We start from the raw sequence: 57,671 nt of genomic DNA on the forward strand, positions 1-57,671 counted from the left end.
TTGTCCATTGGTTGTGGTTTTAGGTCATAGTCATTGTGGTGCGATTCATTCAACAATTGAAGCTTTGAAGAATCCGACAACGCCACCGTCTGCCAATCTAATGTCTATCGTCAACCGCGTGCGTCCATCAGTTGAAATCTTGATGCAAACTGAGTTGAAAGACGACCTAGATAAATTATCGATGCATGCAGTGAAATCAAATGTATTTGCATCAGTCAACCAGCTACGTCATGGGTCAGCAGTTTTAGAAAACTTGATCGCTCAGGGCAAATTGAAAGTGGTCGGTGCTCAATATTCACTTGAAACAGGTGAAGTAGATTTTTATGATTTTTAATTAAAGTGTGTAATGCTTTAAGCGTTTTAATCAAAATCTCTTAAGCTAAGACATAAAAAATCCCACATAATTGTGGGATTTTTTATACCAATAAATTCTTAGAATTTATAACCGATTTTTAAACCGTAAGCGATTGCGTTGTTGTCAGTGAACTCTGCAACATATCGAGAGTCTTCACCAGCTTGAGCACCAGTTTGTGCTTTTGCATCACCTAACCAGAAGTATTTAACACCACCAGCGATAAAGGTTTGTGGTGTAGGGCTATATTGAACGCCTAAGCCTAAGTTCCAATAACCTTCTGTTGGACCTAAAGTAGAAACAGGATTACCTGCACCAGAGTCCCAACCTACAGAAACGTTACCAGCCCATTGCTCATTGAGTTTACGACCTACACCGACTGTTGCTGAAATTTGATCTTCTGAATATTCAACAAGGTTAAAACCCTTTGGACGTGCATTGCTTGGATTCGTTGCACCTAATAATGGGCCAACAGCTTCTGAAACCTTACCAAATTTGTCTGGACGAATTGAAAAATCTTTCCAGTTCACCCAACGTAAGTTAGCAAATGCAACTGTATTTGCCATAATACCTGTTTGGAAATCTAGGTTTACAGATTGTGGTGTCGTAATTTTTACACCGCCAGGTGTCTGATTAGCTGCTAATGCTTTCAATAAGTATGGTGCTACAGCCGCACCAGAAGTACCTAGCGAAGCTATCAAGCCTTGCAATTGTGCTGCAGGCATACCGCTTAAGCGATCTGCAAGTGCAATAGATTCAGTCGCATCTGCATCATGATCGATTTCAGAGCGATAAGTAACAGATGCTTTTAAAGCAATATCTGGGATTTGAAAAGCAGCGCCTGCTAACCAACCAGTACCACTAGTTTCTTTGATTTTCGCATCATAACCGTTATATAGACTATATGCTTTTCCACGTAAGCTAACATTGCCTTTAACAGTTTGGTACACACCACCAGCATAAATGTTGAATTGTTCAGTAGGTTGGAAACCAAAAATCATGGAAATATTTTGAGTATCTACTTCAACTTTAGTATTTCCAGTTACACCACCTAGTTGTGAGGTTGTAATTGGTAAACTACCTAATACTGGATCAGTTGGTGCTGATACAAATTCATTTGTACCGCTATATGCAGCATCTGCACCAAATGGTTGATCGTAAATTAAACCGAATGAAAAGTTGTCAGTCAGTTGGAGTTTTAACGCTGCTGATGGGAAATAGTAGTCATCGCCCATATCACCAATGTTACGATGTGGCTGAGGAGCTTCACCTGCTTCTTTGCCTTCAACAGTAGGGTCTAAAACAGAGATGCCTGCTTCAAAATAGTTACCTGGTTGTAAAAATGCTGAAATGGATTGACCTGAACGATCTAGTGCTGCGGCAAAAACACCAGTTGTTGGTAAAGTTGCTACAATTATCGCAATTGACAGACTTTTTAATTTCATTTTAATTTTTCCCTAAATACGATAAAATGAATCTTTTTAATGGCTTAAGCTTTGGTGGTGAAATAATTTTGAACCTTATAGTGAATAACTCAAAGTTACTTCTTTTTACAAAATAACATATAAAAAATAAGAGTAAATACTCTATCCATAGAATTAACGAAAAAAAATTGAACTTAGAAGTTATTTTTTAACCTTGAGATTTTTAGAAGTATCGTAAAATGAGATTGTTATGAAAATTATTTAAATAAATAAAGTGAAAGAGACAGATATTTTAAAAAGATATTTTTTTAAATGATGAAAATATGGACAGTAGGTTTAAGTGAAAGTTAGTTTGAGATAAATAATAAAGCAATTCATCATTCAATGGTGCGCTCTGCGGGACTCGAACCCACGTCGGTCGCTTAGGAGGCAACTGCTCTATCCAGTTAAGCTAAGGGCGCAAAGGAAATATAATTTACAATAATACTAGTGAAAGTAAAAGTTATTACCGAAGTAATAACTTTTAAAAACAAAGATTTTATGCTTTTCTGTACAAAACTTTGAACAGAATAAACATCAATACAATCCATATTGGGATCATAATGACTGCGCCACTTAATCCTTGTGTCCACATGATATAAAGCACAACAGCGATAAATGCGAGTACAAGGTAGTTACTCAATGGTGACCACAATGCAGGGAATGAAGATATCTTACCTTCAGCTTTCATTGCTTTGATGAATTGAAGATGAGTTAAACTGATCATTGCCCAGTTTAAAACCAATGCGCCAACAACGATATAGATTAAATTGCTTAATGCATCTTCTGGTGCAAAATAATTCAACAATACACAACCAAAAATCAATAATGCTGAGAATAAAACAGCAGGAATAGGAACACCTTGCTTATTGGTTTTTGTAAATATTTTCGGTGCATTTTTTTGTTGTGCTAAACCATAAAGCATACGGCTATTGGCATACATCCCGCTGTTATATACCGAAAGGGCAGCAGTTAAAATGATGAAGTTAAGCAAATGCGCAGCCCAACCAATCCCTAATTGACTAAAGATCATCACGAATGGGCTTTTATCAAGACCACCGAGTTGTAACTCATTCCAAGGAACCAGTGATAATAAAATTGTCAATGAACCGATATAGAAAAGAAGGATACGGAAAACAACTTGGTTAATTGCCTTTGGAATTGATTTTTGTGGATCATCTGCTTCTGCAGCCGCCATACCAATCAATTCAATACCACCAAAAGCGAACATGAGGAAAGCTAACATATAGAACAAACCATCAAAACCATGTGGGAAGAAACCACCATGTGTCCAAAGGTTACTAAATGAAGCGGTCGAGTCTGCACCCGCTGTTGCCAATAAATAGAGACCAAAAATGATCATGGAAACAACAGCAGTCACTTTGATAATTGAGAGCCAAAACTCAGATTCACCGTAAAATTTTACATTCCCCAAGTTGATCAGCGTGATGATCACAAAGAAAAACAGTACCGAAACCCAGCTTGGGATATCTGGCCACCAGTAATTGATATATTTACCTACGGCTGTTAACTCAGTCATTGCAACTAAGACATACAGGATCCAATAATTCCAACCCGCCAAAAAGCCTGGGAATTTTCCCCAGTATTTGTTGGCAAAATGACTAAATGAACCTGCTACAGGCTCTTGAACAATCATTTCACCAAGTTGGCGCATAATTAAAAATGCGATTAAACCACCAATAGCATAACCCAAAATAATCGATGGACCTGCCGATTCGATTACATGTGCGGAACCTAAAAATAACCCTGTACCAATTGCTCCACCCATGGCAATCAATTGGATATGACGATTCTTAAGTCCACGTTGTAATTGTGTAGACTCGTTGCTCAATGTATTCGACTCTAATTAATATGAATGCAATGATTGTAATTGATTGGTTACTTTTAGCCTAGTACATGATTGATTTATGTAAGGAAACTAATAAGTCAAAAAACTATATTTGTAATATTTCATTGAGTTATCAAGCAAATAAATTTTATTGAACTAGAGTGTATCTGTTTAAGAGAGGGTGAAATCTAGGCTATGTTGAATATTTATTTAATACTTAAGTCAATCAATCCGTGTTTTTTAGTAAAAACAGGTTAATATAAAACTGAATGGTAATTCATTATTTGATACAACAAAGAGAATTGAAAGGAATACGATAAATGAGCTTTGCACCACAAATCAAAATCCCTGCAACCTATATGCGTGGTGGAACCAGCAAGGGTGTTTTCTTTAAATTAGATGATTTGCCTGAACGTGCACAAGTTGCGGGGCAGGCACGTGATCAGTTGTTGCTTCGAGTAATTGGTAGTCCTGACCCTTATGGAAAGCAAATTGATGGTATGGGTGCAGCGACATCAAGCACCAGTAAAACAGTGATTTTGGCAAAAAGCTCACAAGCTGAACATGATGTTGATTATTTATTTGGACAAGTGTCGATTGATAAAGCATTTGTGGATTGGAGTGGAAACTGTGGCAACTTGACTGCGGCAGTAGGTTCATTTGCAATTAGTAATGGTTTAGTTGCAGCGGAACGTATTCCTGAAAATGGCATTTGTACAGTACGCATTTGGCAAGCCAATATTCAAAAAACCATTATTGCACATGTACCTGTGACCAATGGTCAAGTTCAAGAAACAGGTGATTTTGAACTGGATGGTGTGACTTTCCCCGCAGCTGAAGTTCAAATTGAATTTTTAGATCCTGCTGATGATGGTGAAGATGGCGGTGCAATGTTCCCAACAGGAAACCTTGTAGATACCTTAGAAGTTCCTGAAATTGGAACTTTTCAAGCTACTTTGATTAATGCAGGTATTCCGACTATCTTCTTAAATGCAGAAGATATTGGTTACCAAGGAACGGAACTTCAAGAAGCGATTAATGGTGATGCAGCCGCTTTAGCACGTTTTGAGAAAATTCGAGCTTATGGGGCTGTGAAAATGGGTTTAATTAAAGACATTAGTGAAGCTGCGAATCGTCAACACACACCGAAAGTTGCATTTGTATCGAAACCAAAAGCATATACATCATCAAGCGGTAAGCAAGTGACTGAAACCGATGCGGATTTATTGGTACGTGCATTGTCTATGGGTAAACTACACCATGCGATGATGGGAACAGCAGCTGTTGCAATCGGTACCGCGGCAGCGATTCCAAATACACTCGTGAATTTAGCTGCGGGTGGTGGAGAAAGGGAAGCAGTACGTTTTGGTCATCCATCGGGAACCTTACGTGTCGGAGCGCAAGCTTTAAGTGAAAATGGTCAATGGGTAGTTAAAAAAGCCATTATGAGCCGTAGTGCACGTGTACTGATGGAAGGCTGGGTACGCGTACCTGCAGATAGTTTCTAAGCGTTATTTATACACAAATAGCATTTGAAATTTAGAAAACAGACTTTTTTGCCCCATAAGTTGAATATAGCTTATGGGTGTGATTTTGTCGGCAAAATATTTTTATTTTGATTGATGTGTGACACAATATTAGTCAATCAGTAGATCATTTATCATGATTTGAAAGTATCAGATGGTGATACTTTTGAAGATGAAATTTAAATAATGTGAAACCTCTGGTTAAAATGAGTCATTCAAACTGAATGGGTGAAGTTATTTTTGTTGGCTTTGAGGTGTTATATGGAACATGAGTCGATAAATTTAAAAGATAATCTTGAACAAATAAAAGTTTTTGAATATTTAGAGAGTATAGATAAATTACATTTAGTCTCGTTTATTTCTCAGATTCCTTTACCCATTGCTATTTTTGACGATACTTCGCGTTGCTTAGGTGCAAATCAAAAATTTGCAGATATTTATGAAAGTGATGCATTGTATTTGATAGATAAATTATTAAGTACATTTTCTACAGTTGTTTATGCACGTTTTCAAGAAGCTTTAGATTATTTTCATCAAAATCAAAATTATTTAGAACAAGAGTTTTATGTAAAAGGTCGTTTCTATCTTGCTTATTTTAAAGCTATTCGAAATGCTGATAATGCAATTGAGATGATTGTCGTTGTGTGTTCCGATGTAACACGCTTAAAACGACGTGAAAATGTGCTATTACAAAACAATAAAAAATTACATGATCACTTATATTTAGACTTATTAACAGGTCTGCAAAATGCGCTCGCATTTGATCATTATCTAAATAAATTGTGGCAGAATCCTGCAAAAACGGATGTTTCATTTTTAAAAATTGATTTAGATAATTTTAAATTATTCAATCAAATCAATAGTTATACAGTAGGAGATGAAGCCTTAGTACAATTAGGTGCTGTGTTAAATGAAGTTATTCGTCAAACTGAGGCTCAACTATTCCGATTGAATTCTGCTAGCTTTATTGTTGTGATTGAGCATTTAACAGATTGGGCTGTGATGACATTGGGGGAACGCCTAAAATTTGCGATTACAGATGCAAAAATTTTGTTTGATAAAAATAACCAGTATCTGACGGCATCCGTTGGGATTTTTCATTTTTCTCAAGCAAGCGATGATCACGAAGTCGATGTGCTTGAAAAAATAGAAATAGCCATTCAACAAGCAAAGAAAAATGGTGCAAATTCTTTATTTTTATTGAAAAGTTAACTGTATTTTTTGCTATTGGTATAGTTGCCATTGTTGGAATTAAAGGATGAGAATTATAGCGACTCATAGTAGAATGAGCGCACTCATTCCATCTACCAATTTCACTCAAACTTATTTATTTTAAGTTTTAGCAATGTGTACAAGTCGAGGCTGATGTGACTTCAATTCCAAATGTAAATGCAGAAATTTTAAAACGAGCGCAACAGCAAATTCAGCAAGATCTACAAACTGCTTTAGATGCATTTTCACTGCCTGAACCTTTAAAATCTGCTGTGCATCATACTGTGATGTTAGGCGGAAAGCGTGTACGTCCAGCACTGTGTTATGCGACATCTCATTTGAAAGAGAATAATCCAAACTTTGCAGCAGTACGCCGTGCCGCAGTTGCAATCGAGTTTATTCATTGTTATTCACTTGCGCATGATGATTTGCCTTGTATGGATAACGATTTATTACGTCGTGGGCAACCTACTTGTCATGTGGCTTTCGGTGAAGATACTGCGCTTTTGGCAGGTGACATTCTCCAGTCGATGGCTTTTGAGGTTTTAGGCAGTCGTCTGTTTGATAATGGAACATCAGTGGATCAAGCGATTGTGCTTAAACAAATGCAGATTTTAGCCACTTCAAGTTCGAAAATGGTCTGTGGTCAAGTCTTAGATTTACAAGCTGAAGGAAAGCATGTAGACCAATCACATTTGGAAAATATTCACCGTAATAAAACAGGTGCTTTAATTCAAGCCTCTATCATGATGTCGGCTGTGACGATTTTCTCAGGAACAGATCAAGCGATTCCACAATTGCGTCAATATGGGCAAGCGATTGGTTTAGCTTTCCAAGTCCAAGATGATATTCTTGATGTGATTTCAGATACTGAATCATTGGGTAAAACAGCGGGTAAAGATGAGCAAGTGGATAAATCAACTTATCCAGCATTGATGGGTTTAGAGAATGCTAAAGCTTATGCACAGCAATTGCATGACCAAGCATTTCAGGCTTTAGAATATTTTGGTGATAATGCGAAAGAGCTGAATCAAATTTCTCAGTTTTTGTTGTCACGTAAGAGCTAAATTCTATTTCTTATTCAGTCTTAAATATTGTAATAACAAAGGGGCATTTCGCCCCTTTGTTATTTTCTTTATTTATTAAATCGGATTAGACCGATTCTTTATAAATTTGATCTGCTTTATCAAATCGTTCAAGCATATCCGCTGTTGGTGCTTTACTGATTAAGCTGAATAGAATAATGGCAATGAATGAGCAAATAAATCCTGGGATAATTTCATAGACACCTGTTGCAGCAAAAACAGGAATATTTTTCCAAAGAATCACCACCAAAGCACCGATAATCATACCTGCAAGAGCCCCTGAAAGGGTCATACGCTTCCAGAACAGTGACAGAATAATCAATGGTCCAAATGCCGCACCAAAACCTGCCCATGCATAAGCGACAAGCCCGAGCACCTTAGATTCTGGATTACTCGCAAGGACGATTGCAAGGATTGCGACCAGCAAAACCATCAAACGACCGACCCAAACCAATTCTTTCTGAGAAGCTGTTTTACGAATAAAAGCTTTATAAAAATCTTCGGTTAAGGTACTTGAACAGACCAATAATTGACAACTTAACGTACTCATCACGGCCGCAAGAATCGCAGCTAAGACGATACCTGCAATCCAAGGGTTAAACAGAATTTTAGTCAGTTCCATAAAGACGGTTTCAGGGTTTGCATTCACCGTAGCTGCTAACTCAGGATGGACTTGGAAATAAGCGATACCAAAGAAACCTGCTGCAACCGCACCACCTAAGCACAGTGTCATCCATGTCATACCGATGCGACGTGCATTGGGAATAGATTTCACAGAATCTGCCGCCATGAAACGGACAAGGATGTGAGGTTGACCAAAATAGCCTAAGCCCCATGCAAGCAAGGATAGAATTGCAACGGTGCTTAAGTCATTGAATAAACTATAGGCTTGTGGGCGTGCAGCATCCAAAGCGGCATTGACAACACTCATATCACCTAAGCTTAAAATGGTGACGATAGGTGTTAATAAAAGTGCAAAAATCATCAACCCCGCTTGAATGGTATCTGTCCAACTCACCGCTAAGAAGCCACCAATAAACACATAGCTGATGGTTGCAATCGCACTGATCCAAAGTGCAGTACTATATGACAGCCCAAACATACTTTCGAATAAACGTGCACCTGCGACCATCCCAGAAGCACAGTAAATCGCGAAGAATATGAGAATCACGACAGCGGAAACAATTCTTAGAATCTTTTTATGATCATTGAAACGATTGGAAAAATAATCGGGTAAGGTAAGCGCATTGTTTTGGATTTCGGTATGAATACGTAAACGACCTGCAACCAATAACCAGTTGAGCCATGCACCAATGATCAAACCAATCGCAATCCACATTTCAGATAAACCTGACAGATAAATTGCACCTGGTAAGCCCATGAGTAGCCAACCACTCATGTCAGAAGCGCCTGCTGAAAGGGCAGTCACAAAACTCCCTAAACGACGTCCACCTAAAATATAGTCATCAAAACTGGTTGTTGCACGATAGGCAATTAAGCCAATGATGACCATGGCAACTATATAAAATAGAAAGGTGATTAAGGTGGGGTTGAGGGAACTCATACGATATCCATATTCGTGGAAAGATGTAGATCTAAGGAAAATTTTTAAATAACGTGAAATTTAACCATAAATTACAAAAAATTACTGATTAAATCTTAAACGTTAAAACTTAAGTGATCATTTTCAAGGTAAAAAAATAGGCAACATCAAGTTGCCTATTTTTATTGCAATCGAGAAATTAGTTATTTCTACCCATCACACCACGAATGGTATTCATAATGTCAGCAGGAAGTACAACTGTTTTCGAGTTATTCGATTTCGCCATGTCTTGCATGGCTTTGACATATTGCTCACCCAGTAAGTAGGCAACAGGAACTTCTTTATCACCAACAGCAGAAGTGATCATTTCAATGGCTTTTTGAGATGATTCAGCTAAAACAACTTGAGCCTCAGCATCACGACGTGAAGCTTCTAGACGACCATCCGCTTCAAGAATCGCAGCTTGTTTTTCACCATCAGCTTTGGTCACTGTCGCACGACGTTGACGTTCAGCTGCTGCTTGCGCTTCCATCGCTGATTGCATGGTATGCGATGGCTGAATATCCTGAATTTCAACAGTTTTTAAAGTAATGCCCCAGTCTGAAATATCATCTGAAATTGCCGCTTTAAGCTTGGCTTTGATGTGATCACGTGATGAAAGTGCATCATCCAAATCCATTTCACCGACAATCGAACGGAGTGAGGTTTGTACAAGATTTTGAATTGCCCATGTATAATTTTCAATACCATAGACTGCTTTTTCAGGGGTAGTCAGATTGATATAGGCAACGGCATTCATCACCATTACCGCGTTATCTCTAGAAATTACTTCTTGTGAAGGAATATCTAAAACAATATCTTTGGTGGTAACTTTGTACGCAACTTCGTCTACATAAGGGATAACAAAGTTTAGACCCGGATTAAGTGTGGTGTGATATTTACCTAAACGTTGTACGATCCATTTATAACCTTGCGGAACGATACGAACGCCTTTGAAAATCGTCACAGCGACGAAGGCAAATATGAATAAAGCAACTATAGAACCAAAACCCATTTAATTTTCCTCTTTATTTTTCATTATGAAGATGAAGAATGTGGTTGTACCACTAAATCATTACCCAAAATATCTGTGACACGGACACGATCACCAACTTGCACAGGTGAAAGAGAGCGACAGTTCCATTCATCAGAACCTAAAACAGGCATCGGAAAACGAACGAGAATTTGTTCATGGTGTAGACCTGTTTGAATGACCATACCAATTTGACCAATGGTGGCTTCTCTTGATAGTCCTGCTTTGGTTTTGTCTATAGATAAGGGTTTGACAAATTTAAACCAAACTACAGTACAGATGATGGATAATACGATCCAACATACGATTTGAAAGGTGAAACTCATACTTGGGAAGAGCCAATACAAAATACTGACTACAATTGCGGCGATACCAAACCACAACGCAGCAAATGCGGGCAAAATGAGTTCGGATAAGATCAGCAATATGCCAAGTACAAACCAATGCCACGGTTCAAAAATAAAGTTCATACATCTACTCTAGTGATTATCATTGATATAGATGACGTATCATCTATATCAATGTAGCAGATGAATTCAATGCTGCATATAAAAACGTGATTATTCTAGTTTATTCACTGTTTTTATTTGTTGGATTGAAATGCGCTTATATTCTCGCTCTTGGTGCAGGTTTTAATGCTGCAGGAGATTTTTTAAAGTTAGTGATTGCTGCTTGAATCGCCGTAATTTTCGCTTGAGCAGATTTCTCACCCTCTAAAATGGCTTGATTGCTCGATTTCAAATCTAAAGTCCCTAAGTGTCCAACTTTGGGTTGAATCACAATATTCGCCTGAGCCAATTCATTATTGATACTTTGTTGTCCCATGATATTAATCGTTTGGTCAAGTAAGCCCCACATATTCATCGGTTGGCTACCTGATGGACGTGCTGAAATATCGACTGCAATCACGATATCCGCACCCATATCACGTGCAGTTTGTACAGGAATCGGACTGACTAAACCTCCATCGACATATTTTGTTCCACCAATGGTTGCTGGGACGAATACATTGGGAATACTGCATGAAGCTCGCACAGCTTGACCTGCATTGCCTTTGATAAATTCAGCCTTTTTACCATTGTCCAAACGTGTTGCAACAGCAGCGAAGCGAATCGGGAATTGTTCAATCGGCTTATTGGCAATATTACGATTGACATAATCTTGTAGTTTTTGCCCCAGTACAATGCCTTGGCTATTCAAGGTTAAGTCACGTAGATCAGACTCTTTGAGTTGTTGCGCGATTTGTTGCATTTGATAAGGGGTTTTACCACTGGCATAGATACTCCCAACGAAGCTTCCCGCACTTGTTCCAGTGACGATTTTAGGTTTTATGCCATGAGATTCTAGAACTTTAAGTACGCCGATATGCGCAAAACCTTTTGCACCACCGCCACCGAGTGCAATTGCAATCACAGGTTCTCGTGCCTTGATCGCTGTGGTTTGAGGAGGAGTTTTTGTTGTTTTATCACAGCCAACGAGGGCAAGACCCATTAAGCCTATAAAGCCAAGTTGTTTAAAACGCATATCGTATTACTTTAGTCTAAAAAATATGCTGTCATCTGAACAGATTGTTGCTTTATTTTCTAGCTATTTTTCAATAGTTTTTGTAAAGGAATCGAGAGTAGTTTCGGATGCTTTGGTGAAAATTTTCCATTAAAACGATTTAAAATTTCTACTAAATCTTGGTCATAGTCACCAGTCGGCTGTAACGTCCCTAAGCAATGAATCAATTTCTTTTCATAATCAAAAGAAAAGATTGCAATCGGGATATTGGCACCCATAGCAATGTGGTAAAAACCACTTTTGATTTTTTCTGCACGATTGCGCGTGCCTTCAGGTGCAATTGCAATCCAGATTTTTTCTTGCTGATGAATCACATCCACAATCTGTTGAGTCAGCCCATGCGGTGAGTCACGCTCTACGGGAATCACACCAATCCATTCAAACAGACCTTTGAGTGGTGTTTTAAATAAACTGTCTTTACCGAAAATCGTGACTTTGACACCAATGCCAAGCATTGCAAGAAAAGCATATAAGCCATCAAAATTTGAGGTATGAGGTGCGATGAAAACCACAGCTTTAGGTAAATTGGGAAATTCACCGACAAAGCCCCAACCTTGAGCGAGATAAAGCTTTTTGAATAAGTTACGGCTCGATGTTGTGCCACGTTGTGGGACTTGATCTGGTATATTTGGAAAATTCTCTGACATCGTATTCTTATGGCTTTGCTGTGATTGTATTTAAATTGGCGTATTTACTTACTTTATTTTTTGCATAATAGTAAGCATTGGTGTAGTAAAGGTTGAACTATGGCAAATATTACAAAAATCACCGATGAATGCAATACACTTTGAATGGGTGAATGAACTTATGAAATTGATCGGTATAAAAAGAATTAGAGATTAACCCATGCCACAGAGCTATTTATTGTTATTTTCACTGTATTGGGCACAAGGTTTACCTGTTGGTTTTATGACTCATGCTTTGCCTGTGATTCTCCGTGCGCAAGGCGTTTCATTGACTCATATCGGTGGTTTTGGTCTGCTCATGGCACCGTGGGCACTCAAAGTGCTTTGGTCACCTTGGGTTGACAAATACGGACACTCGCAAAAAGGGCATTACCGAAGTTGGATTATTCCAACACAGGTTTTAACCATTGTCATTTTAATCGTTCTTTCTTTTTTACCAATTCAATCTTTAAATCAACCCACTTATTTATTCGGATTTTTTATCGCTTTACTGTGTATGAATAGTGTGGGTGCGACGCAAGACATAGCGACAGATGGTTTGGCGGTTAAGATTCTGAAAGGCGATCAGCAACATATTGGAAATATGTTCCAAGTGATTGGTTCACGGCTGGGCTTCATCATCGGAGGTGGCGCTATTCTGTGGGCAATGGATTGGCTCACATGGCAGAGTACATTTTTGATTCTTGCTTTCATCGTGACCCTAAATACGCTTCCGATTCTACTTTATAAAGAACCACAGCATTCTCCAAATTCAACGACAAATGCTGAACAGACAAGCATTCAGACCAAGCAGAATTTCTTGGTAAAACTTAGAAAATATCTCAGTTATTTTTTTGAAAATAAACAGTTGAGCACTTGGTTTTGGGTGCTTTGTACCATCAAAATTGCAGATGGATTAACAGGCCCGATTACCAAACCTTTGTTGGTCGATTTAGGATTAACACTTTCTCAAATCGGGATTTATATCACCATGATCGGTGCGTTTGCAGCACTGGTTGGTGCAGGTTTAGCAGGCTGGATGTTGAAGAACATTACAAGACGTCATGCTTTGATCATTTTCTCTATTCTTAAATTAATGAGTTTAGCTGGTTTTGTTGGTTTAGCATTCTTATTGCAAAATTCAGTGGAGATTGCTCCATGGATAATCTATGTAGTGAACGCTTTAGAAGATATGTTTGCTGCGATGCTATTGGTTGCAATTCTAACTTTGGTTATGCAATACAGTCGAACTGAAAGTGCAGGCACTGATTTTACTTTTCAAGTATCTGTGATGGCGACCATCAGTGGGGTTTTGTATACCGTGAGTGGAATCATTGGCGATTACTTAGGATATTCTGTTTTTTTAAGTTTGATTTTAATGGTGGGTGTGATCTGTTTAATTCCAATATTTCGTTGGGCAAGAATGAGTAGTGATGAAAACTAATTTTAAAAACTATTATTTATTTAGGGTTAAATTCAAAATTAGATTTAATTATAAATTAAGTTAACTATTTATTGAGCTTTGTCATAATAAAAATAAAAAAATTGAACTCTATATTTTTTTATTATTTTTTTGCAATTTTATATATTAATATTTTTTACTTTAAATTGTTTTTATTTTCTATTCTAATTTTATATAGTTATTTATATTATTTAGTAGAATACATTATTTTTCAGCCACTTGATTTAAAAACGTGGTTGTTTTTTATCAAAAAAATATTAAGATGCGAAGATTGAATGTAATAAAATACAATTCAAAAAATAAACTTAAATGACTTGAAGTAAATGAATTAAGAAAGATGAATAATCTACAAGCTATAAAATAATATAATTTTATTTATATAAACTCCACATGATTTTTTTGTTTCTCAAAGTTTGAGAATTTAAAATCATTTATATGTGAGTTAATGATTCAATATGCTTGGGGGAGTGCTTTTAAGTTCAATTTAAGCTTCATTTTATAACTTAAAACAATTGAAGTGAGCTGTTGATAGAGTAATGTCTAATTTCATACAACGAATAAAACAACGTGAAGTGTCTATTTCACTTGCGACTTTTAACCTCATCATCGCCGTATGGTTGGGTTTTTGCCTCAATTTTGCCTTTTTTAATAAGATTAAAATGCTCACGCCATATCAAGGCGTGAAAGTACAACTGTTCTTAGCTGCAACGGTCGTCGTCGTCGTCGCGTTATATAATTTATTATTGCAAATTCTAGACTGGAAATGGACAGCGAAATTTTTTTCAATCCTTTTGGTGTTTATTGGTGGCTTTAGTGCTTACTTTGTTAGCTCTTTAGGTGTGGTAATTTCACCTGATCAAATTCAAAACATTGTCCAAACTGATCCTTCAGAAGCATCTGATTTGATGTCCTTACAATTATTAACTTGGACATTAGCATTCGTTGTTTTACCAATAGTCTTGATTTTATGGGTCAGAATTAAACCACAAAGCCTAGCTAAGGTACTTATCTTTAAAGGTTTAAATATTGTTGCTTCACTCGCTATTATTGGCAGCTTACTGTTTGTTTTCTATGTCGATTACGCAGCGATCTTCCGTGAAAATCGTGATCTGAAAGGGATGATTTCACCACAAAATACAGTGGCATCTACGATTTCGTATTTTCATAAAAAAGCACCTAAAAAAGATTTACCCTTAATTCGTTATGGTGAAGATGCGCATTTGGTTGAAGATATTGCAGCCAATAAAATACCAAAACTGATGGTTTTAGTGGTTGGTGAAACAGCACGTGCAGAAAGCTTTTCATTAAATGGTTATGCGAAAAATACCAATCCGTTATTGTCCAAACAACAAGGGCTCATGAATTTCACTCAAGTCAGTTCATGCGGAACGGCGACAGCAGTTTCTGTACCCTGTATGTTCTCTGGTATGCCTCGAGTTAACTATGATGAGCAGTTGGCGAGCCACCGTGAAGGTTTACTCGATATTGCACAACGCGCAGGTTATAAAGTCACTTGGATTGATAATAATTCAGGCTGTAAAGGCACTTGTAATCGTGTTGAACAATTTCAAATCCCTGAAACTTTGAAGCAAAAATGGTGTACAGATGGTGAATGTTTAGATGGTATTCTTGTGGATAGTTTGAATCTGTATATGAGCCAATTGCCAAAAAATGATACTCAGCCACATTTAGTTGTATTACATCAAATGGGAAGCCATGGACCTGCTTATTACAAACGTATACCGAGCGAATTTCAGAAATTTAAACCAACGTGTGATACCAATGCGATTCAAGGGTGTTCTTCAGCTGAATTGATCAATAGTTATGACAATACAATTGCATATACAGACTATATTTTGAATCAAATTGTGGATGTATTAAAAGCAAATACAAATTATCGTACTGGTTTTTGGTATTTATCCGATCATGGAGAATCTACAGGTGAGCATGGCATGTATTTACATGGTGCGCCGTATGCGATTGCACCTAGCCAACAAACGCATGTGCCGATGATGATGTGGTTTTCAGATGCTTGGAAAAGTACAGCACAAAAACAAGTGGATTGTTTAAATGAACAAAAAAGCACAAAATTAAGTCAAGATAACTTATTCCCAAGTCTTTTGAGTGTGTTAAATATTCAGACACATGTTATTGATCAGAACTACAACATGTTGCATCAATGTGCAGTGAAAAGTTAATTAAGGATACATGCAATGACCAAAATTTTGATGATTGAAGATGATTTTATGATTGCAGAATCATCTCAAACATTGTTGAAGTATCAAGGCTTTGATGTTGAGTGGGTGAATAATGGTTTAGATGGTTTAAAGCTACTTTCAGACAAACAATTTGATTTAGTTTTACTTGATCTGGGTTTACCGATGATGGATGGTATGCAAGTGTTAAAGCAAATCCGTCAACGTTCAGCTTTACCCGTTCTGATTATTTCAGCACGCGATCAGTTGCAAAATCGTGTTGACGGGTTGAATCAAGGTGCAGATGATTATCTGATTAAACCTTATGAGTTTGATGAACTTGTTGCGCGTATTCATGCACTATTACGTCGTACTGGCGATGTTGCAAAAGAAGCGCAAGGGCAAAGCTCTAACTTATTGAAAAATGGTGAAGTTGTTCTAGATGTTGAACAACATATTGCCACATTGCGTGGTGAGCCTGTGGATTTGTCCAATCGCGAATGGGCGATCCTGACACCGCTTATGACCCATCCCAATAAAATATTTTCTAAGTCCAATCTAGAAGATAAGTTGTATGCGTTTGACAGTGAAATCAATAGCAACACCATCGAAGTTTATGTACATCACATTCGTTCAAAACTGGGCAAAGACATTATTCGTACCATTCGTGGGTTAGGTTATCGTTTGGGGCAACCACAGAAAGTTGAATGATATGGAAACAACATTTTCTTTAAGAAAGCGTTTAATTCGTTATACCTCTATTTTTAGTGTTTTATTGGGCTGTGTATTGGTTTTCTCCGCTTATAAAATTTCATTAGAGGAAATTAACGAAATTCTTGATGCCCAAATGGTGTATTTGGCTGAACGTGTAGAATTGAATCCACGTCCCATCCAAAGTGATTTTGATGTACATAAACGTTATCATGAAGAAGATTTGTTTATCGATGTTTGGGCTTATGCTGATCAGAATCCAAGCAAAATCACATCACATCATGTGATTATAGAACCTAAACAAAAAGCAGGTTTTTATAGTCAAGATACCGTGCATGGGACGTGGATTACGTATATTTTACCGACACCAAATTATCAGATCCAAATCAGTCAACAAGAGAAGGTGAGGGAGCATTTAGCACTTGAACTTGCGGGCAGTATGTTTCTTCCCTATTTGTTGATTATTCCATTTGCACTCTTGGGTTTGGTTTACATTATTCGTCGTAGTATGAAGCCGTTAGAGGATTTTAAATCCGAACTGGCAAAACGTGATTCCAACTCTTTAGTGGCAATTCAAAATGGTCATTACCCCGCAGAACTCTTACCAACCATTCATGAAATGAATCATTTGTTTGAGCGAATTTCTGTTGCGCAACAAGAGCAACGGCAGTTTGTCGCAGATGCTGCCCATGAGTTACGTACACCACTCACAGCATTGAATTTGCAAACCAAAATCCTAATGAGCCAATTTCCAGAAGAGGGTAATTTACAAAATCTCAGCAAGGGTTTGGCGCGAATGCAACATTTGGTGACCCAGTTATTGGCATTGGCAAAACAAGATGCATCTTTGAGTCATGAAGTCCAAGTCACTCAGTTTAAACTGAATGATGTCGCACTCAGTTGTGTTGAGCAATTGATGAATTTGGCAATGGAAAAGGATATTGACTTAGGTTTTGTCCGAAATGAACCTGTGATTTTGAAAAGTGTCGAACATAGCATTCATTCGATTATTTTTAATCTGATTGATAATGCGATCAAATATACACCAGTCGCTGGCATGATCAATGTTTCAGTTTTTGCGGATATACATGATTTTGCTTATGTTCTGATCGAGGATAGCGGTTCTGGTATAGATCCTGAAATGTACGATAAAGTATTAAAACGATTCTATCGTGTTCATCACCATTTGGAGGTGGGCAGTGGTTTAGGTTTATCGATTGTAGATAAAGCGATTCAACATCTCGGTGGAGATTTAACACTTTCACGGAGTGAAGAGTTGGGTGGTTTGAGCGTTTTGGTTAAGATACCGATTCAACCCAATGTAAAAGCTGATTGAATTGAAGATTGTATTCGTAACGGTATTGGACTCAAAAGTTTAACTATTAGTAAAGTTTAAGTCTTACTAAAATTTAACAAACACTATTTTGTGAAAAAATTTAATCGGGCGGAGATAAGATGATGAATATCTATGATGTTCATCATCTTTTTTTGATTTTATGATTTATCGTGTTTTTGAGTGATCTACTAACGTCAGTTCGATAAGTTATTTTAATAATTTCAGTAGGGTAAGATTTTTGTAAGGTTCATTGTGACGGAGTCTGATCGGTTTTGTTCATATATTAGGATTAGCCTTCGGCTCGAGGCACTCTTACGAAACGATGTTTCTCATTCGGCAAAATGAGCAGTGAAACTGCGCAAGGAAACCATCTTGCGAAGCTTTGCTTCTCACCGCAGAACTCGTCAGCTACCGAAATATATCAAGATTATCGCAAAAACATTAACTTATAAATCTTGCGCCATGACTGGCTCATGCCTCAAACAATTGTGAAGGACGTTTCCACGTATCAAATTTTTGGAAGAAATCAACTCCGAACTTAGGTTACTAAATTTAATTTAAAAACTATGTGCTTAAAACTCATCTTTTTAAAATGACTGTTTGATCGTTACATGTTTTATTTACATGTCACATTTAACTAAGCTTTTTATAGAAAATTTTATACATCACCAAGTTAAAAGCAAAGACTACCCAACCTGTCCATAAGTTATGACTTAGGAAATGTGCGCCACGCATCATTTGTCCCCAACCCATTAAAAAACCGAGGCTTAAGCCTAAAAATAAGAATACATACGCGATCTTTGGTTTTGATGTTCTAAAGACAAAAAATCCGGTGATTAATGAAAAGCCTGAACTGGCATGACCGCCTGGAAAGCAGTGTCCGTTTGTTGCAGAAAAGTTCCAGACATAGCCTAAGGCAGTCGGTTCAGTCATTGACCATGGGCAGGCATGGGCTGAATGTGATTTAAGAATCCCAACGACAGCCGTAGATAGAATACTGATCCAAAACAGATAGCCCAATCGCCATTGATAAGGTTTTAATTTTAGATTTTTAAATGATGCAAGCCATGCCAAAAGGACAATGACATAGAATCCGATAATGATGTGTTTAACGAGTTTGTGGTTAATTTCGACGAGGAACCAATTATTTTTTAATGGGAATTTACCACTTGTATCAATCCACGGTTGAATAAAGTGCAGATCAATTGCACCACCCACAGGAAATACAAACCATAGCACTAAAAATAATACCGCCAACAATAAACTATTTCTAAAGAAGAATTTATTTGAATCGGTATATAACATCAGGTGAATCACTCTTTCTATATTTTATTTGATGTTATTGGACAAAACTAAACTTAAATTGCTCTTAATTTTTGTAGACTGGTTGAGATTGAGCAATATATTTACTTGAATTTGATAGGTAAAAGTGTGTGTTTTAAATGTTATAAATGATTGTTTTTTTTATTGATTTAAATGTGGATCATTGCTGTGTGGTTTTTGAATCAAAGCGATTTAGAGCAAATAAAAAAGCGGTCAATTTGACCGCTAAATTAATTTACCCACATAGAGATTAGAAAATCGCATCTTCCGAATTAGCCGAAATTTTATGAATAGATAAATCTGCACCACGAAATTCTTCTTCTTGACTCAAACGGATACCCATAGTCACTTTAAGGATGCCATAGACTGCAAATCCACCTGCAAGTGCAATGATGATTGCAAGTAGTGTTCCGATCAACTGAGACATCATTGAGACACCACCAAGCCCACCAAGCCATTGCTGACCAAAGAGTCCTACAGCGATTCCACCAAAAGCACCACATACGCCGTGGAGTGGCCAAACACCTAATACATCATCAATTTTGAGTTTGTTTTGGGTATAGGTGAACAATTTAACAAAGATAAAGCCCGCAAAGACACCGATCACCAATGCACCGATTGGATGCACAATATCTGAACCTGCACAGATTGCGACTAAACCTGCAAGTGGGCCATTATGTAAGAAACCTGGGTCTTCTTTTCCAAAGAAATTCGCTGAGAGTGTTCCACCGACCATAGCCATGAGTGAGTTAATTGCCACGAGACCAGAGATAGCATCTAAACGTTGTGCGCTCATCACGTTAAAGCCGAACCAACCCACAATCAGAATCCATGAACCCAGTGCAAGAAAGGGAATAGATGATGGTGGATGTGCACTGACGCGACCATCTTTTTTATAACGACCATTACGCGCACCGAGTAATATCACCGCAGCCAGTGCAATCCATCCACCCATTGCATGTACCACGACTGAGCCTGCAAAATCATGGAAACTTGCGCCAAAAGTAGTTTCTAACCACTTTTGTAGACCAAGATTGCCATTCCATACGATTCCTTCAAAGAAAGGATAAACCAATGCCACGATAAACAGTGTTGCGATGGCTTGTGAACGCATTTTGGCACGTTCCGCGATTCCACCTGAAATGATTGCAGGAATTGCCGCGGCAAAGGTCAGTAAGAAGAAACAACGCATGAGGTTATAGCCATGTTCGGCTGAAAGCGTTGTTCCTGTATGGAAAAAATGCTGACCATAGGAAATATAGTAGCCAATAAAGAAGTAAGCGATCGCTGAAATAGAAAAATCAGTGATAATTTTACTCAGTGCGTTGACTTGGTTTTTATGGCGAACTGTTCCCAGTTCTAAAAAAGCAAAGCCTGCATGCATCGCAAGTACAAGTACAGCGCCGAGGAGGAGGAAGAGTAAGTCTACATTTTGCATAGGATTCTTTTTGGTGCTAGTTGTCACAATTTGGTTCAGTATAGCGAAGCATTTTGTATATCGCAGTAGTTCGGATGTGGGAAAAAATGATTAAACAATTCAAATTTTTATCAAGACTCGATATAAAGCAAAGCGTTGCACTGTTTTAGATTTTCCGCACCAATTTGATGCAATAATTTTATTTGTATTTCTTGCAAGCTATTGAATTTATTTTAATTGTTTTTTTGGACTTTTGATGTTTTCTTGGTTGGTGTGTTAAGGGTTGAAAATTATTTTGGATATTTTTTGTGGTGCTTTAAAATTACGCATCACATTGTCCAGCATTATCGAAAGCACTCAAATACCATTGTTTGTCGATTTTACTGAAATATAAATGTAGATCGTCACCGATGCTACGACTTTTACTAACATATTGAAGTTCAATAACTTGTTTTTCAAATAGTTTTAGCTGATTCAATTGATGTGTAACCTCTTCATTGCTTTGCTCAATGATAGGTTGGTTGGATTTGGTTAAGTCTGAAAATGGTTTTGTTGTTAAGGTCTTGTAGTAAAGCCCTGATTTATTCCATTTTTGGCAATCCATTTCAGGTAATTGATTCGTTTTGATTAATTTTTCTTGGGCATTGGGTGCTTCATAGAACCATCGTGTTGATTCCGGCGAATCTTGGTTAGGAAATTTAAATTCTGATTTTTGAAAGATACTTTGATTAATTGGAACTCCTATTTTATTCCAATAGATCACACCATATTGGGGATGTATATGCTGTTGCAGTAATTGATTGTCTTGAGTTTTAAAGCTTTTTAACACTGATTTGATTGTACTTTCTAGCAGAGGATCATTCTGCGCAAAACTGACAGAGCTTAGCCCTAGATTAATTAAAATTGTGAGTATAAGTTGCTTTATCATTTGTGTAGTTGTTTGTTTTGATAATAGATTTATACATTATTTTAGGGTGGAAAGTGGTTTTATTTTTGTGTGGTTTTTTGATTTGCTTCTCCTAAAACGAGAAGAACCTCTCCCTAACCCTCTCCTAAAAGGAGAGGGAACATCGTGTACCAAATCATTTACGTGATACTCCCTCTCCCTATGGGGTGAGCAACATTGTTGCGCAAGGGGGGGAGGGTACTAGTCACGCATAAATAAGGACTTGGAGAGTTGGATATGTCCTAAGTCTACAAGTTTGGTAATGGATGATACTTTTTTGATAGTCAAATTTTTTTAAATATTATATCAAGGAATAAAGGCTAGACTTCGTCACAGGTATTTCTTCTAGTTCATACTTTTCTAGAATCGATTTAATTATAGGCAAAACTAAATTATCAGCATAAGGTGAAATATGAACATGCTTAATTAATTTTTTTATATCGATATCTAAGTTGATACCTTTTTCGTGTACCCATGACATATTTGGTTGTAGAGGTTCATTTTCTACTGGAACATGCCAGTAAATAGCTCGATACTCTTGTTCGTGCAGAAATGATTTGCGTTTGTAAGCTAAAATATCATGGATATTTAAAGTACCAGTTTTTGTGAAGCATAGATCTATAATTGAGTCAGTTTGATAATCAATATAGTCTACTTTGTGTAGATAAACTCTTGAAGGAAGGAGTTCCGAAAGAGTTTTTATATTTGTCTCAATGGCTATTGAATCATTAATTACGCCGTATAGTTTCCACATTGCAGCTGATTCATAGGCATTTTGATGCCAACAATTAATAAATGTTGTTGATCGTTGAATTATCATTTCAAGGCTAGGATTCTGTTTTAATTTTTCTTGATCAGATTTAGTGAGTATTCCCTCATATACATCTTCGTAATTGTCAGCTCTGTTAAAATATATGCTTTTATTAATTATAAGAGCAAGGAATTTTGTTAAATCCATATAACGCCACAACTTTTCATTATCTGACATATTTATTTAATTTCCTAAATTAAAAACCCCGCATTAAGCGAGGTTTTATAACATGAAATCAATTGATTGACGAATAAATTAACCAATCAGTTTCTTCATCAATTCATTCACTTGTGCAGGGTTAGCTTTACCCTTAGACGCTTTCATCACTTGACCAACAAGACCATTGAACGCTTTGTCTTTACCCGACTTATACTCTTCAACCATCTTCTCATTTGCCGCAAGCACTTCTTTAATAATCGCTTCAATCGCGCCTGTATCAGTTTCCTGTTTCAAGCCTTTTTCAGCAATAATTTCATCCGCAGTTTTGCCTTCATCCCACATAAAGCCAAACACTTGTTTCGCAATCTTACCGCTAATTGTGTTATCAACAATACGTGCAATCATGCCACCCAATTGCTCAGCTGACACAGGAGAATCATGAAGTTCTAGGTTAGCCTTGTTTAAAGCACCAGAGAATTCACCCATCACCCAGTTTGCAGAAACTTTACCTTGAGCAGCACCGCCAGCAGCAGTCACGACAGCTTCATAAAAGTCTGCCATTTCACGAGAAAGCGTAAGTACATGCGCATCATACTCAGTCACAGCAAAGTCAGCGATAAAACGCGCACGACGTGCTTTAGGTAACTCAGGAAGATTCGCTTTCGCTTCCTCAATTTGAGCATCAGGAATGATCACAGGAAGCAAGTCAGGATCAGGGAAGTAGCGGTAATCGTTCGCTTCTTCTTTTGAACGCATAGAACGCGTTTCCATCTTCACAGTATCAAACAAACGTGTTTCTTGGTCGATCTTACCGCCATCTTCCAAGATTTCCATTTGACGTTGAATTTCAACATTGATCGCTTGTTCGATGAAACGGAAAGAGTTGATGTTTTTCAATTCACAACGCGTACCAAACTCATCACCTGGTTGGCGTAAAGATACGTTACAGTCACAACGGAATGAACCTTCCGCCATGTTACCGTCAGAAATACCTAACCAACGCACCAATGTGTGAATCGCTTTGATATAAGCCAAAGCTTCTTCAACCGAACGCATATCAGGTTCAGATACGATTTCAAGCAAAGGCGTACCGGCACGGTTTAAGTCGATGCCTGACATACCTTCAAACTGATCGTGAATCGATTTACCCGCATCTTCTTCCAAATGCGCACGTGTCACGCCTATACGCTTCACAGTACCATCTTCAAGCTGAATGTCGATATGACCTAGCCCAACGATCGGATTGTCCATTTGGCTGATTTGGTAGCCTTTCGGAGAGTCAGGATAAAAATAGTTTTTACGTGCAAATACAGACGCTTGGTCGATATAGGCATCAATCCCCAAACCAAAACGAATCGCAAGATCAACCACTTCCTTGTTTAAAACTGGAAGTACACCTGGCATTGCTAAATCAACAAGGCTGGCTTGTGTATTTGGGTCTTGACCAAAAGTCGTTGAAGAACCTGAGAAAATTTTAGAATTGGTCGCAAGTTGCGTATGGATTTCGATACCAATAACGACTTCCCAACCATCGATCAAGTTTGACTTAGGTTTTACTGCTTTTTGAGCTTGAGCCATTATGCATTCTCCTCCGCAATTGCCGCACGTTTGGTATGCCAATCTGTATTTTGTTGATATTGATGAACAATCGACAACAATTGAGATTCTGACCAATAATTACCAATCAACTGTAAACCTACAGGTAAGCTGTTTGCATCAAAACCAACAGGGGCATTGATTGCAGGCAGACCTGCCAAGTTCACAGCAAGGGTGTAAATGTCACCTAAGTACATTTCAGTCGGGCTAAGATTCGCACCGATTTTATAAGCTGTAGTTGGCGCAGATGGTGCAGCAATCACATCGACATTTTCAAAGGCTTTTAAGAAGTCTTGTTGGATTAAACGACGTACTTTTTGTGCTTTGACATAATACGCATCGTAATAACCCGCAGAAAGCGCGTATGTACCAATCAAGATACGACGCTGAACTTCAGCACCAAAACCTTCAGAACGTGAACGTTTATAAAGATCTAAAATGTCAGTTGGGTTTTCACAACGGTAACCGTAGCGAACGCCATCAAAACGTGACAAGTTAGAAGAAGCTTCAGCAGGCGCAATCAAATAATAAGTTGGTACATAAGCTTCGCTCATGGTGAGATCAATCTCAACCAAGGTCGCGCCCATGTCTTCCAATTTTTTCAAAGATTCTTCAACGCGCGCTTTAACGTCAGCATCTAAACCTTGAACATTGAAGTATTGTTTAGGAATACCAATACGTAAGCCTTTAACCGCAGTGCCATTCAAGTTTGCAACGTAGTCATCAACTTCTTTATTGATCGATGTTGAGTCTTTTTCATCATGACCCGCCATGACATTCATCAAATAAGCACAGTCTTCTGCAGAACGTGCCATTGGACCACCTTGGTCCATAGATGATGCGTAGGCAATCATACCGAAACGTGAAACACGACCATAAGTTGGTTTAAGACCTGTTAGACCACAGAATGATGCAGGTTGACGAATTGAACCGCCTGTATCCGTACCTGTTGCAAAAGGTGCAAGGTCAGCAGCAACAACGGCAGCAGAACCACCAGAAGACCCCCCAGGTACGTGTTCTAAATTCCACGGGTTTTTAGTCGCACCAAAAAACGGGTTTTCAGAAGTTGATCCCATGGCAAATTCATCCATGTTCACTTTACCGAGTGTCACAAGTCCATCTGTTTTACCTTTCGCAACGACAGTTGCATCATAAGGAGAGACAAAGTTATTCAGCATTTTTGAACCCGCTGTGGTTTTAATGCCGTGGGTACAAAAAATATCTTTATGGGCAATCGGTACACCAGTCAATGCAGTCGCATTACCAGTTTTAAGTGCAGCATCAGCAGCATCAGCTTGAGCCAATGCTTGCTCAGCAGTTACCGTAATGTATGAATTGACACGATCATCAATTTTAGCAATACGGTTTAAATAATGTTGAGTCAATTCGCGTGATGAAAACTGAGCGCTTTTTAAGCCTTCTGCCATTTCACGAATCGATAAACGGTGTAAATCAGTCATGAGTACAATTCTTTACGATTAATTTTTAAAAATAAGTTTAACTGATCAAATATTATTCAATCACACGTGGAACGAGGTACAAACCGTCCTGAATAGCAGGGGCAACGGCTTGATATTCTTCACGATGGTTCTCTTCAGTCACCACATCAGGGCGAAGAGGTTGAGGGTTGTCAAAAGGGTTCTTTAGCGGCTCAACACCATCAGTATTGATCGCTTTTAAGCTCTCCATCATCCCTAAGATTTTATTTAAACTTTGAGCATATTCAGCAGATTGCGTATCATTAAGCGACAATCGAGCAAGATTGGCGATTTGCGATACAGTTTGTGCATTTAATTCTGCAGAATGCTGAGCATCTGAACTTGACATGATGTCTCACCTAATCAGTTTTAAAAAAATTCAAAATATCGTGCGTTATAATAAGCGATTGACTTGTTCAAATCATCACATTTAGTTAAAGTTGCCATCTTGCGTCCATACTAAAGTTTAAACTGAGAACGACCCGTGATTCTAAAACGACTAATTGGCTTGTTTTCGCCAGATCTAGCCATTGATTTAGGTACTGCAAACACACTAATTTATGCACCAGGAAGGGGCATTATATTAAACGAACCGACAGTTGTGGCGATTCGTCACAGTGGTTCGCAGAAAATTGTTGCAGCTGTAGGATTAGATGCTAAGCAAATGCTTGGTCGTACACCTGCAAACATTTCAGCAATTCGTCCGATGAAAGATGGCGTAATTGCAGATTTTGAAGTCACTGAAACCATGTTAAATCAATTTATTGGTAAAGTGCATGAAAAACGTTTATTTCCACCTGCGCCGCGTGTGGTCGTTTGTGTTCCATGTAAATCTACATTGGTCGAACGTCGCGCGATTCGTGAAGCAGTATTCAATGCAGGCGCACGTGATGTACGCTTAATTGAAGAACCTATGGCCGCTGCGATTGGTGCGGGCATGCCTGTAGAACAAGCCTGTGGTTCGATGGTTGTGGACGTTGGCGGTGGTACGACTGAAATCGCGATTATCTCACTACAAGGTTGTGTGTACGCAGATTCTTTACGTATCGGTGGTGATGTATTTGATGAGCAAATCATTAACTACGTACGTAAAGCACATGGTTGCGTGATCGGTGAAACCACTGCTGAAACCATTAAAAAAGAAGTGGGTATGGCAGTTGCAGATGGCACAACTTTAGAAATCGAAGTTCGTGGTCGTAATCTTGCTGAAGGTGTACCACGTGCGATTACTGTGACTTCGGATGAAATCACACAAGCGATTGCAGACCCATTACAAAGTATTGTTTCTGCTGTGAAATCTGCACTTGAACAAACACCGCCTGAATTATCATCAGATATTGCAGAGCGTGGTATTGTGTTGACAGGTGGTGGCGCATTGCTCCGTAATCTGGATAAATTACTTGCACAAGAAACAGGTTTGCCTGTTGTTGTTGCTGAAGATCCTTTAACTTGTGTGACTCGTGGTGGCGGTAAAGTCTTAGAATTCTTTGACAATCCAAATCATGATATGCTTTTTGTAGGCTAAACTTTAGTAGATTACGATTTTAGTAGATTAAGTTAAGGACGAGGCGGTGCAACCGAATCTCTTTTCAAGACAACCGCCATCTTTTCGCTCGTTCATCATTGCGGTGATCACTTGTTTTGTTGTGCTGTTTTTTAACTGGCGCATGCCACAAGTGGTTCAACCCGCAAGAGATGTCTTGTATGCGGCATATAATCCGATTTATGCCTTAGCAAGTTATCCTGTATTGTCGAAAGAATGGCTGAATCAACAAACCAAATCTGAAGCTCAATTGCGTCGTGAAAATACCTCGATGCAAGCTGAACTGCTTCAAGCGCAAGTGCGTCTGCAAAAACTCTCAGAACTCTCAGCTGAAAATACCCGACTTCGTGGATTACTCGATACGCCATTGATTATTGATGGACGTATGGAGATTGCTGAAGTCATAGGGACAGATGCTGATCCTTTACGTCATATCATTATCATCAACCGTGGTGCAGCGAGTCAGCTAAAAGTGGGTCAAACTGTTTTAGATGATAAAGGGATCATGGGGCAAGTCATTAATGTATATCCGCATAGTAGTCGTGTGATGTTATTGTCAGATAAAGAGCACTCTTTATCTGTACGCTTAGAAAGCTCTGGTATGCGCGCGATTGTGACAGGTACAGGTGATTTGGGGCATTTGAAAATGGAATATGTTCCAACCAGTGCCAATATTAAAGTAGGGGATAAGGTGTATAGTTCTGGTTTAGGACAGCATTTCCCTGCAGGGTACTTAGTCGGTTCGGTTTCAAAAGTGATGCGTCATAATACGGGTGAATTTGCTCAAATTGATGTTGTTCCTGCTGCACAGTTGGCAGGTGGTCATCATGTCGTTGTACTGTTTTCCGATTCACTAGCGATGGAGCAGCCAAATGTTGATCGCTAAGAAATTACCTTCAGAAAAGCAACGCAAAGATCCAATTTTCCTGATTGTGATTTCAGTGATTATTTGTTCTATTCTAGTGGTCTACCCAATGTCCTATGCTTTTGCGGGCTGGCGACCACTGTATATGCTGATGATCATGCTATTTTGGGTGCTCTGCCAACCGACGTGGTGTGGGGTTTGGTTTGCGTTTACCATGGGCTTATTTACGGATTTATTGCTTGATGCCCCGTTGGGTATGAATGCATTAAGTTATGTATTGATTGCTTTTTTAACACGATATTTCATTCGCGAGCGCCGTGTACTGACATTTAGTAATCTATGGATTATTAGTATGTTCGCAATACTGGCGCATTTAGTATTTACTTTTATGGCGCAAGTGATGATCGGTGTACATTTTTCGCTTGCACGACATTGGCAACCTTTGGTTTCTAGTATTTTCTGTTGGCCAATTCTTTACTATTTATTAAAAAGATGGCGCATTTAATTCTTGCTTCGAGTTCGCCTCGGCGTAAAGAGCTGTTACAACAAGTTGGGTTGGAATTTACAGTTCATAGCCCTGATATTGACGAGTCTGTACTTGAAAATGAGCAGATCGAACAATATGTTCAGCGTTTAGCAAAAACTAAAGCGCAAGCAGTGTTAACATTAAAGCCACAGGGTACAGTCATCGCTGCAGATACCAGTTTGGTTTTTGCTGATCAGATTATTGGTAAACCTGAATCGAAACAACATGCTTTTGAAATTTGGACATTGTTGTCAGGTCAGACGCATGAAGTACTCACAGGTGTTTGCGTTGCAAATGCTCAGCAGTTATTGAGTACTGTGGTTCGTACCGAAGTTGAGTTTCAAATACTCAGTCCTAATGATATGGAAGAATATTGGGCAACGGGCGAACCAATAGGTAAAGCGGGTGCGTATGCAATACAAGGTATTGCAGCAAAATTTGTGACCCGTATGAATGGTAGTTATAGTAATGTGGTAGGGCTACCATTACATGAAACAATACAGTTACTTGATCGTCTAGATCAACGCAGTTGAGGCACTAAATTAACTGCTGAAAAGAATTTTTATAATGTTTTGAGTTTAGTTATGTCTGACGAGTTATTGATTAATGTCACACCTATGGAATGTCGTGTGGCGTTAATTCAAAATGGGACGGTCAATGAGTTATTTGTTGAGCGGACTGTTAAACGTGGGTTAGTCGGAAATATTTACAAAGGCAAAGTGGTGCGTGTACTTCCTGGTATGCAAGCGGCTTTTGTGGATATTGGTTTGTCTCGTACCGCATTTTTGCATATCAACGATATGGTTTGGCCACGTCACCAACCTACACCGAATGTATTTGAATTATTACAACCAGGTCAAATTCTCACTGTGCAAGTGATGAAAGATATGCTGGGAACCAAAGGTGCTCGCTTAAGTACAGATCTTTCAATTCCATCTCGTTATCTTGTTTTGATGCCGTATGGCAATCATATCGGTGTATCACAACGCATTGAGTCTGAAGAAGAACGTGATCGTTTACGTTCTATGATTGAGCGTATTCAAACTGAGCATAAATTACCAGGTTCAGTGATTGTCCGTACTGCGGCAGATGGTATAGATGAAGCATCGATTGCTCAAGATATGGCGTACCTTGCCAAGCTTTGGGAATATATTCAGAAAAAACAAAAAATTATTGCAGTGCCTTCTTTAATCTTTGAAGAACTTCCATTGCCACAACGTGTGATTCGTGATTTGGCAAATGAAGAAACCGCCAATATCTATGTTGATTCACGTGAAATACACGGCAAGCTACAAGAGTTTGTGTGTGAATTTGTCCCAAGCATGCAAAGTCGTTTGCAACATTATCCAGGTGAACGCCCGTTATTTGACTTATACAATGTTGAAGAAGATATTCAAAAGGCATTGCAGACTCGCGTAGCGCTTAAGTCTGGTGGTTATTTGATGATTGATCAAACCGAAGCCATGACCACGATTGATGTCAATACGGGTTCATACGTCGGCGGACGTAGCTTAGAAGATACTGTGTTCAAAACCAATATGGAAGCAACACAGGTCATTGCTCGTCAGTTACGTCTACGTAATTTGGGGGGCATTATCATCATTGACTTTATTGATATGCAGGAAGCTGTGCATCGTGAAGAAGTGATGAAACAGTTTGAGAAAAATCTCGAACGTGATCATGCGAAAACCAAGATTACTCAAGTCTCTGAGCTTGGTTTGGTTGAAATGACACGTAAACGTACTCGTGAATCACTCGAACATTTATTGTGTGAGTCATGCCCGACATGTCAGGGACGCGGATATGTCAAAACAGCTGAGACAGTATGTTACGAAATCTTTCGTGAAATACTAAGATATACCCGTGCTTATGAATCTCAGAGTGGCTTTACTGTTATTGCGCATCCATCTGTGATTGATCGGCTTTTAACGGCAGAAGCCCCAGCTGTGGCGGATTTAGAGCATTTCATTCATCGTGTGATTAAATTCCAAGTGGAAAATTTATATACTCAAGAGCAATACGATATCATTTTAAGTTAAAATTGTAACAGGATGTCGTTAAACAGTTGTTACATCTGAAATTTTACTTTCAGCGTTGATTTGACAATACTAAGACTAAAGGTAGCCAAAGACTTTCTCCCTTTAACAGTCTTAGCAAGTGAGGTCAATAATGAGCGTAAGTGAACAATTAATAACTCGTGGTATCAAACATGTATTGGAAAACCAACCTAAAAATACATGTGTAATGTTGGATGACAATGGTCAAGAAATTAAAATCACCAAAGATATGGTGGTGAATGTTTGTCACCAATTACTGAATAAATGTCGTAATGTTAAAAATTAAGAGGCTAAAATAAGCCTCTTATTTTTTTGTAGGATGTTTTATTTCAAAAGATCAAAAATTATAAAAATCTATAAAATAATATGCTCAATATTTATATTTAAAATTTAGCAAAATAAAAAACAAAAGCCCTTATGAGGGCTTTTGTGTTTGGATAGATTCTTCAATTACATTGTTGGTTTTCAATGGAATTTCAACTGGAGTTTGTTCAGATACCTGTGTTTTTTGAGGAATTAACTGCTCAAACTTTTGGATTTCATTTTCTAAATGCGTCAATAAATTTTGCAATTTAGGCAATGATTTACGGCAACCCGTCAATCCTACTTCCAATTTATCCAAATAACTGGTCATGGTGATGTTCAGTGCCTGTCCATCCAAAACAATAGATGCAGGGTAGAGTGCATCTAGTTTCGCACCATTCCAGTACAAAGGTTCACGAGGACCTGGTACATTGGAAATGATGACGTTGAAAGCTTGGTGTTTTGGTAATAGCCCCGATGCAATATTGACTCCGGCAGCACCATATACAAAAGCACTGTAGTTTAAAATTTGATTTGAGGTCATGCGCTTAAAGCGATTTTTAGAGTTCTGTACACTACGTTGAATGATTTCTAAACGTTCTAAAGGTTGCTCTTTATGTGTGCCTAAATTTGCTAAAATCATGGTGATACGGTTACTCATGTCTGAGTCGTCATCACGTAAGGATGCTGGAACCATTGCGATGAGTGGTTTCTTTGGCAAGGCATTTTGAGTAATCAGATAATCACGGAGTGCACCAGAACAAACAGCCAAAACGACATCATTAATCGTTACACCCAGCGCTTTAGAAATATCTCTGAAACGATCTAGTTCAAACGATTGAGCGGCAAAGCGGCGTGAAGAACTGACACGTTGGTTAAACAGACTGCTCGGTGCTTGGAAAGTTGAAACATAGTCAGGGTTTTTGCCCATTTCTTTGAAAATGGTCTGACACAATTCCTGAGTCACTTTCGGAGCCGCTTCAACTTGTCCTTTGAGACCTTCAAAAACTTTCTTGATTTTTCCTAATTTGGTTTCTTTTAAACGCTTGGCACGTTTACCTTCTACACACCATGGTGGAATGATGGTCTTAGAATTTGAATCTTTAGAGAATGACTTTTCGAGTAAGCGCATACCTGCAACACCATCAATCATGGCATGATGGATTTTGAAATACATGGCAAAGCGATTGCCTTCAATCCCTTCGATGATATGACAAGTCCATAAAGGTTTTGCACGATCAATCAAAGCACTGTGCTCTTGCGAAATATAGACCAATAATTCACGAATACGGCCTGGGTGTGGTAGGGCAATATGACGGAAGTGATGATCAATATCGAACTCTTCATCTTCATCCCAAAAAAAACCATTTAAGCGGTTATTAAAAGGTGGAACAGGGATAGATTTCGAATTACGAATATCAGCCACTAGATCTTGAATAAATGTAGATGGGGCATGGTCTGGAATTTGGAATAAGAATAATCCCCCCACGTGCATTGGCTGTTGGCGTTTTTCTAAATTTAAGAAAATAAAATCGATCGGGTGTAATGGGCGCATAATTTTTGATGCCTCACTGCAAAAACTACAACAACTCATTCCTGAGTGTTGGATTGTTAGAATTATAAAACCTAATTGTAGTATAGATCTTTTTTATAGAGAAAATCCAAGCATTTTGATGAATGAATAGTACAAAAAAAGTCACTAAATTGAGTGACTTTTTTTTACCAAGAAAATTATTTTATCAGGCTGTTATTTTTTTAGGTTACCTGCATGTAAACCACACTCTTTGTGAGTTGCTTCTTCCCACCACCAGCGACCTTCACGTTCATGTTGGTTAGGTAGAACAGGACGTGTACATGGTTCACAGCCAATAGAAATATAACCTTTCTCATGCAGTGGGTTATACGGAATTTCCATCATACGAATATAGTTCCAAACATCCGCACTTGACCAATTTGCCAAAGGATTATATTTAATCAATTGTTTGCCTTCACCCGAAAAACCAGCATCAGCTTGAACCACTGGAATTTCAGTACGTGTGCCTGGACTTTGATCTTTACGTTGACCCGTAATCCAACCATCTAAAGTGGCTAACTTTTTACGTAAGGGCTGAACTTTACGAATACCACAACATTCTTTATGGTCGTCTTGATAAAAGCTAAACAAGCCTTTTTCATTCACCAACTTTTGTACGGCATCAGATTCTGGAAAACAGATCTCAATCTGAATGCCATAATGTTTGCGTACAGTTTCAAGAAATTGATAAGTTTCTGCATGCAAACGCCCTGTATCCAAACTGAATACTCGAAAGGGTTTACCGAGATTGTGTGCCATATCGATCAGCACCACATCTTCTGCACCAGAAAATGAAATCGCAATTTCACCTTGTTGAGAAAGTGCTAGCTCTAAAATTTCAGAAGGGGATTTATCAGCATATTCTGCTGCAAGTGCATCTACTTGATCAATTGTAGGAATAACAGTCATTTGTTGCCTCTGGCTATAGCTTGAAGCTAGGTTTACTTAAAAGTAGTCAACACTTTAAAAAGTATTTAAAAAATTAGTTCTCAAAAGATCTGTAAATTTAAGCATTTTGGCGAAAAATAAGCCAATACGACTTTGTATGTATAAATGCTTTTGAATGTCATGCTATTTTAAAGTAAATAAAATATGCTTCTTAGCAGATTTATGAAAATACTTATGAATTAAAAAGATTTAAACAGAGTCGAAATCCTCATTGATAAGTTTTCATTTGCTGAAGTATCAAAATCTTTCAGCATTTTTTTTAAACTTTAATGCTATGATACGCCAAAATTTACAACTAACATTTGGGAGAACCCATGGAAATCGTATGTCTTGATCTTGAGGGTGTTTTGGTTCCAGAAATCTGGATCAATTTTGCTAAAAAAACAGGGATCAAAGAATTAGAAGCAACAACTCGTGATATTCCAGACTACGATGTGTTGATGACTCAACGTTTAAATATCCTAAAACAACATGGTTTAGGTTTAAACGATATTCAAGCTGTGATTGCAGACATGGGGCCTTTTGAAGGTGCAAAAGAGTTTGTGGAATGGGTGCGCACGCATTTCCAATTGATTATTCTTTCAGATACGTTCTATGAATTTGCTCATCCTTTGATGCAACAACTGGGTTGGCCAACCATTTTCTGCCATAAATTAGAAACTGATGAAAATGGCATGATTACTGCGTATAAATTGCGTCAGCCTGATCAAAAGCGTGAAGCTGTGAAAGCACTTCATGGTTTGAATTATCGTGTGATTGCAGCAGGTGATTCGTATAACGATACCACGATGTTGGGTGAAGCTGACAAAGGTTTCTTGTTTGATGCGCCTGAAAATGTGATTCGTGAATTTCCACAATTCCCACCGATTCATGGTTATGCAGCGTTGAAAGAGGCGATTCGTAATGCTTCTGTACGTGACATTCCAGCTTAAGCTTGGATGGTGAGAAAAGATGCTGAGGCGTAATGCTAGTTAGCTAAGAATTGTTGAATCCTCCCCCGACCCTCCTTTTTAAAGGAGGGAGCTTTCATTACTGAAAATCAATTTAGTCACGATAAGTTCCCCTCTTTTTTAAAGATGAGTAGCTAGGCTACGCAAGAGGTGAGATTTTAGAAATTTTTCCAATAATTTTGCTTAACTAATCAGCATTACGCTGAAGCATCTTTTTTTTATATTTTTAATTGCAAATAAATAATTTAATCAATCAATGCTCCTTTAATCAACGGATAAGCATTGTTCAATAAAACTTTCTGCGCAGTTGCATTTGGATGAATTAAATCCTTTTGCATTAAATTCGGATGACCTGCCACGCCTTCCATAAAAAATGGATGCATTTTCACTTTATATTGCTGACTTAAAATCTTGTAATTATTTTCAAAAGCCGTGCTATAGGCTGTGCCGTAGTTTGGTGGAATCTTCATTCCCAGTAAAACTACCATTGCTTTACTTTTCTGACTTTGTTGAATAAGTTGTGCCAAATTTTTTTGAATCATTTGCGGTGGCTGACCACGTAAGCCATCATTTCCACCCAGTTCGATGACCACTACATTTGGCTTATGGGTTTGTAAGAGTTTCGGCAAACGTGCCAAAGCACCACTGGTGGTTTCTCCACTCACACTGGCATTCACGACTTTATGTTGTTTGGGAAAGTCTTGATTTAGACGTAATTGTAATAAATTCACCCAACCCTGTTGCGGTGTGATGCCATAGCCTGCACTTAAACTATCGCCTACGATCATGATGGTTTTTGCAAAACTACTAATCGGCAATAGACAGATCGTGCTAAAGAATAAACAATGAGGGAGTTTTTTCATCATTTTAAAATTTAACGATTTTTTGATTTGCATATAGGGTACTTTATGATGTCTAAGGTTCAGAATGATTCGGTTTCTCCCATCATGCCACAAGTGATAATTTCTGCACAGCAACTGACACAAAAGATTGAACTCCCACATCAAACACTTACAATTTTTGAAAATTTGAACTTAGAAATTCAGGCAGGGGAACAGGTTGCCATTACAGGACGTTCAGGCTCAGGAAAATCAACATTATTAGGTATTCTGGCAACTTTGGATCAAGCCAGTGCAGGGCAGTTAACGGTATGCGGTGAGTCTGTTGAACATTTAAATGAAGAGCAACGCGCATTGGTTCGGTTAAAACATATTGGTTTTGTATTCCAGTCTTTTCAATTATTGACACACTTATCTGCACTTGAAAATGTCATGCTGCCTCTGCGCTTACAAAAAGATTTTAACTACGCAGCCGCTGAACAAAAAGCATTGGCTCTGCTCGCCAAAGTAGGTCTAGAGCGCCAAAGTCAACAGACCCCAAAAGTATTATCAGGGGGGGAACAGCAACGTGTAGCAATTGCACGGGCGCTCATTTCTGAGCCAAAAATTATTTTTGCTGATGAACCCACAGGGAATTTAGACAGTCATACTGCACATGAAATTGAACAGCTTTTGTTTAGCTTAAATCAAGAAATGGGCACAACACTTGTACTCGTGACACATGATCCTGCTTTGGCAGCACAATGCCAACGCCATTATGAGTTAAAAGAAGGGCAACTCATTGAACATTTACATCAAACTCAGCCAGAGGGTGTGTAATGTTCAATTTATTTAAGCCACTTTTGAGGCAAAGTTTTGCCAATTCAGGGATTTATTTACTGATTGTAGCCATGTGTTTAGCGATCAGTGCTACGACTGCATTGAAATTTAGCAATGACCAAGTGCAGCAAGCAGTGACCTTGCAAGCTGCCAAGATGCAAGCTGCTGATTTAGTTCTGAGTGATACCAATCCGATTGATTCAAAATGGATTCAATCTGCAAATGAATTAAAGCTCAAACAGTCCCATGTCACCATGTTTGGTTCAATGGCATCAACGCATGATCAATTTGTCATGGTGAATGTCAAAGCGATTGATACATCATTTCCACTGCGCGGTGATTTAAAAATTCAGCCTGCACAAAAATTGCAAAGTGGTGGAATTTGGTTAAGTAAACGTGCGCAAGAATTACTCAAATTAAATGTCGGTGACGATGTACAACTGGCTGATGGTCAATTCAAAGTCACTGGAATTATCGAACATGATTCCAATCAAGAATTAGGTTTTTCGGCATTTTCACCAACCGTCATCATTTCGCAAGCGGATGTGGCTAAAACCAATGCAATTCAAGTGGGCAGTCGTATTGATTACCGTCTTCTTTTGGCGGGAGAGCCTCAATCCATTGAAAAATTTCAGCAAATTTATAAGACAGAGATTGAAACTGAAAAGCAAAAATATGCCAAAGCAAATGACCAAAAATCTGATCAGGATTCAGCTACAGATCAATCTGTTCAAGCCATGTCGAATGAAGAGCAAAGCTTCGATCAACAAAGCAATTTAAAGCTACGCAGTGCCGATGAGGGAAATTCGCGTTTAATTAAGCCGATAGAAAACTTAGATACTTTTCTACAACTCGCCAATATTCTCACGATTTTACTGTGTGGTTTAGCGATAGCCTTGACCAGTCAGCGTTATGTGCAACAAAACCAAGATCATATTGCTTTGATGCGTTGTATGGGGGCAAGTAAATCTCAGATTCTGCAAACCTATTTAGCACTATTAGCTGTCGTGAGCGTGATTGCGATTGTGATCGGTAGTGGTCTAGGCATGATATTGGGCTATGCGCTTTTGCAACTGATGTTACAGATGATCCCGAATCTAGAACTGCAATTCTCAATGTTTGAAATGTTGCTTGGTCCTTTACCAATTGCCATTTTTACCAGTGCCATTGTTTTGATCGGTTTTATTTTGCCGAGTTTGTGGCAATTGTTAAATACGCCTCCAATTCGTGTAATTCGTCAACAACAAAAATCTACCCGTTCAATGGTGTGGATGATGTCTTTTGGCATATTAAGTCTGATCATTTTTAGTTTGGTATTGACTGAAAATATTGTACTGACTGGATTGGTCATGGGTGCGGTCATTGTCCTCACGGCAGTGCTATATGTACTGGTTTGGTCAATTTTGAAATTGCTTAAATCGCTACGTAACCAAATGTCTAGTTATGTACGCTCGCCATCACAAACAGCATTGCAAATTACTGCATTGGCATTGGGTTTAAGTTTGATTACGGTTTTAGCCGTGTTACGTACTGATTTGCTGGAGCGTTGGCAACAGCAATTGCCTGAGGGAACACCAAATCAATTCATTTATGGTTTACCGCCTTTTGAATTAGACCAATTTAAGCAACAATTGGCGCAACGTCATTGGAAAAGTACGCCTTTATATCCAAATATTAAAGGGCGTTTAATTGCGAAAAATGATCAGCCTTTTTCAGCGCAATTGTTAAAGGAAAATAATTCTTTACGCCGTGAATTAAATTTGACTCAAACAGATCAATATCCGCAAGATAATGTGATTGTATCGGGTCAAGCTAAACTGACTAAAGTTGGGCAAGTTTCAGTTGAAGCAAAACTTGCGGATGAATTAGGTATCAAAATTGGTGATCAACTGACGTTTAGTTTGCCAGAGGGGCAATTAAAAGCTGAAGTTGTCAATTTACGTACTGTTGAATGGCAAAGTTTTAGTCCGAATTTTTTCTTTATTTTTACCCCAAAGACTTTGGATGAAAATGCAGGGAGCTATCTCGGTAGTTTTTATGTGCCAGCGACTGAAAAAACCAAAATGGTCAGTTTGATTCAGCAATTTTCCAATACTGTATTTATTGATGTGTCTTTGATTTTTGATGAGATTAAACGCCTTGTGAGTGTTCTCGTACAAATCATTACAGTGCTTGCTGTATTAGTGAGTTTGTCTGGTTTTCTTGTGTTGATTGCATGTATCAATTTACTGATGGATGAGCGGAAACGTGAAGTGGCGTTATTACGTTCTTTTGGCAGTTCGAAGCGTCAGCTCAAAAATATGATGATGCTTGAAATTGGTTTTATTGGATTATTGGCAGGGATTGTGTCATGTATTTTTGCTGAGGTGATTAGTGCAGTTGCGAGTTATCGGATGGATATGATAGTGCAATTGCATTGGGAAATTTGGTTGATTTTACCACTGGTAATGGCAGTGCTGTGTGCATTGATCGGGCGTTATCGTTTGAGTTATCTGTCTGATATTCCGCCGTTGCAAAGTTTGAGAGAGTTGGGGTGATTCACTTGGATTTAATAGTCATGTAAATATACAAACTGGATGAACGATATCAATAACGAGCGCTGTTAGTGATTTCAATATGGTTGGTGCTATCACGTTTGGCGACATGGATGTCGCCGTTGGGTTGGGGTTCAGGTCACTTGCGAAGCCTTGCTTCTCATTACCCAACAAAGGATTTTTGTCCCTCTTACGGAATATATTCCTTATCCTTCAAAAGGGAGGCATCGCCTACGTAAATTAATTAAACTTTGTAAAACAGGTGGGGCTATGCTGTTTCAAGAACAATACTTGATTTATTTTTTAATGATTAACTCTGATTTAATTTTTATAAGTTTCAAAATGTTAGGTTTGAGGTAATGAGCATTCATGATGCTTTAGCCATTTTTTCTTTTTTTAAACCAAAGATAAACTACGAACAAGGCAACAATAGCCACAATCATATAGCCAACATTGCTAAAAATTTGCTGCATCAGTGCAGTATTGTTCCCAAAGTAATACCCGACGGTTGCTAAAAAAGTCGTCCAAATCACCGTGCCAAGCATACTATAAGTCATGAATTTCCAAAAAGGCATATGACTCATCCCAGCAGGAATGCTAATCAACGATCGAACGGCAGGAATCATCCGTCCAAAGAAAACCACACGATGCCCATATTTTTCAAACCAATCTAAGGCTTTTTTAACATCATCTGCTTTGATAAAGAGATATTTTCCATACTGATTGACCCAACGGAACAAGGCATCATGAGATATTTTACGCCCGATCCAATATAGTGCTGCGGCTGCAATCAAAGAACCAAGACTACCTGCAACGATGACACCGATTAGACTGAGTTGTCCTTGTGCAGCGGTAAAACCAGCAGAGGGCATGATCACTTCTGAGGGAATAGGCGGAAAAACATTATCAAGAAACATGAGTAAGGCAATACCGAGGTAGCCTAATTGCTCCATGATGTTAATAATCCATTCACTCATTGCTGTGTCGATATAATTGAAAGAATAAATATTATTTTTTATAGACTTAAAAAGATAGTAGTAATTTGTAGAGTAAAAAAAACCGCAGATTATTCTACGGTTTTTATGAATATTGAAGATTCAGCGAAACGAATTATAAACGTTTACGTTTTGCAGCCGTAATCTGTGACTGACGCATACGGAAACCTTCTTTTTGTTTTTCAGAAGTTTTATCGATGCAGTACTTACAAGACACGCCATGCTCATAGCTTGGTAAAGCCACTTCTTCAGGAATTAAAGGCCAGCCACATGCGTGACATTTGGTATTTTCACCTTCTTCCATCCCATGAGTCACCGCAGTACGACCATCAAAGACGAAACATTCACCTTCCCACATGCTTTCATCAGCAGGAGTTTCTTCGAGGTATTTTAAAATACCGCCTTTCAAGTGATAGACCTCATTGAAACCTTCTTGAAGAAGTAAAGAGGTCGATTTTTCACAACGGATACCACCAGTACAGAACATCGCAATTTTTTTATCTTTATGCTGTTCTAATTCTTTTTTCACGTAATCTGGAAATTCACGGAAAGTTTCAGTTTTAGGGTCAATTGCGCCCTTAAACGTACCTGCTTTATATTCATAATCATTACGTGTATCGATCAAGATCACATCATCACGTGCGATTAACTCATTCCATTCTTTAGGATCAAGATAGTGTCCAACCAAGTCACGTGGTTTAACTTCAACACCTAAAGTGACGATTTCTTTTTTATGTTTAATCTTCATTTTACGGAACGGTTTTTCTTCACTGTGCGATTCTTTATATTCCATCGCTGTGAAGCCTTCGTCTAAAAGGAATTGATGAATCACATCAATCGCTTTACGATCACCTGCAACTGTTCCGTTAATACCTTCATCTGCAACAATTAGAGTACCACATAGGTTGATGGTTTTTACCAAGTCTAAAAGACGTTGTTGAAGATCGGCAGAATCTTGAACTTCTTTGAATTGATAAAGTGCGGCAACAACCCAACCAGAGGTCGCTTGCTGTTCTACAGGTGCAAGCTGTTCTACAGTAGCGTTCATGGAGTACTCCAAATGTATAAATATAGGATAAAATTTAAGGCGCATATTTTAACGTGATTTAGTTGAATAAGCGAGAAATCCATACGCTGTGTAGTGTTTTTTTATTCCATGTGAAAATTATGGATTTTTATACTAAATATAGTGCTTTAAAATATCATACATACAATATATAGTGTGATACACACATCAAGATGCCATAGAAAATGGTAAAATCTGTTTATTTAAGGAGTTTATTTTGAGCAACGAACGTCGAATACCTACGTTAACACCATGCGCTGGTCGTTGTTCAACGGTATTTGGTGATGCTGTATGTCGTGGTTGTCGTCGTTTTAACCATGAAGTGATTCAATGGAATACCTATAATGCGGAACAACGATTAGCGGTTTGGAAGCGTTTGGATGCACAACTTGATCAAATCTTAGTGCCATTATTACCATTTGCAGATTTAAAACATATCGAAGGTTTTATTCAAGGTAAACGTGTTCGTGTTTTAGACACAGCCTCGAAAGGACGTAAGTTGTATCATGCTTTAAAAATCTGTGAAAAGAATAAAAACCTAGCAGATGAAAGTGGTTTAGGCATTCAACCTAAGCAAGTTAAACCATTGTGGGATGAATTTGAACGCCGTGTTCTGGCATTGGCAAAAGCCAGTTATGATTTTGCTTGGTTACGTGCTGATGGTATTCGCCAAAGTATTTTACATTTGGAAGATGTTGAATAGGGGGATTCTTATTCATCTCACTCAAGGCTTCGAATAATAAATGCACGTTGTTGGGATGCAATGTCTGGGTTAAAGCCTTCAACTAAAAAACGGCTCATAAGCCCTTCAATCAAAAGATAAATCAGTTCACCAATGGCTGGATTTGAGTTGATTGAATCTGCATAGTGATGGATTAATCCTCTTAACCATATCTTATGCTCAATAGATATATTTTTAATATCTAGATCTTCTGTATTTGATTCAGCAACCGCACGTACAAATAAACATCCTTTAAAATCATCAGTTTGAAACCAATTTATATGCCAATCAAAAATTTTCTTAATGGCTTCAATATCCTGCGATGTTCCGACATATTCGGTCAGACTCTCTCTAAAATTTTGGTCACGTTGTTTTAAGACTTCATTGATCAATTGTTGCTTATTTTTAAAATAGGTGTACATGGTCGTTTTCGAACAACCAGATTGATCGCGGATGAGATCGACACCAACGCCAGTAAAACTATGTTGGTTAAAAAGCATTTCCGCGGTGGTTAAAATTTTATGGGCTGATTTTGACATAAATGAAATACATAAATGGATTTAAAAAAAATATTGCAAATAGTACAGACCTGTACTATTTTTATTTTAGCGCGCTAATTCTCATAAATCAATCTATTCATTCAGATGTAGGAATTACTCATGTCGATCTTATTTGGTAAAGAAAAATTAGCTCCGCGACCCAGAAATTTGGAGATCTTACGTGCTCTTGTTGGTGGTGCAGTCAGTATATTTATTTTATTGGTACTGAGTAAGCTCTCACATAATCCATGGATTATGGCACCGTTTGGAGCAAGTTGCGTCATTCTCTATGCTGTTTCTCAGTCGCCTTTGGCACAACCACGCAATGTGATTTTTGGGCATTTCATCTCAGCACTGGTGGGTTTATGCTTTTTGAAATGGTTTGGTGTTCATGATTTAAGCATTGCCTTTTCAGTTGGTGTGGCAATTGCTTTAATGATGTATTTTCGCTGTGTACATCCGCCTGCAGGGGCGAATCCATTGGTGATTTTATTAACAGCTCAAACGATCCATTATGAATGGTCGTTTTTACTTTTTCCCGTGCTTACTGGTGCAATTGCGTTAGTCATTGTTGCTTATGTTGTAAATAATTTTAAATCTACGCAAAAATGGCCGAGTTATGGTTTGGCTATTTTCGGTAGTAAGAATTAAAGGGTTTTATAAGGCTAAAAACTTCCCTCATCCTAACCTTCTCCCAAAGGGAGAAGGGACTTCTAGGATATAAACTACTTTGTAGCGATTCAAAACATTGATTTTAAAATTATGGTTTAAACATTATGTGTTAAACGGTACTGAACCAGTTCTTCAATGGTAATTAAAGTCAAATTATGAGTTTGCGCATAAGAAAGGACTTGAATACCTGAAGCCATTGTCCCGTCAGGATTGGTGACTTCACACAGTACACCAGCGGGTTTTAAACCTGCTAAACGAGCAAGATCAATCGAACCTTCAGTATGACCACGGCGGTTGAGCACACCACCACGACGACCACGTAAAGGAAAGACATGCCCAGGACGGTTTAGATCACTGGCAACAGCACCATCTTTGATTGCAGCATGAATCGTTGTAGTGCGGTCTTTGGCAGATACGCCAGTGGTTACACCTTCAGCTGCTTCAATGGTGATGGTAAATGCGGTTTTAAATTGACTTGAGTTATCTTGAACCATCGGAGGTAAAGCAAGGTGATCAGCAAGCTCGTCAGTCAGTGTTAAACACACAATCCCAGAACCGTCACGGATCATACGTGCCATGGTTTCGACATTAAGGGTTTCTGCAGCAACGATCAAATCTGCTTCATTTTCACGATCAAAATCGTCCATGACCAAGACAGGTTTGCCTTGGCGCATATCTTCTAAAGCTTGTTGAATACGTTGTTCAGCAGGGGAAAGTGCGGAAAAGAAAATTTCTGGTTGAATTAAACTAGACATTGAAACGCTCTCGTAAAAAATAAATACGGTTGAACATTTCAGGACATGTGAAATAGTGGCGTTACAAAACATGTTCCAATACATAGCATTGGAATTTTTACTGTGACGTCGTCTTCTTTCATCCGGACTATACCGTCGGCTTTGGAATCTCACCAAATCTGCGAATCACTGTAGCAGTGATAGGCTCGTGGGCTATTGAAAGACCAAGGTTGAATGATCATTTCAAATTACCACCGGTGGGGAATTGCACCCCGCCCTGAAGCGATGTAGGATCATTATAGACACATTTTTTAAAAATAATGCATTTTTATTTAGAATGATCAGTACTATAGATAGAACAATCTATGCTAAAGCGCAGTGTATAAAAATGTTGAATAATCAAGAATAAAGGTGAGGTATTTGTATTGATCAGGATTCAACAGGAAGTATTCTCATGGCAGGATCAAAAATTTGTTCAGCATTTACAAATTTTTGGTTTTAGTTTAATCGCAATTAGCATTTTATATCTGGTTGCTGCAAATTGGTTTATGTTACCGCAGTTCATACAGTTGGTGACTCCGCAACTTTTATTACTATTGAGCGCGCTATCTAGTGTTTTTCTAGTCAAAAATGATTCTTTAATCCAGTGTTTACATGCGATTTGTGGCTTGATGATCGGGCTAAGTTTGGCGGTGATTGGACAGATATATCAAACCGGTGCAGACAGTTATTTACTTTTTTTGATTTGGTCAGTCTTGCTGCTGCCTTGGTTATATCGCTCCAATATTGGCATCTTTTTGATGCTGTGTATTGTCAGTCAGATTGCTTTATTTTTGTTTTTTAAACAAACCTTTTGGGGAGATGAATATCCTACAGTTTTCTTGTTGTGTATTCACTTCTATGCCTTATTACAGTTTTTATTCTGTATTCGATATTATCCAAAATTAAAATATTTATTTATCACGTATTTTGCCGTACTTTCCGTATGGAGCATGCTGACGTTCTTATATATGGATAAAGGCTGGGTCTACTTGATATGTTCATTGAGCTTACTCAGTATCGCATTCGTTTATTTTTATAAGAAAAATGATCAATTGTGCAGTGTATTATCCGCTGTTGCTTTAGGCATTACATTCACCTTAATCATTGTGAAATGGCTCGATGCGTTGTTTAGACAATCTGAAATTATGGGCTTGTTGATCATTGCTGTGATTATTTTTGCTTGGTTTGCATTGATCACATTTTTACTGATTAAGTTAATTCCAAACAGCCGTTTTAATAATATTCCTCTGGCTGTTGGTGCGTGGACTTCTGGGCTTGTACTGTCTTCATTGATGCTGACATTTTGGGGTAATTTTTCCTTAATTATGGGCATTATTTTTGTCGCTTTTGCTGCCTATATATTGAAAATAAAGCAAAATCTCTTTTTAAGACAACTGGCTTACTGCCTATTTGTTGCAGGGCAGGTCGCGATCCTGTTTCATACTTATGATTTAATAGAAGAAGTCTATCCACTGTTATTGATTCAAATTATTGCTTTAGTTTTGGCATATTGGGTCAGAACTCACTGGTTCTTTGTTTTTGTTCAGTTATTGGCACTCTATGCTTTGGGTGTTGCCATGATCTGGCAGGACAATTCAGCACATTTCTGGATGGGAAATGTTGAAAATTTTGCTTATCTGACACTGCTGACGTATGTTTTTTATACGGCACTGTTGTGGATTCAAAAGATTCAACCGCAACAATATCAAAGAAGTTTGATGCTTTCTAATTTAGTAATTACTGTTTTCTCTGTTGGTTTTTATGTTTTTTTAGGGAAAAGTGAATTAGGTGATATTCATCCCATTCCTTTACTCACGTATGGTCTGCCAATTGTATGGTGTGTCTGCTTTATATTTTTACATATTCACAATCAATTTAATCTTTTAGCGCAAGGCGTTCTGGCAGTTTTCGGCGCTGTACTGATTTATTATGGTTATTTTGAAATATTCATTGTTTTAGCTGTACTTTCATGGGCTTTGATGAAAAAGGACAAAGTAATTTATGCTTTTGCTTTATTGGCATTCATCGTCATTCTGTGGTGTTTATATTATTCATTAGACCTTACATTCCTTGTCAAAAGTCTAAGTATTTTTATTTCGGGTACAAGCTTGCTATTGCTGAGTCTGTGTTTAATGCGTTTTAAAAATAAAGTGGGGATAGCACAATGAAAAAAAATATCCCTATCGTACTCGCTGTGTTGAGTGTGGTATTTTTTCTTGGATTGATCCTGAAAAATGAGCAACATTTCAAACACAGTGACAGTATTTTTATTCGACTTGCACCTGTAGATCCACGTTCTCTGATTCAAGGGGATTATATGGTACTCAATTATGATTTAAGTTTTGCTGGGCTTCCTGTGCAAAATAGTCAGATTGATATTCCCACGAGTGTTACAGTGATTCAAAATAAGCCTAAGTTGATGGCTTATGTGCTATTGGATGATCAGCGACGTGTGGTGAAAACTGGTTTTGATCCACGTTTATTGGACATGTACCCAAAGTCTAGTCATCGACTTGTGCTAAAGAATCCAAGCAATCGTTTAAATGCTTTGTATCCTGCATCGAATAGCTTTTTATTCGCTGAGGGATTGGCTGAGTGCTATCAAGCTGCACAATATGCTGAATTTAAAGTAGATGAAAAGGGCAATCCTTTACTTGCTTCGTTGCGTGGGGAGGATTTAAAAGATCTAGCCTGTGAAGATCGCAAAAAATGGTGGCGTGGGAATTTACCTATTTTGATGCATAAAGATTGAACTTTAATATATAAAAAAACCCGCATGAAGCGGGTTTTTTAGAATCTTTGCGTACTGTGCTAATTAAGCCACTTGAACAGGAATACAGTTCGCTGTGTGATTCACAGTATTGTCTGGATTTGCATACACAAGACGTGGTTTATGTGCATCTGCTTCAGCATTGGTAAAGTCACCAAATGTTGCAATAATCATCAGATCACCAACATCTGCTTGAAGTGCAGCGCCACCATTGACAGAAATGATGCCTGAACCTTCTTCACCACGAATCGCATAAGTTGTGAAGCGCTTGCCATTGGTGACATTCCACATGTGAATTTCTTCGTATTCGCGGATACCTGCTAAATCTAAAAGGATACCGTCGATTGCACAAGAACCTTCATAATGGAGTTCTGCTTGTGTAACCACACAACGGTGGATTTTTGCTTTTAATAAACGAGATAGCATGATTTGCGTCTCCAGAAATAGCCCTTACGATTGTTATCTTGTGATGAATCAACAATTTTCAATAGGCGGGATACATTTGAAAGCGCATTTTGCTCTTAAAAATGAATCATGGCAAGAAAAATTGTTTAACAAGGAATATAAATTATTATTGGAAATTATGGTTTATAAGCATTGATTTGATTCATCGCTTGTTGAATCTCACCATTAACCAATAATTTAGTTCGCCCTAAAGCATGATGAATTGCATCATCCATCAAAGTCTGTTCACTGCTTGGCGCTTTGCCCAAAACGTGACCCGAAACTTTTTCTTTAGAACCAGGATGACCAATACCAATGCGTAAACGATGAAAATTAGCGCCGATATGTGGAACAATGTCGCGTAGACCGTTGTGACCACCATGACCACCGCCTGTTTTTAAACGAATGACGCCAGGATCCATATCCAGTTCATCATGAGCAATCAGAATTTCTTCAGGCTTAATTTGATAGAATTTTGCGAAAGGAACAACGCTTTGACCCGAAAGGTTCATAAAGGTTGTTGGCAATAGCAGACGAACGTCTTGCCCTTCGATATTACCACGACCACTGATTCCTTTATATTTAGAATCAGTTTTTAAATGGATGCCATATTGTTCTGCAAGGCGTTCAACGAACCAGAAGCCTGCATTATGGCGGGTTTGGGCATATTCAGAACCTGGATTACCCAAACCAACAATCAGTGAAAGTTTACTCACTCATTTACACCATTTAACACTTATGCGCGTTTGAAGTCAGCGTGCATTGGCGTGTTTTTAGAAGGGTGACGTTGTAAAGCTTGGATTTTAACGCTTTCAACTTTACCTTCGATGTTGATTTCAACAACTTCTTCAAAGAAAGCATTGCTTTCTAAAGCTTTAACAAGCTCACGAAGTTCTAAAGTTACAGCAACAGGAGCAGCTTCACCACCGTAGATGATCGCTGGTACTTTGTTTTGAAGACGAAGGCGGCGGCTCGAACCTTTCCCTTGAACTGCTTCTTCACGTGCTACTGCATTTAATACGAAGTTTGCCATGATAGACATTCCTAATTTAAGTTTAATTGACTAGACCTTCGACCAGTCTAGTGATAGAAAGCCCCACCAAAAGGCAGGGCTTTGAAATTCAGCGCTATATTATAGATAAGAATCGAACATTGCGCTAATAGATTCTTCGTTGTTAATACGACGAATTGTTTCAGCAACCATACTTGCTACTGAAACTTGGCGAATCTTACCAAGTTTTAATGCTTCATCTGAAAGTGGAATGGTGTCAGTAACAACCAATTCATCAATCACAGAGTTGCTTAAATTTTCTAGTGCTTTACCTGAAAGTACTGGGTGTGTTGCATAAGCAACAACTTTACGCGCACCGAATTTTTTCAATGCATCAGCAGCTTTACACAATGTACCAGCTGTATCAACCATATCATCGACGATGACACAATCACGATCTTTCACATCACCAATCAAATGCATCACTTGTGATTCATTCGCTTTTTGACGACGTTTATCAATGATTGCAAGGTCAATATCACCCATTTGTTTAGCAACAGCACGTGCACGAACTACACCACCAACGTCAGGTGAAACCACCATCAAGTTGTCATGTGATTGTTGACGTAAGTCAGCAAGTAATGCAGGAGTACCGTAGATGTTGTCTACAGGGATATCGAAGAAACCTTGGATTTGGTCAGCGTGCAAGTCGATCATCACAACACGGTCAATCCCTACAGTTGTGAGCATATCTGCAACAACTTTAGCAGTAATTGGAACACGAGTTGAACGAGGACGACGGTCTTGACGTGCATAACCGAAGTAAGGAATCACAGCAGTAATACGACCAGCACTTGCACGACGCAAAGCGTCAGCCATTACTAAGATTTCCATGAGGTTATCATTGGTAGGGGCACAAGTAGGTTGTACGATAAATACGTCTTTACCACGTACGTTTTCAGTAATTTCAACAGTGATTTCACCGTCAGAAAATTTACCTACAGCGGCAGCACCCAGAGGGATATGCAAATGGCTAACGACTTTTTGGGCGAATTGTGGATGCGCAGTTCCACTAAAAACGACAAGATTGGGCATGAAGCACCCTTGGCGGTTGGCAGATTTAAAAATAGATGGCAGGGGCGGCTGGATTCGAACCAACGGATGCCGAGATCAAAACCCGGTGCCTTACCACTTGGCGACGCCCCTAATGCGGCAGAATTTTAGTATTTTTACATGTTTATGTCAAGGTAAATTGACTGAAAATGTAAATTACCATGTTCTGTCTTTTTTGAAAATAGATGGCAGGGGCGGCTGGATTCGAACCAACGGATGCCGAGATCAAAACCCGGTGCCTTACCACTTGGCGACGCCCCTAAAACGATGTGTTGTTCGATGTATAAGTAATGGCAGGGGCGGCTGGATTCGAACCAACGGATGCCGAGATCAAAACCCGGTGCCTTACCACTTGGCGACGCCCCTATTACTTAGATGAACAAACATCTTACAGATGAAAATGATGGCAGGGGCGGCTGGATTCGAACCAACGGATGCCGAGATCAAAACCCGGTGCCTTACCACTTGGCGACGCCCCTATCATTACACTTTAAAATGAACTAAAGGTGATTCATTTAAACTGTTCACAATGTAAGCTTTACACGGTGAATGTTTTAAAATTTCATCTACATTCATTTGTTCAGTGATTTCAACAAAAACACAAGCACCTGTACCTGTAAGCTTTGCTGTACCGAACTGATCTAAATACTGCATGGCTTCATCGACTTCAGGATATAGACTTCTTGCCAAAGGCTCAAAGTTATTTCCAAAATCAGATGGCTTTAGCTGATAGGCGCAAAATTTAGTAGGCTTCGTATCTCTTGTCAATGTTTTTTGTGAAAATAGTAGCTGAGTGCTGATAAAACAGTCAGGTTTTAACACAATGTATTGTTTTTGATCTAAGTCTATGAATGTTAAGTGTTCGCCAATGCCTTCCGCCCAAGCATTTCGTCCATGCACAAAGATTGGTACATCTGCACCTAATTGAACACCGAGTTCTGCCAACTGATCAATTGTTAAACCACACTGCCAAAGTTGATTGACCACGATCAGCGTGGTCGCAGCATTGGATGAGCCACCGCCTAAACCTGCACCCATTGGAATGGTTTTTTCGATTCTAATTTTTAAGCCCGTTATTGCTTTGGCAAAAGGTTTTAAAATTTGTGTGGCTTTATAGATTAAGTTTTGTTCAATATCGACACTATTCAATCCATCAATTGAAATCTGATGATCTTCTGTTTGCGTAAACTCCAACCAATCATACAAATCGATCAGTTGGAAAATGCTTTGCAACTCGTGATAACCATTGTCACGACGACCAGTAATGTGCAAAAACAGATTAAGTTTTGCAGGCGAGGGTACACGAATCATAGCTTTCATTGTCTAAATTGAATTCAATACTTAACGATTTTGAATCACCATTGTAATACGATTTTCTTGATCATTTTCCAATGTTTGTTTCAAAATCAATTTATTGGGGAGTGTTGCCTTATCATTGTAGCTGAAATCTACCACCCAACCATCTTCAACCAATTGTACAATCCGTTGTGAAGTATCACGTTGAATTTGGGCATTTTCAGTTGCAGGGAATGCCTGTACCCAATTGATAATATGAGTAATGGGTGCAACCCAACCTGTGGCTTTTTCAAGTAATTCTTCTGGATTTTCAGCGCTAATTAAACCTGTTTTGGTACTATTTAGCATGACCTCACCAGATTTTCCTTCGATGATGGTCTTTCCAATTCCGAGGATACCGTTCAGTTGAATATTGAAATTCTCTTGGTCTTGAGACCATGTATAGAATGCGCTGCCCGATTGTTTGGGGGTTTTCACTCCAATTTTACCTTGTAAATCAAATTGATTACTTGGCTTTTGAAGTGATGGTGTGCTTTCTGTTGGTGCTTCAACAGTCGTTGTCGTTTGAGTAGGTTTAACAACTTGTTGGCAGCCTGCGAAACTCAGTGTTGCTGTCGCTGTCAGGGTGAAAATAAGCTTTTGAATATGACGCATACCCGTAATTAACTCTTTTTAATCTGTGGCGGTAATATTAATGAATCTAATTGATTTAATTGCGGATCATTTGGATGATTTTGTTTGAGTTGTTGTAACACTTCATTAAATTCTGGCAATGCACCTTGCATATACAATGCTTTTGCATAGCGCACGCCAATATTGACGCTGTGACTCAAGCTATAAGCTTTACTCAGAATATTTGACGCTGCATCAAAGTCATTTTGTAAGAAGGTAATATAACCAAGTGTATCTAAGATCGAAGCTTGGTCTGGTGCGTACTCCAAAGCATGTTCTGCATAGCTTCGTGCCTCACCTAAACGTCTGTTTTGTAACGCCAATGTATAGGCGTAGGCATTGAGGTAAGCAGGGTTGTTTGGTTCAATATTTAATAGCTGTTTCAATGCTTTATCGAGTTGATCACGATCTTCAAAAGGATCAAGCAATAATACTTCTGAGTAAAGTAGTTCTGGATCATCGGGAAGATTTTTAACTGCTTCTTTGAGTAGACGCAATGCTGCTTTTTTATTGTCCATGCGCTTTAAAATTTCAGCCTGAGCTTGGTATAAAAAACTCGCATGTTGCGGATAATTCACACGTTCTTGAGTGAGAAAACGCAAAGCATCATTCATTTTGTTTTGGCGATCATAAATTGAAATTAGATTACGTCTAGAAACTGTATATAAATTTCCATCGACCAAACGATAATAAGCTTTGGCTGTTTCATCATTTTGCTTACGTTCAGCATTGACTGCTAAATAATAATAGGCTTCATTTTGGTAGCGTGATGAGTAACGAAGTTCGACTAAATATTGTTCAGCTTGATCCAGTTTTTTTAAATCAATCGCAGTTAAACCCGCAATAAATAAAGCTTCTTCTGCATCTGGCCAAGTTTTTATCATCTTTTCTAACTTTTCAAGTGCTTGCTCAGATTGATGAATTTTAATCAGATATTTAACTTCAGCAAGTCGAATATCATAGTTAAATTTATTCTTTCGGCTACTACGATCATACCAGTCCGCAGTTGCTTCTTGGTCACCTAAAGCTTCCAATAAATTGGCTTTCATCAAAATAAAACCAGTGACTTTCGGACGCTTTTTGAGTGCTTTGTTGACGGTCACTAAAGCTTGTTCAATATTGTCATTTTGGGCTTCTAAGCCAGCAATCAAAATGAGTACCGAGGGATTATTCTTTTCTTTACTGGCATTGAGTGTATTGAGTAAGTCAATTCGATCGGTTTCGGAGTCAGGTGCAATTCCTTCTAGGATTTTTTCTAAATCCGCATTGGAATCAATATTTAAAATACTATCCAATGTTTGTGCAGCAAGCTCATACTCATGAGATTTTAAGGCAATATGTGCTAAATAAAATTTTGCAGGAACGTCATCAGGTTCTTGTACAACCCAATGCGTTGCAATGTCTAAAGCTGCCTGTAAATCATTTTGTTCAATGGCAATGTTTAAAGCACGTTGTTTGATTGTCGTCGAGTTACTGCGAATCGCAAGTACAGTATAGTTGTGCAGTGCTGTTGCTGTATCGTGATAAGCCAACGAAAATTCGGCAATAATGCTTTGCTTTAATGCGTCAGTATTATATTTTGCATGATAAAATTCTCCAGATGCTCTAATATGAGCACTAGAAGCCATGCTACCAACCAGTAAGAATGTGGTAGAATATTGCTTAATTGTCATGCCGTTGAAACGGCTGTTTGTTTGACGCAATTTTTTCGAATCCAAGTATGCTTTTTATGACACCGTTATTGCACAATAACATAAATTTAGCGAAATGATGATCTGATATGTCTTTCTTTGCATTGGGTGTCAACCATCAAACTGCTTCTGTTGAGCTACGTGAACAAATCGCTTTTAATCCAGAACGATTAAAAGATCTACTTGTTACGCAAAGTCACCAATCAAATTTAAATGATATGGTGGTGGTTTCAACATGTAACCGTACTGAAGTCTATGCCATGGCTGAAAATGCCGATATGGTATTGAATTGGCTCGCCCAAACCAATGGTATTGATGTAAAGCAATTGTCAAATCATGTATATCGTTATGAAAATACCGATGCAGTATCGCATTTGATGCGTGTTGCCAGTGGTTTAGATTCTTTGATGCTTGGTGAACCGCAAATTCTAGGGCAAGTCAAAACAGCATTATCTTTAGCCAAAGATGCTGAAATTGTTTCGCAAAATCTCAATCAAATTTTTGAATATGCTTTCTATGCAGCAAAACGGGTACGTTCTGAAACTGCGGTAGGAAGTCATGCTGTTTCAATGGGTTATGCTGTTGCTCAGTTGGCATTGCAAGTCTTTAGTAAGCCCGAAAAATTGACGATTATGGTGGTCGCTGCAGGGGAAATGAATAGCCTAGTGGCAAAACACTTAGCTGAAATGGGCGTTGCAAAAATTCTGATTTGCAACCGTAGTCGTGAGCGTGCTGAAAAATTAGCCCAAGAAATCGCACATCGTGTTGAAGTTGAAATTATTCCTTTTGATGAATTGGCTGAAAATTTATATCGTGCCGATGTCATTTCAAGCTGTACGGGGAGTCTGCACCAAGTGATTGCATTTGCAGATGTGAAGGCGGCGCTGAAAAAGCGTCGTTATAAGCAAATGCTCATGGTCGATTTAGCTGTTCCTCGTGATATAGATCCAAAAGTTGAAAGCTTGGATGGAGTGTATCTATACGGTGTAGATGACTTGCAGACTGTGATTGACGAGAATCTTGCGCAACGTCGCCAAGCCGCTGTTGAGGCAGAAGTGATGGTGAATCAGCTGGTTACGCAGATGATCACGCAACAGAAAGTCAAAGAAGCAGGTAGTACTATTCAACTGTTTCGTGAGCATGGTGAAGATCAAAGTCAGATTGAATTGGCAAGTGCGATGGAACGGATTCAGTCAGGGGAAGATACGCAACATGTGATGGCGGATTTTGCGCATCGTTTAACGCAAAAGCTTCTACATCCAACGTCTATTTTATTGCGTGAAGCGGCTCAACATGAAGATCCTTCACATTTTGAATGGATGAAAGACAATATTCAGGATATTTTTGAGCAAGAACGAAAGCCGAAGGCAAAATAAAAAGCATTACTCATCTCTTGAATACGTTTCGTGAATTGCAAATTGTTTTTGTGCAATAAACTCACAGAAGCAATGTTGCCCGATGATTAAAAAACGAGTGAGATCAAGTCGGTTGAGTGGGTCATAATCTTTCATTTTATCGAGATCACTCTGATCGCATCTAAAAATTCCACGATAGCCATTTTCGATAATTGTTGATAAATCATATTTCTGATCAAGCGCTTCTGCCCACATCTCATTATTTTCATAATAAAAACATGCGACATGTTTAAAATTCAGCTCAAAATAGACAATATTTTCTGAACCCTGATAACCACCATCCAGTGTGATTTTTAAATGTTCTTGCTGTTGTGAAATATCAATTTTAAAATCACAGCCTTCTAGAAAAACATCGTCTAAATCAATTGAAATAAGCGGTTGGGGCATTTTAAATTTACATCCTTTGTATCTAGCTATGTACTAATTTTAAACTAATTTTCTTGGTCAATTCGTTCAATTGTTTACGCAGATTACGTGATTCACTCAAAGACGTTGGGGCTTTGAGTTTTTGTTTTAAATACTTTTCTTGAAGTGAGAGAGAGTATTCCGAAGCCAATTTATCCGCCAGTTCTGGTGCTTCTGTTAAAGCTTGAATATTTGTACGTTGCATGATTTCAGCAAGTTCCAAATGATATGCACCACAAGCGCCTAAAATATAATAAGTTGCTAAGTCTTGATCATCAGGTAATTCGTCAAAAACTGAATCAAATACCGCTAAAATCTGTGCCAATAATTCATCATTTGGAATGATTGCGCGCAAAACTTCAAAGTGAATATAGAGAAATGGATGTTGCATCAAAATCGCAACAGCAAAGTCTTCATCTTTGGTACGAATATTAAAAGACAGCGAGGCATCTACACTGACTTGAGGTTGCCATTTACGGTTAAAGCCGAGTTTTTCTTTAAAGAATTGACGAAGCAAATAACGATAAGAACCTTGTTTCGGTAACAGTTCAGTCAGTTGATTGAGTTCAGCCATGACCTGACTTTTTCCTTCAGGTGTAGTCACATCATAGTTTTGACTGAGTAAGGCAAAGACAAAATCTGATAGTAAAGGCGATTGTTGCCAAATTCGATGGAAAGTTTCTAAACCTTCTTTACGAATCAATGAGTCAGGATCGTGTTCTTTAGGTAAGACAAAGAATTTCAGCTCACGACCATCATTGAGTAAGGGGAGAGCAATTTCTAAAGTACGTCTTGCAGCTTTTTGACCTGCGGCATCACCATCAAATGCGATGGTAATTTGGCTATTTTGCTTAAATAGAATATTGAGATGGTCAGCATTACTGGCTGTACCGAGAGTTGCAGTCGCACCTGAAATGCCATTTTGCTGTAGTGCAATGACATCCATATAACCTTCAACCATGAGCCAATTTTGCGCACGGTCTTTACGACCCTCATATAAACCATACAGCAGTTGGTTTTTATGAAACACTTCCGAATCAGGCGAGTTGATGTATTTGGGCTTAATTTCATCATTTAGCGCACGACCACCAAAACCAACCACACGACCTTTACTGTCTCGAATTGGGAAAATGACTCGATCACGCAGTAAGTCAAAGTCACGACCACTATCACTGGTACGAATTAACCCAAGAAGTTTTAAACCTTCAATATCTTGAGGAAAGGCTTTTTCTAAATGTTGCCAATCTTCAGGTGCATAACCTAAACGCCAATATTGGATGGTGTCAGCACTTAAGCCACGATGTTTAAAATAGTTCTGAGCAACTTTACTACTTGGCAGTTGCTTTTCGTAGAACTGGGCAATGTTTTCAAGCAGGTCATACAGGTTGCCATCTTGAGGAATTTGCTCAAAGGCTTGATTAAATTGCGTAGGATCAAAATCCTCTGGATCAGGATATTGGCTAAATGCTTCAAATGGGTCTATTTCAAAAGATTGGTTATTTATCTGCTCTTTAGTTTGTACAACGTCTTTTGGCTTTTGCTCAACAGACTTAGTCTCCGCTTTAGGTTGCGTTTTAACTGCTTCACGCTTATAAGAAATTTTTTTATTATCAAAATTATCTTTGGGAAGTTCTACACCTGCATGACTCGAAAGCTCTTTCATGACATCGATAAAATTACGATTATCAATGTCCATCAAGAAGCGAATCGCATTTCCGTTCGCTTGGCAACCAAAGCAGTGATAATACTGTTTGTCACGATAAACGTGAAAAGAGGGCGATTTTTCCTGATGAAAAGGACAGCAACCTGAGTAGGTGCGACCTGTCTTTTTCAATTTCACACGTTGACCGATTAGATCGACGATATCGGTACGATCTAAGATTTGATCAATAGTGTGCTGAGGAATTGCCATAGAAAAGCCAAACAGTATTCTGTATTACGAGTAAGGCAAAGTGTACCTTAGTTTGAAATTTAAAAATATCTAAGCATAAAAAAGACGGGTAAAAACCCGTCTGATGATGTCGCAATTAAATGATTATTTATTGCGTTGGCTATCATATAAACTTTCATCTGCACGTGCAGGTTCAGCCGATACTTCACGATTTGGACGATCTAATAAACCAAAAGTCATTTTGTTTAAAAGACTTGATTTTTGTTCGGTATTGGCAGAAGTTTCAGCATTTTCTTCATTCGACATGTTTGCATCTTTAGATACATCTGCTTTATCACCACGACCTAAGATACCCAGTGTTGCACGGTTCCACCAGCTTGCTTCTTTACGTGCAGCACGTAGATTCACTTCACCATTGGATTTGACCAAGTTTGGATAATTCAGTTTTAAAACTTCGATATATTGTTGAGCTGTCGCTTTATCCCCAAGTTTGTTGTAGCCATACGCCATGGTTGCTAAAGCTTCAGGTACTTGAGGAGTCTGCGGATAATGCTCAACCACCCATTGTGAACGTTCAACAGCAGCAAGATACGCTTTACGTTGAATATTAAAACGAGCCGCATTCATTTCACTTTCAGCCAACTCTTGACCAATAAATTTCATACGTTGCGCTGCATCAACTGAGTATTGGCTAGATGGATAGCGACGAATCAAATCGACAAAGTTTTGATAAGCAACTTTTAAGTAGCCTAAGTCACGGTGCGCCTGCTTAAGTGAAGTATAACGAAGCAAGCTGTCATAGTTTTGCTCCATATTTGCCACGCCACGTACATAATATGCATAGTCTAAATTCGGATGTTGAGGATTCAAGCGAATAAAGCGATCTGCAAGTGCAATTGTGCCTTCATAATCTTTTTGCTTAAATTTTGTATAAAGCAATTCCAATTGAGCTTGTTGTGCATATTGCCCTGTTGGGAAGTAAGTATCCATTGCCTCTAAGGCTTTTGCAGCATCGCCATATTGTCCTTTATCGAGGGACTTCATCGCATTATTGAAATAAGTCTGCTCATTTGATTTAGGACCCGTATCAACAACATCCTTCTTCGGATTGCTGCTACAGCCTACAAATGCAGTTGCTAAGCCTACAGTTAAAGCAAGCATTGTGACTTTATAACGTGGTAGCGACATAAAAATTCCTCTGTTTATACGGGCAATAGGCTACAATTGCGCTATTAAACCACTTTTGTCCGAATGAGCAAATGACTTCAGCACACTCTTCTAATTCTAATTTCTCAGAAAATGATTTCAATCTACTTGAAGATTCTGAGGATGCAGATAATCATAATTCTGCGCCGACTGCAACACGTTTATCGTTGCAATTTCAACTGGATGAAAGCTATTTAGGACTGCGTATCGACCAAGTAGCAGCAACCGTTTGGAGTGAATTTTCACGTGAAAAACTCAAACAATGGTTGAAAGAAGGTCATTTGTTG

54 protein-coding genes, 5 tRNA genes and 1 riboswitch (2 of these 60 cut by a window edge) are annotated in these 57,671 nt (G+C 38.4%); of the genes, 23 read left to right on the top strand and 36 right to left on the bottom strand.

The features are described from left to right. Positions 1–334, top strand: partial view of a carbonic anhydrase gene (locus BEN71_RS05025; RefSeq protein WP_068973460.1) — the 3' portion only. The gene continues 281 nt to the left of window position 1, outside the view; only the last 334 of its 615 coding nucleotides appear in the window; its start codon lies beyond the left edge, outside the window; its stop codon occupies positions 332–334. Between the two features lie 98 nt (positions 335–432). Here the strand turns inward: BEN71_RS05025 and BEN71_RS05030 are convergent, their stop codons facing one another. From BEN71_RS05030 to BEN71_RS05040, 3 genes are all read right to left on the bottom strand, one after another. Then, positions 433–1,797, bottom strand: a complete 1,365-nt coding sequence (locus tag BEN71_RS05030) for an outer membrane protein transport protein (protein WP_068973459.1) — start codon at positions 1,795–1,797, stop codon at positions 433–435. A 364-nt stretch (positions 1,798–2,161) separates the two neighbouring features. Next, positions 2,162–2,237, bottom strand: a tRNA-Arg gene (locus tag BEN71_RS05035). Positions 2,238–2,314: 77 nt separating this feature from the next. After that, on the bottom strand, positions 2,315–3,667 hold the full coding sequence (locus BEN71_RS05040) for an amino acid permease (protein ID WP_068973458.1): 1,353 nt from the start codon (positions 3,665–3,667) through the stop codon (positions 2,315–2,317). A gap of 317 nt (positions 3,668–3,984) precedes the next feature. Between BEN71_RS05040 and prpF the strand changes: the two genes are divergently transcribed. From prpF to BEN71_RS05055, 3 genes are all read left to right on the top strand, one after another. Next, positions 3,985–5,172 carry a 2-methylaconitate cis-trans isomerase PrpF gene (gene prpF, locus BEN71_RS05045; RefSeq protein WP_068973457.1) on the top strand — a complete coding sequence of 396 codons (1,188 nt, stop codon included), beginning with the start codon at positions 3,985–3,987 and terminating at the stop codon, positions 5,170–5,172. A gap of 279 nt (positions 5,173–5,451) precedes the next feature. Beyond that, positions 5,452–6,402: a GGDEF domain-containing protein gene (locus tag BEN71_RS05050; protein WP_068973456.1), complete on the top strand. Its 951-nt coding sequence runs from the start codon at positions 5,452–5,454 to the stop codon at positions 6,400–6,402. A 155-nt stretch (positions 6,403–6,557) separates the two neighbouring features. Beyond that, on the top strand, positions 6,558–7,469 hold the full coding sequence (locus BEN71_RS05055) for a polyprenyl synthetase family protein (RefSeq protein ID WP_068973455.1): 912 nt from the start codon (positions 6,558–6,560) through the stop codon (positions 7,467–7,469). Between the two features lie 85 nt (positions 7,470–7,554). Here the strand turns inward: BEN71_RS05055 and putP are convergent, their stop codons facing one another. The 5 genes from putP to BEN71_RS05080 all read right to left on the bottom strand — a co-directional run bounded on the left by putP (position 7,555) and on the right by BEN71_RS05080 (position 12,312). After that, on the bottom strand, positions 7,555–9,051 hold the full coding sequence (gene putP, locus BEN71_RS05060; protein ID WP_068973454.1) for a sodium/proline symporter PutP: 1,497 nt from the start codon (positions 9,049–9,051) through the stop codon (positions 7,555–7,557). A 178-nt stretch (positions 9,052–9,229) separates the two neighbouring features. After that, positions 9,230–10,084 carry an SPFH domain-containing protein gene (locus tag BEN71_RS05065; protein ID WP_068973453.1) on the bottom strand — a complete coding sequence of 285 codons (855 nt, stop codon included), beginning with the start codon at positions 10,082–10,084 and terminating at the stop codon, positions 9,230–9,232. A gap of 23 nt (positions 10,085–10,107) precedes the next feature. Further along, positions 10,108–10,572, bottom strand: coding sequence for an NfeD family protein (locus tag BEN71_RS05070; RefSeq protein ID WP_068973452.1), 465 nt, complete (start codon positions 10,570–10,572; stop codon positions 10,108–10,110). Positions 10,573–10,708: 136 nt separating this feature from the next. Beyond that, positions 10,709–11,626, bottom strand: coding sequence for a patatin-like phospholipase family protein (locus tag BEN71_RS05075; RefSeq protein ID WP_068973451.1), 918 nt, complete (start codon positions 11,624–11,626; stop codon positions 10,709–10,711). 59 nt (positions 11,627–11,685) lie between these two features. Further along, positions 11,686–12,312 (bottom strand): lysophospholipid acyltransferase family protein, encoded by a 627-nt coding sequence (locus tag BEN71_RS05080; protein ID WP_068973450.1) that lies wholly within the window; start codon positions 12,310–12,312, stop codon positions 11,686–11,688. A gap of 199 nt (positions 12,313–12,511) precedes the next feature. On the opposite strand from BEN71_RS05080, the gene BEN71_RS05085 reads away from it, so the two are divergent. The 4 genes from BEN71_RS05085 (at position 12,512) to BEN71_RS05100 (ending at position 18,034) form a co-directional block, all read left to right on the top strand. Next, positions 12,512–13,774: an MFS transporter gene (locus BEN71_RS05085; protein WP_068973449.1), complete on the top strand. Its 1,263-nt coding sequence runs from the start codon at positions 12,512–12,514 to the stop codon at positions 13,772–13,774. Between the two features lie 554 nt (positions 13,775–14,328). After that, positions 14,329–15,990, top strand: coding sequence for a phosphoethanolamine transferase (locus BEN71_RS05090; protein ID WP_068973448.1), 1,662 nt, complete (start codon positions 14,329–14,331; stop codon positions 15,988–15,990). A gap of 15 nt (positions 15,991–16,005) precedes the next feature. Continuing rightward, positions 16,006–16,698: a response regulator transcription factor gene (locus BEN71_RS05095; RefSeq protein WP_068973447.1), complete on the top strand. Its 693-nt coding sequence runs from the start codon at positions 16,006–16,008 to the stop codon at positions 16,696–16,698. 1 nt (position 16,699) lies between these two features. After that, a complete protein-coding gene (locus BEN71_RS05100) occupies positions 16,700–18,034 on the top strand; it encodes an ATP-binding protein (protein ID WP_068973446.1) in 1,335 nt (444 codons plus the stop codon). Between the two features lie 633 nt (positions 18,035–18,667). Here BEN71_RS05100 and BEN71_RS05105 read toward each other — a convergent pair. The 7 genes from BEN71_RS05105 to gatC form a co-directional block, all read right to left on the bottom strand. Beyond that, on the bottom strand, positions 18,668–19,339 hold the full coding sequence (locus tag BEN71_RS05105) for a phosphatase PAP2 family protein (RefSeq protein ID WP_068973445.1): 672 nt from the start codon (positions 19,337–19,339) through the stop codon (positions 18,668–18,670). A gap of 268 nt (positions 19,340–19,607) precedes the next feature. Beyond that, positions 19,608–20,795: an ammonium transporter gene (locus tag BEN71_RS05110; RefSeq protein WP_068973444.1), complete on the bottom strand. Its 1,188-nt coding sequence runs from the start codon at positions 20,793–20,795 to the stop codon at positions 19,608–19,610. Between the two features lie 301 nt (positions 20,796–21,096). Beyond that, complete coding sequence (locus tag BEN71_RS05115) at positions 21,097–21,702, bottom strand: hypothetical protein (RefSeq protein ID WP_068973443.1); 606 nt, start codon at positions 21,700–21,702, stop codon at positions 21,097–21,099. Between the two features lie 319 nt (positions 21,703–22,021). Further along, positions 22,022–22,708 (bottom strand): hypothetical protein, encoded by a 687-nt coding sequence (locus BEN71_RS05120; protein ID WP_068973442.1) that lies wholly within the window; start codon positions 22,706–22,708, stop codon positions 22,022–22,024. Between the two features lie 78 nt (positions 22,709–22,786). Continuing rightward, positions 22,787–24,268 (bottom strand): Asp-tRNA(Asn)/Glu-tRNA(Gln) amidotransferase subunit GatB, encoded by a 1,482-nt coding sequence (gene gatB / locus BEN71_RS05125; protein WP_068973441.1) that lies wholly within the window; start codon positions 24,266–24,268, stop codon positions 22,787–22,789. Next, entirely contained in the window at positions 24,268–25,746 is a 1,479-nt protein-coding gene (gene gatA / locus BEN71_RS05130) for an Asp-tRNA(Asn)/Glu-tRNA(Gln) amidotransferase subunit GatA (RefSeq protein WP_068973440.1), read from the bottom strand. The genes gatB and gatA overlap by 1 nt, the downstream gene beginning before the upstream one ends. 52 nt (positions 25,747–25,798) lie before the next feature. Beyond that, entirely contained in the window at positions 25,799–26,113 is a 315-nt protein-coding gene (gatC, locus tag BEN71_RS05135) for an Asp-tRNA(Asn)/Glu-tRNA(Gln) amidotransferase subunit GatC (protein WP_068973439.1), read from the bottom strand. Between the two features lie 135 nt (positions 26,114–26,248). Between gatC and BEN71_RS05140 the strand changes: the two genes are divergently transcribed. The 6 genes from BEN71_RS05140 (at position 26,249) to BEN71_RS19185 (ending at position 31,041) form a co-directional block, all read left to right on the top strand. Beyond that, positions 26,249–27,289: a rod shape-determining protein gene (locus BEN71_RS05140; RefSeq protein ID WP_068973438.1), complete on the top strand. Its 1,041-nt coding sequence runs from the start codon at positions 26,249–26,251 to the stop codon at positions 27,287–27,289. A gap of 46 nt (positions 27,290–27,335) precedes the next feature. After that, positions 27,336–28,193 (top strand): rod shape-determining protein MreC, encoded by an 858-nt coding sequence (mreC, locus tag BEN71_RS05145; RefSeq protein ID WP_068973437.1) that lies wholly within the window; start codon positions 27,336–27,338, stop codon positions 28,191–28,193. Beyond that, entirely contained in the window at positions 28,180–28,677 is a 498-nt protein-coding gene (gene mreD, locus BEN71_RS05150) for a rod shape-determining protein MreD (RefSeq protein ID WP_068973436.1), read from the top strand. Before mreC ends, mreD begins: the two co-directional genes overlap by 14 nt. After that, positions 28,665–29,231, top strand: coding sequence for a Maf family nucleotide pyrophosphatase (locus BEN71_RS05155; protein WP_068973435.1), 567 nt, complete (start codon positions 28,665–28,667; stop codon positions 29,229–29,231). Before mreD ends, BEN71_RS05155 begins: the two co-directional genes overlap by 13 nt. 51 nt (positions 29,232–29,282) lie before the next feature. Beyond that, the gene (rng, locus tag BEN71_RS05160) at positions 29,283–30,737 is read left to right on the top strand and encodes a ribonuclease G (RefSeq protein ID WP_068973434.1); all 1,455 of its coding nucleotides are present in this window, start codon (positions 29,283–29,285) and stop codon (positions 30,735–30,737) included. A gap of 130 nt (positions 30,738–30,867) precedes the next feature. Next, positions 30,868–31,041 (top strand): PA1571 family protein, encoded by a 174-nt coding sequence (locus BEN71_RS19185; protein ID WP_162994905.1) that lies wholly within the window; start codon positions 30,868–30,870, stop codon positions 31,039–31,041. Between the two features lie 129 nt (positions 31,042–31,170). Here BEN71_RS19185 and BEN71_RS05165 read toward each other — a convergent pair whose 3' ends face one another. Both BEN71_RS05165 and BEN71_RS05170 read right to left on the bottom strand, forming a co-directional pair. Further along, positions 31,171–32,613 carry a WS/DGAT/MGAT family O-acyltransferase gene (locus BEN71_RS05165; RefSeq protein WP_068973433.1) on the bottom strand — a complete coding sequence of 481 codons (1,443 nt, stop codon included), beginning with the start codon at positions 32,611–32,613 and terminating at the stop codon, positions 31,171–31,173. 192 nt (positions 32,614–32,805) lie between these two features. Further along, the gene (locus BEN71_RS05170; protein ID WP_068973432.1) at positions 32,806–33,540 is read right to left on the bottom strand and encodes a phosphoadenylyl-sulfate reductase; all 735 of its coding nucleotides are present in this window, start codon (positions 33,538–33,540) and stop codon (positions 32,806–32,808) included. 353 nt (positions 33,541–33,893) lie between these two features. Here BEN71_RS05170 and thrH point away from each other — a divergent pair, with 353 nt between their 5' ends. Continuing rightward, positions 33,894–34,511: a bifunctional phosphoserine phosphatase/homoserine phosphotransferase ThrH gene (gene thrH / locus BEN71_RS05175; protein WP_068973431.1), complete on the top strand. Its 618-nt coding sequence runs from the start codon at positions 33,894–33,896 to the stop codon at positions 34,509–34,511. 263 nt (positions 34,512–34,774) lie between these two features. Here the strand turns inward: thrH and BEN71_RS05180 are convergent, their stop codons facing one another. Next, entirely contained in the window at positions 34,775–35,395 is a 621-nt protein-coding gene (locus tag BEN71_RS05180; protein WP_171404986.1) for an arylesterase, read from the bottom strand. A gap of 45 nt (positions 35,396–35,440) precedes the next feature. On the opposite strand from BEN71_RS05180, the gene BEN71_RS05185 reads away from it, so the two are divergent. Together BEN71_RS05185 and BEN71_RS05190 are read left to right on the top strand one after the other, a co-directional pair. Further along, a complete protein-coding gene (locus BEN71_RS05185) occupies positions 35,441–36,187 on the top strand; it encodes an ABC transporter ATP-binding protein (protein ID WP_068973429.1) in 747 nt (248 codons plus the stop codon). Beyond that, positions 36,187–38,724 (top strand): ABC transporter permease, encoded by a 2,538-nt coding sequence (locus tag BEN71_RS05190; RefSeq protein ID WP_068973428.1) that lies wholly within the window; start codon positions 36,187–36,189, stop codon positions 38,722–38,724. Before BEN71_RS05185 ends, BEN71_RS05190 begins: the two co-directional genes overlap by 1 nt. A gap of 374 nt (positions 38,725–39,098) precedes the next feature. On the opposite strand, the gene BEN71_RS05195 is transcribed toward BEN71_RS05190, so the two are convergent. Both BEN71_RS05195 and trhO read right to left on the bottom strand, forming a co-directional pair. Then, on the bottom strand, positions 39,099–39,674 hold the full coding sequence (locus BEN71_RS05195; protein WP_068973427.1) for a DedA family protein: 576 nt from the start codon (positions 39,672–39,674) through the stop codon (positions 39,099–39,101). A 157-nt stretch (positions 39,675–39,831) separates the two neighbouring features. Further along, positions 39,832–40,764 (bottom strand): oxygen-dependent tRNA uridine(34) hydroxylase TrhO, encoded by a 933-nt coding sequence (gene trhO / locus BEN71_RS05200; RefSeq protein WP_068973426.1) that lies wholly within the window; start codon positions 40,762–40,764, stop codon positions 39,832–39,834. Between the two features lie 235 nt (positions 40,765–40,999). Between trhO and BEN71_RS05205 the strand changes: the two genes are divergently transcribed. Further along, on the top strand, positions 41,000–41,485 hold the full coding sequence (locus BEN71_RS05205) for a DUF1289 domain-containing protein (protein ID WP_068973425.1): 486 nt from the start codon (positions 41,000–41,002) through the stop codon (positions 41,483–41,485). Between the two features lie 17 nt (positions 41,486–41,502). On the opposite strand, the gene BEN71_RS05210 is transcribed toward BEN71_RS05205, so the two are convergent. Continuing rightward, positions 41,503–42,042 (bottom strand): TetR/AcrR family transcriptional regulator, encoded by a 540-nt coding sequence (locus tag BEN71_RS05210; protein WP_068973424.1) that lies wholly within the window; start codon positions 42,040–42,042, stop codon positions 41,503–41,505. 120 nt (positions 42,043–42,162) lie between these two features. Between BEN71_RS05210 and BEN71_RS05215 the strand changes: the two genes are divergently transcribed. Continuing rightward, entirely contained in the window at positions 42,163–42,693 is a 531-nt protein-coding gene (locus BEN71_RS05215; RefSeq protein WP_068973423.1) for an HPP family protein, read from the top strand. 116 nt (positions 42,694–42,809) lie between these two features. Here the strand turns inward: BEN71_RS05215 and ribB are convergent, their stop codons facing one another. Continuing rightward, complete coding sequence (gene ribB, locus BEN71_RS05220; protein WP_068973422.1) at positions 42,810–43,469, bottom strand: 3,4-dihydroxy-2-butanone-4-phosphate synthase; 660 nt, start codon at positions 43,467–43,469, stop codon at positions 42,810–42,812. Between the two features lie 106 nt (positions 43,470–43,575). Further along, a riboswitch (FMN riboswitch) is annotated at positions 43,576–43,736 on the bottom strand. Between the two features lie 137 nt (positions 43,737–43,873). Here ribB and BEN71_RS05225 point away from each other — a divergent pair. Together BEN71_RS05225 and BEN71_RS05230 are read left to right on the top strand one after the other, a co-directional pair. Beyond that, positions 43,874–45,658 carry a DUF2157 domain-containing protein gene (locus BEN71_RS05225; protein ID WP_068973421.1) on the top strand — a complete coding sequence of 595 codons (1,785 nt, stop codon included), beginning with the start codon at positions 43,874–43,876 and terminating at the stop codon, positions 45,656–45,658. Beyond that, on the top strand, positions 45,655–46,242 hold the full coding sequence (locus BEN71_RS05230; RefSeq protein WP_068973420.1) for a GDYXXLXY domain-containing protein: 588 nt from the start codon (positions 45,655–45,657) through the stop codon (positions 46,240–46,242). Before BEN71_RS05225 ends, BEN71_RS05230 begins: the two co-directional genes overlap by 4 nt. Before the next feature lie 63 nt (positions 46,243–46,305). Here BEN71_RS05230 and panD read toward each other — a convergent pair whose 3' ends face one another. From panD to BEN71_RS05285, 11 genes are all read right to left on the bottom strand, one after another. Then, entirely contained in the window at positions 46,306–46,686 is a 381-nt protein-coding gene (panD, locus tag BEN71_RS05235) for an aspartate 1-decarboxylase (RefSeq protein ID WP_004722504.1), read from the bottom strand. Positions 46,687–46,841: 155 nt separating this feature from the next. Beyond that, entirely contained in the window at positions 46,842–47,420 is a 579-nt protein-coding gene (gene pth / locus BEN71_RS05240; RefSeq protein ID WP_068973419.1) for an aminoacyl-tRNA hydrolase, read from the bottom strand. Positions 47,421–47,440: 20 nt separating this feature from the next. Further along, on the bottom strand, positions 47,441–47,737 hold the full coding sequence (gene rplY, locus BEN71_RS05245) for a 50S ribosomal protein L25 (RefSeq protein WP_068973418.1): 297 nt from the start codon (positions 47,735–47,737) through the stop codon (positions 47,441–47,443). 99 nt (positions 47,738–47,836) lie between these two features. Continuing rightward, positions 47,837–48,790: a ribose-phosphate pyrophosphokinase gene (locus tag BEN71_RS05250; protein ID WP_068973417.1), complete on the bottom strand. Its 954-nt coding sequence runs from the start codon at positions 48,788–48,790 to the stop codon at positions 47,837–47,839. 36 nt (positions 48,791–48,826) lie between these two features. Continuing rightward, positions 48,827–48,901 (bottom strand) — tRNA-Gln (locus tag BEN71_RS05255). A gap of 93 nt (positions 48,902–48,994) precedes the next feature. Continuing rightward, positions 48,995–49,069, bottom strand: a tRNA-Gln gene (locus BEN71_RS05260). A gap of 30 nt (positions 49,070–49,099) precedes the next feature. Further along, positions 49,100–49,174 (bottom strand) — tRNA-Gln (locus tag BEN71_RS05265). 38 nt (positions 49,175–49,212) lie between these two features. After that, positions 49,213–49,287, bottom strand: a tRNA-Gln gene (locus BEN71_RS05270). 4 nt (positions 49,288–49,291) lie between these two features. After that, positions 49,292–50,119, bottom strand: a complete 828-nt coding sequence (gene ispE, locus BEN71_RS05275) for a 4-(cytidine 5'-diphospho)-2-C-methyl-D-erythritol kinase (RefSeq protein ID WP_068973481.1) — start codon at positions 50,117–50,119, stop codon at positions 49,292–49,294. A 30-nt stretch (positions 50,120–50,149) separates the two neighbouring features. After that, on the bottom strand, positions 50,150–50,758 hold the full coding sequence (lolB, locus tag BEN71_RS05280; protein ID WP_068973416.1) for a lipoprotein insertase outer membrane protein LolB: 609 nt from the start codon (positions 50,756–50,758) through the stop codon (positions 50,150–50,152). A gap of 8 nt (positions 50,759–50,766) precedes the next feature. Continuing rightward, positions 50,767–52,479 carry a tetratricopeptide repeat protein gene (locus tag BEN71_RS05285; protein ID WP_193924999.1) on the bottom strand — a complete coding sequence of 571 codons (1,713 nt, stop codon included), beginning with the start codon at positions 52,477–52,479 and terminating at the stop codon, positions 50,767–50,769. Between the two features lie 77 nt (positions 52,480–52,556). Here BEN71_RS05285 and hemA point away from each other — a divergent pair, with 77 nt between their 5' ends. After that, positions 52,557–53,843 carry a glutamyl-tRNA reductase gene (gene hemA / locus BEN71_RS05290; protein ID WP_068973415.1) on the top strand — a complete coding sequence of 429 codons (1,287 nt, stop codon included), beginning with the start codon at positions 52,557–52,559 and terminating at the stop codon, positions 53,841–53,843. 6 nt (positions 53,844–53,849) lie between these two features. Here hemA and BEN71_RS05295 read toward each other — a convergent pair whose 3' ends face one another. From BEN71_RS05295 to BEN71_RS05305, 3 genes are all read right to left on the bottom strand, one after another. Continuing rightward, complete coding sequence (locus tag BEN71_RS05295; RefSeq protein ID WP_068973414.1) at positions 53,850–54,269, bottom strand: hypothetical protein; 420 nt, start codon at positions 54,267–54,269, stop codon at positions 53,850–53,852. 22 nt (positions 54,270–54,291) lie between these two features. Further along, complete coding sequence (locus BEN71_RS05300; protein WP_068973413.1) at positions 54,292–56,199, bottom strand: DNA primase; 1,908 nt, start codon at positions 56,197–56,199, stop codon at positions 54,292–54,294. Positions 56,200–56,322: 123 nt separating this feature from the next. Then, the gene (locus tag BEN71_RS05305) at positions 56,323–57,366 is read right to left on the bottom strand and encodes an outer membrane protein assembly factor BamD (protein ID WP_068973412.1); all 1,044 of its coding nucleotides are present in this window, start codon (positions 57,364–57,366) and stop codon (positions 56,323–56,325) included. Between the two features lie 71 nt (positions 57,367–57,437). Here BEN71_RS05305 and rluD point away from each other — a divergent pair, with 71 nt between their 5' ends. Then, on the top strand, positions 57,438–57,671 hold the beginning of the coding sequence (gene rluD / locus BEN71_RS05310; protein WP_068973411.1) for a 23S rRNA pseudouridine(1911/1915/1917) synthase RluD. It continues 819 nt past the right edge of the window; only the first 234 of its 1,053 coding nucleotides appear in the window; the start codon lies at positions 57,438–57,440; its stop codon lies beyond the right edge, outside the window.

Source organism: Acinetobacter wuhouensis (assembly GCF_001696605.3).
In the GTDB taxonomy this organism is placed as follows: Bacteria; Pseudomonadota; Gammaproteobacteria; order Pseudomonadales; family Moraxellaceae; genus Acinetobacter; species Acinetobacter wuhouensis.

Excerpts from the sequence above, each read along its gene's own strand:
- BEN71_RS05230 (WP_068973420.1), top strand. The coding sequence starts at position 45,655 with ATGAAAAAAAATATCCCTATCGTACTCGCTGTGTTGAGTGTGGTATTT.
- BEN71_RS05215 (WP_068973423.1), top strand. The coding sequence starts at position 42,163 with ATGTCGATCTTATTTGGTAAAGAAAAATTAGCTCCGCGACCCAGAAAT.
- BEN71_RS05250 (WP_068973417.1), bottom strand. The coding sequence starts at position 48,790 with ATGCCCAATCTTGTCGTTTTTAGTGGAACTGCGCATCCACAATTCGCC.
- ribB (WP_068973422.1), bottom strand. The coding sequence starts at position 43,469 with ATGTCTAGTTTAATTCAACCAGAAATTTTCTTTTCCGCACTTTCCCCT.
- BEN71_RS05110 (WP_068973444.1), bottom strand. The coding sequence starts at position 20,795 with ATGCAAAATGTAGACTTACTCTTCCTCCTCCTCGGCGCTGTACTTGTA.
- BEN71_RS05155 (WP_068973435.1), top strand. The coding sequence starts at position 28,665 with ATGGCGCATTTAATTCTTGCTTCGAGTTCGCCTCGGCGTAAAGAGCTG.
- putP (WP_068973454.1), bottom strand. The coding sequence starts at position 9,051 with ATGAGTTCCCTCAACCCCACCTTAATCACCTTTCTATTTTATATAGTT.
- rng (WP_068973434.1), top strand. The coding sequence starts at position 29,283 with ATGTCTGACGAGTTATTGATTAATGTCACACCTATGGAATGTCGTGTG.
- BEN71_RS05075 (WP_068973451.1), bottom strand. The coding sequence starts at position 11,626 with ATGCGTTTTAAACAACTTGGCTTTATAGGCTTAATGGGTCTTGCCCTC.
- BEN71_RS05170 (WP_068973432.1), bottom strand. The coding sequence starts at position 33,540 with ATGACTGTTATTCCTACAATTGATCAAGTAGATGCACTTGCAGCAGAA.
- BEN71_RS05085 (WP_068973449.1), top strand. The coding sequence starts at position 12,512 with ATGCCACAGAGCTATTTATTGTTATTTTCACTGTATTGGGCACAAGGT.
- BEN71_RS05165 (WP_068973433.1), bottom strand. The coding sequence starts at position 32,613 with ATGCGCCCATTACACCCGATCGATTTTATTTTCTTAAATTTAGAAAAA.
- BEN71_RS05115 (WP_068973443.1), bottom strand. The coding sequence starts at position 21,702 with ATGATAAAGCAACTTATACTCACAATTTTAATTAATCTAGGGCTAAGC.
- hemA (WP_068973415.1), top strand. The coding sequence starts at position 52,557 with ATGTCTTTCTTTGCATTGGGTGTCAACCATCAAACTGCTTCTGTTGAG.
- BEN71_RS05185 (WP_068973429.1), top strand. The coding sequence starts at position 35,441 with ATGTCTAAGGTTCAGAATGATTCGGTTTCTCCCATCATGCCACAAGTG.
- ispE (WP_068973481.1), bottom strand. The coding sequence starts at position 50,119 with ATGATTCGTGTACCCTCGCCTGCAAAACTTAATCTGTTTTTGCACATT.
- BEN71_RS05070 (WP_068973452.1), bottom strand. The coding sequence starts at position 10,572 with ATGAACTTTATTTTTGAACCGTGGCATTGGTTTGTACTTGGCATATTG.
- BEN71_RS05090 (WP_068973448.1), top strand. The coding sequence starts at position 14,329 with ATGTCTAATTTCATACAACGAATAAAACAACGTGAAGTGTCTATTTCA.
- lolB (WP_068973416.1), bottom strand. The coding sequence starts at position 50,758 with ATGCGTCATATTCAAAAGCTTATTTTCACCCTGACAGCGACAGCAACA.
- BEN71_RS05050 (WP_068973456.1), top strand. The coding sequence starts at position 5,452 with ATGGAACATGAGTCGATAAATTTAAAAGATAATCTTGAACAAATAAAA.
- panD (WP_004722504.1), bottom strand. The coding sequence starts at position 46,686 with ATGCTATCTCGTTTATTAAAAGCAAAAATCCACCGTTGTGTGGTTACA.
- BEN71_RS05100 (WP_068973446.1), top strand. The coding sequence starts at position 16,700 with ATGGAAACAACATTTTCTTTAAGAAAGCGTTTAATTCGTTATACCTCT.
- BEN71_RS05305 (WP_068973412.1), bottom strand. The coding sequence starts at position 57,366 with ATGTCGCTACCACGTTATAAAGTCACAATGCTTGCTTTAACTGTAGGC.
- BEN71_RS05120 (WP_068973442.1), bottom strand. The coding sequence starts at position 22,708 with ATGTCAGATAATGAAAAGTTGTGGCGTTATATGGATTTAACAAAATTC.
- BEN71_RS05065 (WP_068973453.1), bottom strand. The coding sequence starts at position 10,084 with ATGGGTTTTGGTTCTATAGTTGCTTTATTCATATTTGCCTTCGTCGCT.
- BEN71_RS05095 (WP_068973447.1), top strand. The coding sequence starts at position 16,006 with ATGACCAAAATTTTGATGATTGAAGATGATTTTATGATTGCAGAATCA.
- BEN71_RS19185 (WP_162994905.1), top strand. The coding sequence starts at position 30,868 with ATGAGCGTAAGTGAACAATTAATAACTCGTGGTATCAAACATGTATTG.
- rplY (WP_068973418.1), bottom strand. The coding sequence starts at position 47,737 with ATGGCAAACTTCGTATTAAATGCAGTAGCACGTGAAGAAGCAGTTCAA.
- mreD (WP_068973436.1), top strand. The coding sequence starts at position 28,180 with ATGTTGATCGCTAAGAAATTACCTTCAGAAAAGCAACGCAAAGATCCA.
- gatA (WP_068973440.1), bottom strand. The coding sequence starts at position 25,746 with ATGACTGATTTACACCGTTTATCGATTCGTGAAATGGCAGAAGGCTTA.
- trhO (WP_068973426.1), bottom strand. The coding sequence starts at position 40,764 with ATGAACGCTACTGTAGAACAGCTTGCACCTGTAGAACAGCAAGCGACC.
- BEN71_RS05210 (WP_068973424.1), bottom strand. The coding sequence starts at position 42,042 with ATGTCAAAATCAGCCCATAAAATTTTAACCACCGCGGAAATGCTTTTT.
- BEN71_RS05105 (WP_068973445.1), bottom strand. The coding sequence starts at position 19,339 with ATGTTATATACCGATTCAAATAAATTCTTCTTTAGAAATAGTTTATTG.
- thrH (WP_068973431.1), top strand. The coding sequence starts at position 33,894 with ATGGAAATCGTATGTCTTGATCTTGAGGGTGTTTTGGTTCCAGAAATC.
- gatB (WP_068973441.1), bottom strand. The coding sequence starts at position 24,268 with ATGGCTCAAGCTCAAAAAGCAGTAAAACCTAAGTCAAACTTGATCGAT.
- prpF (WP_068973457.1), top strand. The coding sequence starts at position 3,985 with ATGAGCTTTGCACCACAAATCAAAATCCCTGCAACCTATATGCGTGGT.
- BEN71_RS05030 (WP_068973459.1), bottom strand. The coding sequence starts at position 1,797 with ATGAAATTAAAAAGTCTGTCAATTGCGATAATTGTAGCAACTTTACCA.
- BEN71_RS05300 (WP_068973413.1), bottom strand. The coding sequence starts at position 56,199 with ATGGCAATTCCTCAGCACACTATTGATCAAATCTTAGATCGTACCGAT.
- BEN71_RS05195 (WP_068973427.1), bottom strand. The coding sequence starts at position 39,674 with ATGGAGCAATTAGGCTACCTCGGTATTGCCTTACTCATGTTTCTTGAT.
- gatC (WP_068973439.1), bottom strand. The coding sequence starts at position 26,113 with ATGTCAAGTTCAGATGCTCAGCATTCTGCAGAATTAAATGCACAAACT.
- BEN71_RS05295 (WP_068973414.1), bottom strand. The coding sequence starts at position 54,269 with ATGCCCCAACCGCTTATTTCAATTGATTTAGACGATGTTTTTCTAGAA.
- BEN71_RS05190 (WP_068973428.1), top strand. The coding sequence starts at position 36,187 with ATGTTCAATTTATTTAAGCCACTTTTGAGGCAAAGTTTTGCCAATTCA.
- BEN71_RS05080 (WP_068973450.1), bottom strand. The coding sequence starts at position 12,312 with ATGTCAGAGAATTTTCCAAATATACCAGATCAAGTCCCACAACGTGGC.
- BEN71_RS05180 (WP_171404986.1), bottom strand. The coding sequence starts at position 35,395 with ATGATGAAAAAACTCCCTCATTGTTTATTCTTTAGCACGATCTGTCTA.